General features: G+C 62.7%; 48 protein-coding genes and 1 pseudogene (2 of these 49 cut by a window edge). 29 read left to right on the forward strand and 20 right to left on the reverse strand.

The genetic code is table 11. The features are described from left to right. From NKH63_RS04185 to topA, 4 genes are all read right to left on the reverse strand, one after another. Window positions 1-503 carry the 5' portion of an NUDIX hydrolase gene (locus tag NKH63_RS04185; RefSeq protein WP_023720105.1) on the reverse strand. 238 nt of this gene lie to the left of the window's left edge, so only the first 503 of its 741 coding nucleotides appear in the window; its start codon is at window positions 501-503; the stop codon falls past the left edge of the window. Between the two features lie 73 nt (window positions 504-576). Next, a complete protein-coding gene (locus NKH63_RS04190; protein WP_031194322.1) occupies window positions 577-1,029 on the reverse strand; it encodes a DUF983 domain-containing protein in 453 nt (150 codons plus the stop codon). Next, a complete protein-coding gene (gene rnr / locus NKH63_RS04195; protein ID WP_023720103.1) occupies window positions 1,029-3,335 on the reverse strand; it encodes a ribonuclease R in 2,307 nt (768 codons plus the stop codon). Before rnr ends, NKH63_RS04190 begins: the two co-directional genes overlap by 1 nt. 6 nt (window positions 3,336-3,341) lie before the next feature. Beyond that, on the reverse strand, window positions 3,342-5,957 hold the full coding sequence (topA, locus tag NKH63_RS04200) for a type I DNA topoisomerase (RefSeq protein WP_352482198.1): 2,616 nt from the start codon (window positions 5,955-5,957) through the stop codon (window positions 3,342-3,344). A gap of 76 nt (window positions 5,958-6,033) precedes the next feature. Between topA and NKH63_RS04205 the strand changes: the two genes are divergently transcribed. Next, on the forward strand, window positions 6,034-6,261 hold the full coding sequence (locus NKH63_RS04205; protein ID WP_352482200.1) for a hypothetical protein: 228 nt from the start codon (window positions 6,034-6,036) through the stop codon (window positions 6,259-6,261). A gap of 142 nt (window positions 6,262-6,403) precedes the next feature. Here NKH63_RS04205 and NKH63_RS04210 read toward each other — a convergent pair whose 3' ends face one another. Next, window positions 6,404-6,781, reverse strand: a complete 378-nt coding sequence (locus NKH63_RS04210; protein ID WP_352482202.1) for a COG4315 family predicted lipoprotein — start codon at window positions 6,779-6,781, stop codon at window positions 6,404-6,406. 197 nt (window positions 6,782-6,978) lie between these two features. Between NKH63_RS04210 and NKH63_RS04215 the strand changes: the two genes are divergently transcribed. Next, complete coding sequence (locus tag NKH63_RS04215; protein ID WP_023720100.1) at window positions 6,979-7,725, forward strand: cytochrome c biogenesis CcdA family protein; 747 nt, start codon at window positions 6,979-6,981, stop codon at window positions 7,723-7,725. Window positions 7,726-7,791: 66 nt separating this feature from the next. Here NKH63_RS04215 and NKH63_RS04220 read toward each other — a convergent pair whose 3' ends face one another. Then, the gene (locus tag NKH63_RS04220; protein ID WP_023720099.1) at window positions 7,792-8,685 is read right to left on the reverse strand and encodes an SDR family oxidoreductase; all 894 of its coding nucleotides are present in this window, start codon (window positions 8,683-8,685) and stop codon (window positions 7,792-7,794) included. Window positions 8,686-8,814: 129 nt separating this feature from the next. On the opposite strand from NKH63_RS04220, the gene NKH63_RS04225 reads away from it, so the two are divergent. Further along, window positions 8,815-9,762 carry an AraC family transcriptional regulator gene (locus NKH63_RS04225; RefSeq protein ID WP_352482204.1) on the forward strand — a complete coding sequence of 316 codons (948 nt, stop codon included), beginning with the start codon at window positions 8,815-8,817 and terminating at the stop codon, window positions 9,760-9,762. A 130-nt stretch (window positions 9,763-9,892) separates the two neighbouring features. Next, complete coding sequence (gene glmU / locus NKH63_RS04230) at window positions 9,893-11,254, forward strand: bifunctional UDP-N-acetylglucosamine diphosphorylase/glucosamine-1-phosphate N-acetyltransferase GlmU (RefSeq protein WP_352482206.1); 1,362 nt, start codon at window positions 9,893-9,895, stop codon at window positions 11,252-11,254. 1 nt (window position 11,255) lies between these two features. Here glmU and NKH63_RS04235 read toward each other — a convergent pair whose 3' ends face one another. Further along, window positions 11,256-11,609: a hypothetical protein gene (locus NKH63_RS04235; protein WP_031194321.1), complete on the reverse strand. Its 354-nt coding sequence runs from the start codon at window positions 11,607-11,609 to the stop codon at window positions 11,256-11,258. Window positions 11,610-11,835: 226 nt separating this feature from the next. On the opposite strand from NKH63_RS04235, the gene glmS reads away from it, so the two are divergent. Both glmS and NKH63_RS04245 read left to right on the forward strand, forming a co-directional pair. Next, window positions 11,836-13,659, forward strand: coding sequence for a glutamine--fructose-6-phosphate transaminase (isomerizing) (gene glmS, locus NKH63_RS04240; RefSeq protein WP_023720095.1), 1,824 nt, complete (start codon window positions 11,836-11,838; stop codon window positions 13,657-13,659). An 80-nt stretch (window positions 13,660-13,739) separates the two neighbouring features. Then, window positions 13,740-14,492, forward strand: coding sequence for a DUF502 domain-containing protein (locus NKH63_RS04245; RefSeq protein WP_031194320.1), 753 nt, complete (start codon window positions 13,740-13,742; stop codon window positions 14,490-14,492). Here the strand turns inward: NKH63_RS04245 and recG are convergent. Next, the gene (gene recG, locus NKH63_RS04250) at window positions 14,444-16,552 is read right to left on the reverse strand and encodes an ATP-dependent DNA helicase RecG (RefSeq protein ID WP_352917645.1); all 2,109 of its coding nucleotides are present in this window, start codon (window positions 16,550-16,552) and stop codon (window positions 14,444-14,446) included. The genes NKH63_RS04245 and recG overlap by 49 nt on opposite strands. Window positions 16,553-16,643: 91 nt before the next feature. Here recG and NKH63_RS04255 point away from each other — a divergent pair, with 91 nt between their 5' ends. The 6 genes from NKH63_RS04255 to NKH63_RS04280 all read left to right on the forward strand — a co-directional run bounded on the left by NKH63_RS04255 (window position 16,644) and on the right by NKH63_RS04280 (window position 23,629). After that, window positions 16,644-16,931, forward strand: a complete 288-nt coding sequence (locus NKH63_RS04255) for a succinate dehydrogenase assembly factor 2 (protein WP_023720093.1) — start codon at window positions 16,644-16,646, stop codon at window positions 16,929-16,931. 13 nt (window positions 16,932-16,944) lie between these two features. Beyond that, entirely contained in the window at window positions 16,945-20,445 is a 3,501-nt protein-coding gene (gene mfd, locus NKH63_RS04260) for a transcription-repair coupling factor (RefSeq protein ID WP_352495352.1), read from the forward strand. A gap of 179 nt (window positions 20,446-20,624) precedes the next feature. Then, complete coding sequence (locus tag NKH63_RS04265) at window positions 20,625-21,998, forward strand: class II 3-deoxy-7-phosphoheptulonate synthase (RefSeq protein ID WP_352482211.1); 1,374 nt, start codon at window positions 20,625-20,627, stop codon at window positions 21,996-21,998. Window positions 21,999-22,145: 147 nt separating this feature from the next. Then, a complete protein-coding gene (locus NKH63_RS04270; RefSeq protein WP_352482212.1) occupies window positions 22,146-22,565 on the forward strand; it encodes a GFA family protein in 420 nt (139 codons plus the stop codon). Window positions 22,566-22,641: 76 nt separating this feature from the next. After that, window positions 22,642-23,001, forward strand: a complete 360-nt coding sequence (locus tag NKH63_RS04275; protein WP_023720089.1) for a diacylglycerol kinase — start codon at window positions 22,642-22,644, stop codon at window positions 22,999-23,001. Window positions 23,002-23,041: 40 nt separating this feature from the next. Beyond that, window positions 23,042-23,629: a hemerythrin domain-containing protein gene (locus NKH63_RS04280; RefSeq protein WP_352917646.1), complete on the forward strand. Its 588-nt coding sequence runs from the start codon at window positions 23,042-23,044 to the stop codon at window positions 23,627-23,629. A 3-nt stretch (window positions 23,630-23,632) separates the two neighbouring features. Here NKH63_RS04280 and NKH63_RS04285 read toward each other — a convergent pair whose 3' ends face one another. Together NKH63_RS04285 and NKH63_RS04290 are read right to left on the reverse strand one after the other, a co-directional pair. Continuing rightward, a complete protein-coding gene (locus tag NKH63_RS04285) occupies window positions 23,633-24,220 on the reverse strand; it encodes a DedA family protein (RefSeq protein ID WP_023720087.1) in 588 nt (195 codons plus the stop codon). Further along, window positions 24,217-24,780 (reverse strand): DUF1003 domain-containing protein, encoded by a 564-nt coding sequence (locus NKH63_RS04290; protein WP_023720086.1) that lies wholly within the window; start codon window positions 24,778-24,780, stop codon window positions 24,217-24,219. Before NKH63_RS04290 ends, NKH63_RS04285 begins: the two co-directional genes overlap by 4 nt. Before the next feature lie 84 nt (window positions 24,781-24,864). On the opposite strand from NKH63_RS04290, the gene NKH63_RS04295 reads away from it, so the two are divergent. The 5 genes from NKH63_RS04295 to gltX all read left to right on the forward strand — a co-directional run bounded on the left by NKH63_RS04295 (window position 24,865) and on the right by gltX (window position 31,467). Beyond that, window positions 24,865-25,578: a DNA-3-methyladenine glycosylase I gene (locus NKH63_RS04295; protein WP_023720085.1), complete on the forward strand. Its 714-nt coding sequence runs from the start codon at window positions 24,865-24,867 to the stop codon at window positions 25,576-25,578. A gap of 65 nt (window positions 25,579-25,643) precedes the next feature. Then, the gene (locus tag NKH63_RS04300) at window positions 25,644-27,326 is read left to right on the forward strand and encodes an NAD+ synthase (protein WP_352482215.1); all 1,683 of its coding nucleotides are present in this window, start codon (window positions 25,644-25,646) and stop codon (window positions 27,324-27,326) included. A 26-nt stretch (window positions 27,327-27,352) separates the two neighbouring features. Next, on the forward strand, window positions 27,353-27,844 hold the full coding sequence (locus NKH63_RS04305) for a GNAT family N-acetyltransferase (protein ID WP_352917647.1): 492 nt from the start codon (window positions 27,353-27,355) through the stop codon (window positions 27,842-27,844). Window positions 27,845-28,154: 310 nt separating this feature from the next. Then, window positions 28,155-29,960, forward strand: a complete 1,806-nt coding sequence (locus tag NKH63_RS04310; protein ID WP_352482217.1) for an ABC transporter ATP-binding protein — start codon at window positions 28,155-28,157, stop codon at window positions 29,958-29,960. 133 nt (window positions 29,961-30,093) lie between these two features. After that, window positions 30,094-31,467, forward strand: coding sequence for a glutamate--tRNA ligase (gene gltX, locus NKH63_RS04315; RefSeq protein WP_352482218.1), 1,374 nt, complete (start codon window positions 30,094-30,096; stop codon window positions 31,465-31,467). Here the strand turns inward: gltX and NKH63_RS04320 are convergent. Together NKH63_RS04320 and NKH63_RS04325 are read right to left on the reverse strand one after the other, a co-directional pair. Continuing rightward, window positions 31,385-32,587 carry a DUF2865 domain-containing protein gene (locus tag NKH63_RS04320; RefSeq protein WP_023720080.1) on the reverse strand — a complete coding sequence of 401 codons (1,203 nt, stop codon included), beginning with the start codon at window positions 32,585-32,587 and terminating at the stop codon, window positions 31,385-31,387. The two genes, gltX and NKH63_RS04320, sit on opposite strands and share 83 nt — an antisense overlap. Before the next feature lie 85 nt (window positions 32,588-32,672). Beyond that, a complete protein-coding gene (locus tag NKH63_RS04325) occupies window positions 32,673-32,855 on the reverse strand; it encodes a hypothetical protein (protein WP_023720079.1) in 183 nt (60 codons plus the stop codon). On the opposite strand from NKH63_RS04325, the gene NKH63_RS04330 reads away from it, so the two are divergent. Then, window positions 32,854-33,474 carry a DUF1287 domain-containing protein gene (locus NKH63_RS04330; protein WP_051409694.1) on the forward strand — a complete coding sequence of 207 codons (621 nt, stop codon included), beginning with the start codon at window positions 32,854-32,856 and terminating at the stop codon, window positions 33,472-33,474. The genes NKH63_RS04325 and NKH63_RS04330 overlap by 2 nt on opposite strands. A 12-nt stretch (window positions 33,475-33,486) precedes the next feature. Here the strand turns inward: NKH63_RS04330 and NKH63_RS04335 are convergent, their stop codons facing one another. The 4 genes from NKH63_RS04335 to NKH63_RS04350 all read right to left on the reverse strand — a co-directional run bounded on the left by NKH63_RS04335 (window position 33,487) and on the right by NKH63_RS04350 (window position 37,303). Next, window positions 33,487-35,811 (reverse strand): NADP-dependent malic enzyme, encoded by a 2,325-nt coding sequence (locus tag NKH63_RS04335; protein WP_352917648.1) that lies wholly within the window; start codon window positions 35,809-35,811, stop codon window positions 33,487-33,489. Between the two features lie 225 nt (window positions 35,812-36,036). After that, a complete protein-coding gene (locus NKH63_RS04340) occupies window positions 36,037-36,474 on the reverse strand; it encodes a hypothetical protein (RefSeq protein WP_023720076.1) in 438 nt (145 codons plus the stop codon). Between the two features lie 139 nt (window positions 36,475-36,613). After that, the gene (locus NKH63_RS04345) at window positions 36,614-36,814 is read right to left on the reverse strand and encodes a hypothetical protein (RefSeq protein ID WP_156948105.1); all 201 of its coding nucleotides are present in this window, start codon (window positions 36,812-36,814) and stop codon (window positions 36,614-36,616) included. 111 nt (window positions 36,815-36,925) lie between these two features. Beyond that, window positions 36,926-37,303 (reverse strand): hypothetical protein, encoded by a 378-nt coding sequence (locus NKH63_RS04350; RefSeq protein ID WP_023720075.1) that lies wholly within the window; start codon window positions 37,301-37,303, stop codon window positions 36,926-36,928. Window positions 37,304-37,405: 102 nt separating this feature from the next. Here NKH63_RS04350 and NKH63_RS04355 point away from each other — a divergent pair, with 102 nt between their 5' ends. After that, window positions 37,406-37,678, forward strand: a complete 273-nt coding sequence (locus tag NKH63_RS04355; RefSeq protein ID WP_023720074.1) for a hypothetical protein — start codon at window positions 37,406-37,408, stop codon at window positions 37,676-37,678. Between the two features lie 74 nt (window positions 37,679-37,752). Here the strand turns inward: NKH63_RS04355 and NKH63_RS04360 are convergent, their stop codons facing one another. Further along, window positions 37,753-38,529 carry an SDR family oxidoreductase gene (locus NKH63_RS04360; RefSeq protein ID WP_352482221.1) on the reverse strand — a complete coding sequence of 259 codons (777 nt, stop codon included), beginning with the start codon at window positions 38,527-38,529 and terminating at the stop codon, window positions 37,753-37,755. 120 nt (window positions 38,530-38,649) lie between these two features. On the opposite strand from NKH63_RS04360, the gene NKH63_RS04365 reads away from it, so the two are divergent. Then, a complete protein-coding gene (locus tag NKH63_RS04365) occupies window positions 38,650-39,471 on the forward strand; it encodes a UDP-2,3-diacylglucosamine diphosphatase (RefSeq protein ID WP_023720072.1) in 822 nt (273 codons plus the stop codon). Between the two features lie 127 nt (window positions 39,472-39,598). Continuing rightward, window positions 39,599-40,816 (forward strand): MFS transporter, encoded by a 1,218-nt coding sequence (locus tag NKH63_RS04370; RefSeq protein ID WP_352482223.1) that lies wholly within the window; start codon window positions 39,599-39,601, stop codon window positions 40,814-40,816. On the opposite strand, the pseudogene dgcA reads toward NKH63_RS04370, so the two are convergent. Further along, window positions 40,787-41,769 (reverse strand): annotated as a pseudogene (dgcA, locus tag NKH63_RS04375) (N-acetyl-D-Glu racemase DgcA). The gene NKH63_RS04370 and the pseudogene dgcA sit on opposite strands and share 30 nt — an antisense overlap. 78 nt (window positions 41,770-41,847) lie before the next feature. Here dgcA and NKH63_RS04380 point away from each other — a divergent pair. The 5 genes from NKH63_RS04380 to NKH63_RS04400 all read left to right on the forward strand — a co-directional run bounded on the left by NKH63_RS04380 (window position 41,848) and on the right by NKH63_RS04400 (window position 46,795). Further along, entirely contained in the window at window positions 41,848-43,032 is a 1,185-nt protein-coding gene (locus NKH63_RS04380) for an ABC transporter permease (protein ID WP_023720069.1), read from the forward strand. 1 nt (window position 43,033) lies between these two features. After that, window positions 43,034-43,852 carry an ABC transporter ATP-binding protein gene (locus tag NKH63_RS04385; RefSeq protein ID WP_023720068.1) on the forward strand — a complete coding sequence of 273 codons (819 nt, stop codon included), beginning with the start codon at window positions 43,034-43,036 and terminating at the stop codon, window positions 43,850-43,852. A gap of 13 nt (window positions 43,853-43,865) precedes the next feature. Then, the gene (locus NKH63_RS04390; RefSeq protein WP_023720067.1) at window positions 43,866-45,239 is read left to right on the forward strand and encodes an MlaD family protein; all 1,374 of its coding nucleotides are present in this window, start codon (window positions 43,866-43,868) and stop codon (window positions 45,237-45,239) included. A gap of 73 nt (window positions 45,240-45,312) precedes the next feature. Next, window positions 45,313-45,933 (forward strand): ABC-type transport auxiliary lipoprotein family protein, encoded by a 621-nt coding sequence (locus NKH63_RS04395; protein WP_502896293.1) that lies wholly within the window; start codon window positions 45,313-45,315, stop codon window positions 45,931-45,933. Between the two features lie 334 nt (window positions 45,934-46,267). Next, window positions 46,268-46,795: a c-type cytochrome gene (locus tag NKH63_RS04400; RefSeq protein WP_502895844.1), complete on the forward strand. Its 528-nt coding sequence runs from the start codon at window positions 46,268-46,270 to the stop codon at window positions 46,793-46,795. 319 nt (window positions 46,796-47,114) lie between these two features. On the opposite strand, the gene NKH63_RS04405 is transcribed toward NKH63_RS04400, so the two are convergent. After that, entirely contained in the window at window positions 47,115-53,501 is a 6,387-nt protein-coding gene (locus NKH63_RS04405) for an apolipoprotein A-IV repeat region-like domain-containing protein (RefSeq protein ID WP_352482227.1), read from the reverse strand. A gap of 285 nt (window positions 53,502-53,786) precedes the next feature. Between NKH63_RS04405 and NKH63_RS04410 the strand changes: the two genes are divergently transcribed. The 3 genes from NKH63_RS04410 (at window position 53,787) to NKH63_RS04420 (ending at window position 55,684) form a co-directional block, all read left to right on the forward strand. Further along, window positions 53,787-54,155, forward strand: coding sequence for an Hpt domain-containing protein (locus NKH63_RS04410; RefSeq protein ID WP_023717831.1), 369 nt, complete (start codon window positions 53,787-53,789; stop codon window positions 54,153-54,155). A gap of 97 nt (window positions 54,156-54,252) precedes the next feature. Beyond that, window positions 54,253-54,573: a 2Fe-2S iron-sulfur cluster-binding protein gene (locus NKH63_RS04415; RefSeq protein ID WP_006334837.1), complete on the forward strand. Its 321-nt coding sequence runs from the start codon at window positions 54,253-54,255 to the stop codon at window positions 54,571-54,573. 82 nt (window positions 54,574-54,655) lie between these two features. Further along, window positions 54,656-55,684 carry an NAD(P)/FAD-dependent oxidoreductase gene (locus NKH63_RS04420; protein WP_352482230.1) on the forward strand — a complete coding sequence of 343 codons (1,029 nt, stop codon included), beginning with the start codon at window positions 54,656-54,658 and terminating at the stop codon, window positions 55,682-55,684. A 26-nt stretch (window positions 55,685-55,710) separates the two neighbouring features. On the opposite strand, the gene NKH63_RS04425 is transcribed toward NKH63_RS04420, so the two are convergent. Continuing rightward, window positions 55,711-56,955: the 3' portion of an MDR family MFS transporter gene (locus tag NKH63_RS04425; RefSeq protein WP_023717828.1), read on the reverse strand. 237 nt of this gene lie beyond the right edge of the window; the window shows 1,245 of its 1,482 coding nt (coding positions 238-1,482); its start codon lies beyond the right edge, outside the window; the stop codon is at window positions 55,711-55,713.

Here is a 56,955-nt window from a genome sequence, read left to right on the forward strand (position 1 = left end):
AGAAAGCGCGTATCGAAGCGGCGCACCCGGTTGGGCGGCGTGATGGCGCGTGCGACGAAGCGCAGCGCTTGCAGTGATGGAATAACACTGTGTTCGACAAAGCCCTGCCAGTCGCGCTTGGCGGTCGCGAAGGCGCCTTTTTGGCCAATCAGCAGCCCGGCCTCCTCATAGGTTTCGCGGATCGCCGACAAAGCAATGGCACGGGCGCGGGCAGCGCTGGTGCGGCCGATGCCCGCGGTCAATCTCGCTTCTTCGTCAGGGTGCAATGCAGTGGCTACGGGGATACGGCTGTCGGCCGGATCGGTGCGGCCACCGGGAAACACGAATTTTCCAGGCATGAAGGCGTGGCGGGCATGGCGACGGCCCATCAGCACCAGCAACTCACCGTCCTTGCGGTCGAGCAGGATCAGCGTCGCGGCGTCACGGGGGCGTATTGGCTGGCTGTCGAGCGCGATTGCGCTTCGCTCAACCTTGTCGACTTCCGCCTTGGTCATGCCGTCCATGCGCTCGACCTAGCGGAATCTTCTCTCATGCGAAAGTGGGCTTCATCCATAGCCGATTGCGCCAGTGATGGCTTCAAGCCTCGGGATGCGACTCGATCAGGTCTTCTTCGCCACCAAAGCCGTGCATATAAAATGCCCATTGCAGGCCGATGACAGCACCCTTGACCGGCTGCAGCAGGACGACGGCTAGAATGATGGTCAATGGCACCCAGATTGCGATGTGCTGCCAGGTGGAGAGGGTCGAGGTCGCCTCGACACCCATGAAAGCGCCGAGCACGATGTGGCCGACGATGACCACCACAAGATAGGCCGGCAGATCGTCGGCGCGATGGTGATGGAGCTCGTCGTCGCAATGATCGCATTTGTCGACGGTCTTGACGAAGGCGCGAAACAGCTTTCCCTCGCCGCAATGCGGGCAGCGGCCAAGCATGCCGCGCTTCATTGCCGTCCATAGCGGCCGGGCGGTCCGGCCGGAGTGATGCTCGCCGCCGAAAACCAGTTCTTCCACCTGCAGTTCTTTTGGCATCACCGTCTCCTGCCGCGCGAGCCGGTACGCGATTGCGACGCCCGGGCGCGGCCTTTGGCCTTGTGGAACGACCGTTTGGAGCCGGGCAGCGGCTTTGGTTCGGTCAGCATCTCGAAACGCATCGCGCCGGCCATCGGCGCCACCTCGATCAGGCGAACCTCGACGCGGTCGGCAAGCTGATAGCCCTTGCCGGTGCGTTCTCCGAAAAGCGATCGGGCAGTTTCGTCGTATATATAGTAGTCGCCGCCCAGCGTTGAAACCGGAATGAAGCCATCCGCGCCGTACTGCGGCAATTGGACAAACAGTCCCGATTTGGTGACGCCCGAGATGCGGGCGTCGAAACGGTCGTCGATGCGCTCGGCGAGATAGGCGGCGATCAGCCGGTCGACCGTGTCTCTCTCGGCGGCCATCGCGCGGCGCTCGGTCGCCGAGATCAGTGCTGAGACCTCTTCCAGCCGTTCCGCCTCGTCCTGCGTCAGGCCGCCCGGACCAAGGCCGAGTGCGGCAATCAGCCCACGATGCACGATCAGGTCGGCATACCGGCGGATCGGCGAGGTGAAATGCGCGTAGCGCTTCAGGTTGAGGCCGAAATGGCCGATATTGGCAGGCGAATATTCGGCCTGGCTCTGCGAGCGCAGCACCACTTCGTTGACCAGTCCCTCATTGTCGGCGCCGCGCACGCGAGCGAGGATGCCGTTGAACTGGTTCGGCCGCATCTGCGCACCGCGCGCCAGCGACAGGCCGAGCGTCTGCAGGAATTCGCGCAGCGATTCCTGCTTGGCGAGCGAGGGCGCATCGTGGATGCGGTAGACCAGCGCCTGCCGCTTCGCCTCCAGCGTCTCGGCGGCGGCGACATTGGCCTGGATCATGAACTCTTCGATCAGCTTGTGCGCGTCGAGCCGCTCCGGCACGACGACCTTGTCGACGGTGCCGTCCTGCTTGAGCAGGATCTTGCGCTCCGGCAGATCGAGCTCGAGCGGCTGGCGCGTGTCGCGGCCGCGCTTCAGGATCGCGTAAGCGTCCCATAGCGGCCTCAGCACCGCATCGAGGATCGGGCCAGTCGTGTCGTCCGGTGCGCCGTCGATCGCCGCTTGCGCCTGCTGATACGCGAGTTTCGCCGCCGACTTCATCATGATGCGATGGAAGGAGTGCCTGAGTTTGTGGCCATCAGCCGAGAAAGTCATGCGCACCGCTATCGCCGGACGATCCTGGGCCTCGCGCAGCGAACAGAGGTCGTTCGAGATGCGCTCCGGCAGCATCGGCACGACACGATCGGGGAAATAGACCGAATTGCCGCGCTTCAGCGCTTCGCGGTCGAGCGCCGTGCCATAGCGCACATAGGCGGCGACATCGGCAATGGCGACGGTGACGATCACGCCGCCGGCGTTCGTCTCGTCGGTGTCGGGCATGGCGAACACCGCGTCGTCATGATCCTTGGCGTCGGCCGGATCGATGGTGAGCAGCGGCAGCTCGCGCCAATCCTCGCGGCCGGCAAGCGTCGCCGGCTTGACCGCCTCTGCCTCGGCGATGACGTCGGCGGGCAAAATATGCGGAATGTCGTGCGCGTGGATGGCGATCATCGAGACCGCCTTTTCGCTGGTCAAGGAGCCCAATACCGCCAGCACCTTGGCTCTCGGCAGCCCGTAACGGGAGGCCCGCGCCGGCTCGACCTCGACCAGGTCGCCATTCTTGGCGCCGTTCTGGAATTCCTTGTCGACGACCAGCTCCGGCTGGCGCCTTTCCACCGGCTCGATGCGGAACGTGCCGTCCTTCAGCACACGGAAAACGCCGAGAACCGCATCGGTGCGCTTCTCGAAGATCTTCATCACCCGGCCCGTATAGGCCGGGCCTGCCGGATCGTCGGTTGGAAAGGTCTTGGCCAAAACCCGGTCGCCGATGCCAGGCGTCGGGCCATTGCCGCCGCGCGACACGCGGATCGCTATGACCGGAGGTTCGCCATTGCCGATCGCTTCGGTCGGGTGCGCCAGCAGCACGCCGTCGGCGTCGCGGCTAAAGATGTCGAGCACCGCGACGTGGGGCAGGGCCCCGACGCGGGCAAGCCGCTTGCGCTCCTTGGTCAGCAGGCCTTCGTCCTGCAAATCGCGCAACATGTCCTTCAGCCAGATACGGTCTTCGCCGCGCAGCGCGAACGCCTTGGCGATGTCGCGTTTTCCGGCGCGGTCCGGATTTTCTGCGATGTAACGCAGTATCTCGTCACGCGAAGGCCGGTAATTGTCCCTGACCTTGGCACGGGTATCGGCGGTGCGCAGATCGCCGTGGCTTCTTCCGGAGACTTTGCGCGCCAACCCGTCCTATCCCTTTTTCCTGGCCGCCGGTTTTTTGGCCGCTGCCGCTTTCTTCACAGGCGCGGCCGCTTTGCGGAACGGCTTTCTGCCGCCATTGCCGCCCTTGGCTTCCTTTTCCGCAATCAGCGCCACCGCATCCTCGACCGTCACCGATTGCGGATCCTTGCCCTTCGGCAGCGTCGCGTTGACCTTGCCGAAATTCACATAAGGCCCGTATTTGCCGTCACGCACGACGATCTTGCCGCCGCCGGCAGGATGCTCGCCAAGCTCCTTCAGAGCAGCGGGCGTGCCCCCATTGCGGCCGCCCTTGCCTTTCAATTGCTTCTCGGCGATCACCGAGACGGCGCGATTGAGGCCGATCGAGAACACGTCCTCGATGCTGTCGAGATTGGCGTAGGTGCCGTCATGCAGCACGAACGGCCCGTAGCGCCCCAGCCCGGCCGAAATCATCTTGCCGGATTCCGGATGCTTGCCGACGTCGCGCGGCAGCGACAGCAGGGCGAGCGCCTTTTCGTGATCGATCGAATCGACAGTCCAGCCCTTGGGCAGGCTGGAGCGCTTGGCATCCTTGCCGTCGCCGCGCTGGATATAGGGGCCGAACCGGCCATTGCGCAGCGTGATCTCCTCGGCGGTATAGGGATCCTTGCCGAGCACCTTGGTGCCGTCTTCGCCGCTGCCGTTCTCGCCATTGGGATTGGCTGCGTCGCCGAGCTGGCGGGTGAAGGAGCATTCGGGATAGTTCGAGCAGCCGACGAAGGCGCCGAATTTGCCGAGCTTGAGCGACAGGTTGCCGGTGCCGCATTTCGGACATATGCGGGGGTTGGAGCCATCCTCGCGCGTGGGAAACACCAGCGGCGCCAGTTCCTCGTTCAACGCATCGAGGACGTCGGTGACGCGCAACTCCTTGATGTCGGCGACGGCGCCGGAAAAATCCTTCCAGAAATCGCGCAGCACATCCTTCCAGGCTAGCTTGCCGTCGGAGATTTCGTCGAGTTTCTCCTCGAGCGAAGCGGTGAAGTCGTACTCGACATAACGCTCGAAGAAGCTTTCGAGGAAAGCCGACAATAGCCGGCCCTTGGCCTGCGGCACCAGCTTGCGCTTGTCGATGGTGACGTAATCGCGATCCTCGAGCGTCTTCAGGATCGCCGTATAGGTCGACGGCCGGCCAATGCCCAGTTCTTCCAGCTTCTTGATCAGCGACGCCTCGGAATAGCGCGGCGGAGGCTCAGTGGTGTGCTGGGTGGCGTTGATCGCCTCGCGGGTGAGCTGCTCGCCGGCACGGACCTCGGGCAGGCGGCGGCTTTCCTCGTCTTCCGAATCTTCTTCCTTCTGCTCGATGTAAGCGGCTAGGAAGCCGTCGAAGCGAATGACCGAGCCGACAGCACGAAGCTCGGCGGTACGCGAACCGTTGATCGCCTCAATCTCGACCGTGGTGCGCTCGATCTCGGCCGGCTGCATCTGGCTGGCGATGGCGCGTTTCCAGATCATCTCGTAAAGCCGCGCCTGGTCGGCGTCGAGATACTGCCTGACGGAAGCCGGCGTGCGCATGAAATCGGTCGGACGGATCGCTTCGTGCGCCTCCTGGGCATTCTTGGCCTTGGCGGAATAGACGCGCGGCTTTTCAGGCAGGTATTTAGGGCCGAATTCCTTGGCAATCGCATCGCGTGCGGCAGAGATCGCCTCCGGCGCCATCTGCACGCCGTCGGTTCGCATATAGGTGATCAGGCCGGTGGTCTCGCCGCCGATCTCCATGCCCTCATAAAGCCGCTGCGCCACCTGCATGGTGCGGTTGGCCGAAAAGCCGAGACCCGATGAGGCTGCCTGCTGCAGCGTCGAGGTGGTGAAGGGCGGGCCGGGATTGCGCCTGGTCGGCTTGGCTTCGACCGACACTGCCTTGAAGCTGGCGCCTTCGAGCATCGCTTTGATGTCGTCGGCCTGCGCCTTGTTGGAAATGTCGAGCTTTTGCAGCTTCTTGCGCTCGAAGGCGGTCAGCCGCGCCTCGAAATTTTCCTTGCGCGGCGTGCCGAGGATGGCGGCGACCTGCCAGTATTCCTCGCGAATGAAGCGCTCGATCTCGGATTCGCGGTCGCAGACCAGACGCAGTGCCACCGACTGGACGCGGCCGGCCGAGCGGGCGCCGGGCAGCTTGCGCCACAGCACCGGCGACAGCGTGAAGCCGACCAGATAGTCGAGCGCGCGGCGGGCGAGATAGGCATCGACCAGCGGCGCATCGATCTGGCGCGGATTGGCCATCGCCTCCAGCACCGACGCCTTGGTGATGGCATTGAAGACGACGCGGCTGACCGGCTTGTCCTTCAACGCGCGCTTCTGTTTCAGCACTTCCAGGACATGCCAGGAGATCGCTTCGCCCTCACGGTCCGGATCGGTGGCGAGGATCAGCCCGTCGGCGTCCTTGACTGCCTTGGCGATATCGGCGAGACGCTTTCCAGACGCGGTGTCGACGGCCCAGGACATGGCAAAGTCCTCATCCGGGCGCACCGAGCCATCCTTGGCCGGTAGATCGCGGACATGGCCGAACGAGGCCAGAACCTTGTAGTTCTTGCCCAGGTACTTGTTAATTGTCTTCGCCTTGGCCGGCGATTCGACGACGACGACGTCCATACGGTCTCATATCAGTTGTGATGCGGCAGAAGAATTCCGCTGCGCGCGACGAAATCTCATTCAATGTGTCGCTCACATGGCCGCGCTTTTGCATCCGGTCAAGACCAAGCAGTCAAAATGCGGCCCTGCACCGAATGCGCAACCCAACGGCGCGCCTTGCGATTTCCGCAATCCTGGACAAGGGAAATGGGCAGCCTATCGCTGGACAAACCCGGCAATTGATCCTGGAGAACGGGACAAACTCTCCCGCGGATATAAGAGAAACATCGAGCACGCGCCAGCCCTGCTTGAACAGACGCTGTGAACTGCGCAATATGCAGCCCGGCATTTGCTCAGACAGTCGCACGGAATTGCTGTGCTGAAAAGCTGGCCGCCGGGGTGGTTGGGTCAACGTCCCGGCGACCAGCCGTATTACCGCCTGTTACAGCGGGTCAGAGGCTCAAGGCTCAGTCGGCTTTGGCGATATGCCAGACGCCGCCGACGCCCTCGCCGGTGACATCGCCGGCCTTCTTGTCCTTAATGAACGTGTAGAGCGGCTTGCCTTCATAGGCCCACATCCTGGTGCCGTCGGTGCGGTCGACGATCGTCCATTCGCCCTCGGCCTTGGCGTTGGCGTCAGCTTTCAGTGGCGGCCAATTGGCGGCGCATTTGTCGTAGCAATTCGACTTGCCGGCCTCGTCCTTGTCATAGGTGTAGAGCGTCATGCCGCCGGCGTCGGTGTAGATCTTGGTGCCGCCGACTTCTGCTTCCTTCCACGCCTCGGCGGCGTAGGACACGACGGTGCCGAGCAAAAGCGCGGCCATGCCGATTGCGATCGTTTTCATGGACTTCTCCTTGGATGATTCGAAAAAGCGCGCGGAACAACGCGCTTCGTTTGATCAACGCTGCCTGGCGGCCCTTTCTTCCCGGGCTGTTTTCCATAGATCCAGGCGAGGGCGACGACTTGCTGGGGCCACGCGATGGTGATTGGCGGATGGCCGTTGTCGCGGCTATATGGCTGCGCAGTCATCGGGAGACGGAAATGGCATTGGACGTCGGCTATGTCAGCGCGATCGGGGCGGGAGCGATTTCGTTCCTGTCACCTTGCGTGCTGCCGTTGGTACCGCCCTATCTGTGCTACATGGCCGGCGTGTCGGTCGACGATTTCCGCGGCGAAGCCGGCATTGCGGCAAAGGCTGGCGCGCGAGGCGCGCTGGTTAATTCCTCCATCGCCTTCGTGCTCGGCTTCTCGACCGTCTTCGTCGCGCTGGGCGCCGGCGCCTCCACTATCGGCCATCTGCTACGGGTCTGGCAGGAGCCGCTGGCAATGGCGGCCGGAGTGCTGATCATCCTGATGGGGCTGAATTTCCTCGGCGTATTGCGCATCCCTTTGCTTTCACGCGAGGCGCGCTTCCAGTCACAAGGCAAGCCGGCCAGCCTGATCGCCGCTTACGTCATGGGCTTGGCCTTTGCCTTTGGCTGGACGCCCTGCATCGGCCCGGTGCTGGGGCCGATCCTGACGCTTGCCGGCGGCCGCGAGACGGTGGGCGAGGGCGCGCTGCTGCTTGCCGCCTACTCGCTCGGCCTCGGCATACCGTTCCTGGTCGCGGCGCTGTTTTCCGGCGCCTTCATGCGCTTTCTCGGGAAATTCCGCGTCCATCTCGGCCGCGTCGAAAAAGCCATTGGCGCGCTGCTGGTCGTGGCCGGCGTGTTTTTCCTGACCGGCGGCGTGCAGGCGGCGTCCTATTGGTTGCTCGAGAATTTTCCGGTGCTGGGGCAATTGGGATAGGTTTGCCGCCCGGCCGAGGCGCGAGGCCGTAACTGCGGCACAAGGTACCACAGCTACGTGGTCCGTTCAGCCTCCGAAATAGCTTGGCTGGTCGATATCGACGATGAGCCCGGGTCCGCTCGGCGCCCAGCCCAGCAGCGCGCGGGTTCGCTCGCTTGAAGTCGGGACATCCATCGCCGCGAACATCGTGAACCAGCCAAAATGATCGCCGGCCTCTTCGGCGGACTTGGCGACGACCGGCACGTTCAGGCGCCGGCCGATCACGCCGGCGATGTCCTTGAACGGCACGCCTTCTTCGGCGATCGCGTGATAGCGCCCGCCACCGGCGCCATGCTCGAGCGCAAGCCGGTAGATGCGGGCGGCATCGAACCGATGCACGGCGGGCCAGCGATTGAGCCCTTCGCCGACATAGGCCGACACGCCCTTCTTGCGAGCAAGGTCGATGAGGATCGGAACAAAGGCGTGGTCGCCCTGGCCATGGACCGACGGCGGAAGGCGGACAACCGACGCGCACACCCCGCGTGCCGCCAGCGCGGCGGCTGTCGCTTCGGAGGCGCGGGGATACGAAGCGGAAGCGGGGACAGGCGCATCTTCCTCCGTCGCGATACGGCCCCGCGCCTGGAGCGCGGTTCCGGAGGTGACGAGCAGGGGGCGCTCGGAGCCTTCGAGTGCACCGCCCATCGCCTCGATGGCGCGCCGGTCCATTTCGCAGTTTTGCGCGAACTTCGAAAAGTCATGGTTGAACCCGGTGTGGATCACCGCATCGGCGGCTGCCGCACCCCTGCGCAGGTTCTCCAGGTCTTCGAGGTCGCCTCGATGCACCTCGGCTCCAGTCGCGGCAAGCGACTTGGCCGACGCCTCCGAGCGGGCGAGGCCGAGCACCTGATGGCCGGCACCGATGAGTTCTTGAACGACGGCAGAACCGACGAATCCGGTCGCTCCGGTAAGGAAAACACGCATCACGACTTCTCCTTGTTCATTTCTGACCACGACCATGTTCGCGGCCCGGTGGCGTCGTGATAGGCGCTTGAGAAAATACGATCTATGCGGTAAAGTCCGTATTATCTTCGCAATCGTCCGGAATGACCCATGGATCCCCTTTCAGATGTGCTCTCGCTGCTGAAGCCGCGAAACTATATGTCGGCCGGCTTCGATGCAGGTGGTGAATGGTCGATCCAGTTCCCCGACCAGCAGCAAAGCATCAAGACGGGAGCGGTGGTCTCGGGCCGGTGCTGGCTTTCGGTGGAGGGCGTTGCCGACGCAGTGCACCTTGAGACGGGGGACTGTTTCCTGCTGCCGAGCGGACGGCCTTTCCGCCTTGCAAGCGACATGGGCCTGGCGCCTGTTGAAGCCGTCAAGATTTTTCCGCCAGCGCGAGCCGGCGGTGTCGTGACCCACAATGGCGGCGGTGATTTCTTTCTGGTCAGCAGCCGCTTCGCGCTTGGCGGCAATCATGCCGGCATCCTGTTGCGGATGCTGCCAGCCATTGTGCATATCCGCAAAGAGTCGGACCAGTCTGCGCTGCGCTGGTCGGTGGAGCGGATGATGCAGGAGCTGCGCGAGCCACAACCGGGCGGCTTTCTGGTGATCCGGCACCTCGCCCACATGATGCTGGTTCAGGCGCTGCGGCTGCATCTTTCGGAAGGATTGAAAGGTGGCATCGGCTGGCTCTTTGCCCTGGCGGACAAACAGATGGGCGCGGCGATCAGCGCCATGCACGACGATCCGGCGCATGGCTGGACGTTACAGGAGCTGGCGGAACGGGCCGGCATGTCGCGATCGACCTTTGCGCTTAGATTCAAGGAGACGGTCGGCGCATCGCCCATGGACTATTTGACGCGCTGGCGAATGCTGCTGGCCGGCGACCGGCTGACGAATTCCAGCGATCCCGTCGCCGTCATCGCGCTGTCGCTCGGTTACGAATCCGAAAGCGCCTTCAGCACAGCCTTCAAGCGGGTCATGAACTGTTCGCCACGGCAATACGGTCGTGGCCGAGCCCCCGGCTTCGCATCACGCAACGAGGCGGAAGCCGCCTGAGCCGATCGGCTTGAGCGTCTCGCGGGTTGGAGGTTCCACCGTCTCACCGGAATTTAACCGCATTGGTGCAGCATGGCGCCGGTGCTACCAACGCTTCGATTCCAGACTCCTTTCAACGGTTGCTGTCCCCATGAGCCAGAGATCCTGCCTGTCCATCATCCTCGCTGCCGGTGAAGGCACGCGCATGAAGAGTGCGGTGCCGAAAGTGCTGCACACAATCGCCGGCCTGCCGATGGTTGCCCACGTCGTCAAGGCGGCTGAAGCCGCCGGCAGCGGTGATCTGGCGCTGGTGATCGGCCATGGCGCCGACGAGATGCGCAAGGCGGCACTCAAGTTCGCGCCGAAGGTCGAGACTTTTGTTCAGGAAAAGCGCCTCGGCACCGCGCACGCCGTGCTTGCCGCGCGGGCAGCGATATCAAGGGGTTATGATGACATCCTGGTGATGTTTGGCGACACGCCGTTAATCGATCCGGAAGCACTGGCGGCGGCGCGGCTGAAGCTGGCCGAAGGTGCGGCTGTCGTCGTGGTCGGCTTCCGTACGGAAAATCCTTCGGGCTACGGCCGGCTTATCGAAAAGGCCGGCAAGCTCGTCGCCATCCGCGAGGAGAAGGACTGTTCGGACGAGGAGAAGAAAATCACCTTCTGCAATGGCGGGCTGATGGCGGTCGCCGGCAGGCATGCGCTGAAGCTGCTCGATCAAGTCGGCAGCAAGAACGCCAAGGGCGAGTATTATCTCACCGACATCGTCGAGATCGCCGCTGCGCAAGGACTTGATGTCGTCGCCATCGAAGCCAGTTTCGAAAATGCGCTCGGCATCAACAACCGCGCCGAGCTTGCCCAGGCGGAAGGCATCTGGCAGGCGCGCCGGCGGCATGAAGCGATGCTTTCCGGCGTGACGCTGATTGCGCCAGAAACCGTGTTCTTCTCGCACGACACCGATATCGGGGCCGATACGATCATCGAGCCCAATGTCTGGTTCGGGCCGGGCGTGAAAATCGCCACGGGCGCCAAGATCCATGCCTTCAGCCATATCGAAGGCGCAACCATCGCGTCGAATTGCGATGTCGGGCCGTTCGCGCGGCTGCGGCCCGGGGCCGATCTGAGAAACAAAGCCAAGGTCGGCAATTTCTGCGAGGTAAAGCAAGCGATCGTCGAGGAGGGCGCCAAGGTCAACCACCTGACCTATATCGGCGATGCCCGCATCGGCGCAGGCGCCAATATCGGCGCCGGCACCATCACCTGCAATTATGACGGTTATTCGAAATTCTTCACCGATATCGGCGAGGGCGCCTTCATCGGCTCGAATTCCTCGCTGGTGGCGCCGGTGTCGATCGGCAAGGGCGGCTACATCGCCTCGGGCAGCGTCATCACCGAAAGCGTGCCCGACGATGCACTGGCCTTCGGCCGTGCCCGCCAGCGGACTCTGCCCGGCAAGGGCAAGGAGTTGCGCGAACGGTTCGCTTCGGCCGCGGCTGCCCACAAAAAAGGATAGCCTAACGGAACTCAGCGACAAGCTGGATTTCCCCAACGATTGCATCGTTGAAGGCGGACAGGTCTTCGGCCGGGATCCAGTATTCCAGATGCGCCCGGCTGCCGGCATGCTGGACGCTGTAACGGTCCAGAAAGCTGCGGCGCACCTCGAAACGGGTCACGAAACCTGATCCGCTCGCGGGCACATTCCAGTCTCGGGCGATCTGGGTGGCATAGGCCTCGCTCGTTACCGGATAGAAGATCGGCTGATCGGCAAGTCGAGGAGGAAAGGCGCGCATCCCTGAACTCTGGATCAACTCCAGTTCGCGTGGCCCAACCGGACGCCAAAGTGTCACCGTGTCAATTCGTTCGTTCATGGCCGCATCATGTCTTTGACTGATTTCAGGAGCCTTTGAGGCGAGATAGGATATATGAGCGGAGAAACTGAGCAATTGCAGTAACCGGATTGCAAGAGCGCTCTGTGATGGTGCATCTGTGCAGGATAGTCCGGCTGATACCGGACGAAATGGAATGTGATTTTTCGCGGTAGCCAGGCAGTCTCTAAATAGTGCCGGGTTTGAAGTCAGAGTCGGGGGAAGCGCCATGTGCGGTATCGTTGGAATAGTCGGTAACTCGCCGGTCGCGCCGCTTATCGTCGATGCGCTGAAAAGGCTCGAATATCGCGGCTATGATTCGGCCGGCGTCGCGACCATCGATCATGGCCATCTCGCCCGTCGCCGTGCCGAAGGCAAGCTGATCAATCTCGAGCGCCGGCTGAAGGACGAACCGCTCGGTGGCACGATCGGCATCGGCCACACGCGCTGGGCAACGCATGGCGTGCCGAACGAGACCAATGCGCATCCGCATTTTTCCGACGGGCTCGCCATCGTCCATAACGGCATTATCGAGAATTTCGCCGAATTGCGCGATGAGTTGATCCGCGACGGCTATACGTTTTCCTCGCAGACCGACACCGAGGTCGTCGCCCATCTGGTGGCGCGCGAACTGGCCAGGGGCCTGAAGCCGGTCGAGGCCGCGCATCAGGCGCTGAAGCGGCTGGAAGGCGCCTTTGCGCTGGCCATCATGTTTAAGGGCGACGAGGATCTGATCGTCGGCGCCCGCAATGGCCCGCCGCTGGCCGTCGGACATGGCGATGGCGAGATGTTCCTGGGCTCCGACGCCATCGCGCTTGCCCCGTTCACCAACTCGATCACCTATCTGGAAGACGGCGACTGGGCGGTAGTGCGCCGCAACGACGTTGCCATCTTCGACATGGACGGCAACAAGGTCGACCGCAAACGCCAGCAGTCGCTCAGCACGAGCTTCATGGTCGACAAGGGCAACCGGCGCCATTTCATGGAAAAGGAAATCCACGAACAGCCGGAAGTGATCTCGCACACGCTGGCACATTATGTGGATTTCGTCGGTGGCGTCTCGAAGCCGCTCGACCTGCCATTCGATTTCGCCAAGATCGACCGGCTGGCGATTTCGGCCTGTGGCACCGCTTATCTCGCCGGGTTGATCAGCAAATACTGGTTCGAGCGCTATGCGCGGCTGCCGGTCGACATCGATGTCGCCTCGGAGTTCCGCTACCGCGAGATGCCGCTGTCGAAGACCGATGCCGCCTTCTTTATCTCGCAATCGGGCGAGACGGCGGACACACTGGCGTCGCTGCGCTACTGCCGCAAGGCCGGCATGAAGATCGGTGTTGTGGTCAATGTGCGCGAATCGACCATGGCGCGCGAATCCGACGTCATCCTGCCGACACTGGCCGGCCCGGAGATCGGCGTCGCCTCGACCAAGGCGTTCACCTGCCAGCTCTCCGTGCTGGCTTCGCTGGCGGTGCGAGCTGGTATGGCGCGTGGGACCATTTCGCCCGAGCAGGAGAAGACACTGGTGCGCGCGCTATCCGAAGCGCCGCGTTACGCCAACCAGGTGCTGAAGCTCGATGGGCAGATCGAAAAGATCGCTCGCGACCTCTCGCACTACAAGAATGTACTTTACCTCGGCCGCGACACCAATTTTCCGCTGGCCATGGAAGGCGCGCTGAAGCTCAAGGAAATTTCCTATATCCACGCCGAAGGCTATGCCGCCGGCGAGCTGAAGCACGGGCCGATCGCACTGATCGATGAGAACATGCCTGTCATCGTCATCGCCCCGCACGACCGCATCTTCGAAAAGACGGTGTCGAACATGCAAGAGGTGGCGGCGCGCGGCGGCAAGATCATCCTGATCACCGACAGCAAGGGCGCTGCACACGCTACGGTGAAGACGATGGAGACGATCGTTTTGCCGGACGTGCCGGAAATCATCTCGCCGATCATCTACGCGCTGCCGATCCAGATGCTCGCCTATTTCACCGCCGTGTTCATGGGCACGGACGTCGACCAGCCTCGCAACCTGGCGAAATCGGTAACGGTGGAATAGGTCTCGTTTAAAAACTTCGCAATTCCAAAGCGCCTTCGGGTTCAGTAGTGTCGCGTTGCAAACACACGCTGCGGTGAACCATGTCGGATGCTCTCAAGACCTCAGGCATGACCCGGCTGAGAAACTATTTCCTGACCGGCTTCGTCGTTTGCGCGCCATTGGCGATCACCGCCTACATTGCCTGGTCGCTTATCGGCTGGGTCGATTCCTGGGTGAAACCCTACATCCCGGTACGCTACAATCCGGACACCTACCTGCCGTTTCCAGTGCCGGGTTTTGGGCTGATCGTTGCCCTGATCCTCATCACCTTTATCGGTTTCCTGACAGCCAATATCGTCGGTCGCGCCATCGTCAACTTCGGCGAGCGCCTGCTTGGCCGCATGCCGCTGGTGCGCGGCATCTACGGCTCGCTGAAGCAGATTTTCGAGACCGTGCTGTCGAACAAGGGCGACATGTTCCGCCAGGTCGGGTTGGTCGAATATCCGCGCAAGGGGGTCTGGTCGCTGGTCTTCGTCGCCAGCGAGAAGGAAACCGAGATCAACCAGAAGCTCGACCAGCAAGGCGATCCGCTGATTGCGGTGTTCATGCCGTGTACGCCTAACCCGACTACGGGCTTTCTGATGTATGTACCGAAATCCGACATCGTGCTGCTCGACATGACGATCGAGGACGGAGCCAAGCTGATCGTTTCGGCCGGCCTGGTGGCGCCGGCGGTCAAAATGGTGACGGTGAACGGCGAGCAGATCCACGGCGCGCTCGCCAATCCGCCGCTCGACGCGATGCCTCAGCCGGCGCGCAGGAGCCGCACGGCCTCGTCGCGGCCGAATAGATAGAGCAGCAGGCGCAGCGCCGTGCCGCGTTCGGACTGCAGTTCCGGATCACGCGACAGAATCAGCCGCGCATCGTCGCGGGCGGCCTCGAGCAGGTCGGCATGCGCCTCGATGCGCGCCACCTGGAAGCCCGGCGTGCCGGATTGGCGGGTGCCGAGCAACTCGCCTTCGCCGCGCAGCTTCAGATCCTCTTCGGCGATGCGGAAGCCGTCCTCGGTCTCGCGCATCACCGACAGCCGGCGTTTGGCCGTCTCGCCAATCGGGTCCTTGTAGAGCAGCACGCAGGACGACGGCTTGTCGCCGCGCCCGACCCGGCCGCGCAATTGGTGCAACTGGGCAAGGCCAAAACGCTCGGCATGCTCGATGACCATGATTGTTGCGTCAGGCACATCGACGCCGACCTCGATCACCGTGGTGGCGATCAGGATGCGCGTTTCACCCTGCTTGAAGGCGCGCATCGCCTCGTCCTTGTCGGCGCCCTTCATGCGGCCATGCACCAGGCCAATCCGATCACCGAACAGCGGCTTCAGCGAGGCAAAACGGTCCTCGGCCGACATCAGCTTGATCTCCTCGGATTCCTCAACCAGCGGACAGATCCAGTAGATTTTCTGGCCATCGGCGACAGCGTCGAGCATGCGGCCGATCAGCTCGTCGAGCCGTTCAAGCGGCAAGGTGACGGTGCGGATCGGCTGGCGGCCGGCCGGCTTTTCCGTCAGCTTCGACACGTCCATGTCGCCGAAGGCAGTCAGCACCAGCGTCCGCGGTATCGGCGTTGCCGTCATCACCAGCATGTCGGGCGCATCGCCCTTGGCGGTGATGGCAAGGCGCTGGTGGACGCCGAAACGGTGCTGCTCGTCGACGACGGCGAACACGAGGTCATGGAACGTCACCGTTTGCTGGAACAGCGCATGGGTGCCGACGACGATGTCGATGTCGCCATTGGCCAGCCCGGTCAGCGTGTCGGCGCGCTCGCGGCCGTTTTCGCGGCCGGTGAGGATGGCGACGCGCAAGCCGGACCGTTCCGCCAACGGCGCAATCGTTGCGAGATGCTGGCGCGCCAGGATTTCGGTCGGCGCCATCAATGCCGCCTGGCCGCCTGCCTCGACGGCACGCGCCATGGCAAGCAGCGCGATCACCGTCTTGCCGGAGCCGACGTCGCCCTGCAAAAGGCGCAGCATGCGTTCGGGGTCGCCAAGATCGGCGTTGATTTCGGCAAGCGCCATTTCCTGCGACATGGTCAGCGAATAAGGGAGTGCCGCGCGCAATTGTTCGACTATGCGGCCGTCGCCAACGAGTGGCCGGCCCGATAATCGGCGGACCTTGGCCCGGACCAGCGCCAGCGATACCTGGCCGGCCAAGAACTCGTCATAGGCAAGGCGCCGCCACGCCGCGCCGTCGACGGAGACGTCGATCGGGTCGGCAGGATTGTGGACCCGGGTGAGCGCATCGCCGAAAGCAGGAAAGGCGTGGCGGCGCCGGAACTCGCCGTCCTGCCATTCGGGCAGCACCGGCAGGCGGGCCAGCGCTTGGCCAATCGCCCGGCGCAGCACCTTGCCCGAGAGCCCGGCGGTCAGCGGATAGACCGGCTCGACCAATGGGAGGTTTTCTGCGTCGCCGGCAAGTGCGATATGGTCGGGATGAACCATGGTCGGGCGGCCGTTGAACCATTCCATGCGGCCCGAGACGACGACATGCTCGCCTACGGGCATCGCTTTTTCGAGATAGGCGGCATGGGCATGGAAGAAGGTCAGCGCGATCTCGCCAGTGTCGTCATGGGCGTAGACCCGGTAGGGTACCGACCTGTTGCCACGCGGCGGCGGCTGGTGGCGGTCGATGCGCACATCGAGCGTGACGACTGCGCCCTCGGCCGAACCGGCGATGCCCGGCCGGTTGCGGCGATCGATGACAGTATGCGGCAGCACGAACAAGAGGTCGCCGGCGCGCGCTGCCCGGTCGCCGAGATCCGCCGCCACGACTTTCTCGATCAATACGCCAACCTTCGACCCGACGCCAGCAAGCGAGGTGATCGGGACAAACAGCGGATCGAGGAGGGAGGGACGCATGATGTCAGCTTATGTTGCGCCGGCCGGAGCGCAAGGCTGACACCGCCTTCTATCCACGCTATATGCGCCGCCTGGGCAAGGATGTTGCACGATGACCGGAACGACTCGATCAAGCGAGGGGCTCGATACCCGCCGCCGCAAGCTTCTGTTTCGTTCGTGGCACCGCGGCATGCGCGAGATGGACCTGATACTCGGCAGCTTCGCCGATGCCGAGATCGGCGCCTTGACCGGCGACGAAATCGACCAATATGAGAGGCTTCTCGACATTCCCGACACCGAATTCCTGCCTATCGTCACCGGCGAGCGCCCGGTTCCGACGGATATAGATTGTGCCGTCCTGCAAAAAATCCTGGCTTCGCGCCGGGACATGACCTTCTGAACAACGTGTAGCCATGAGCCTTATCCCTACGATCGGTCTGCCGAAAGGCCGCGCCGGCCAGTTCATTGTCGATGGCGTCGCCGACGGCTACGAAGCCTTTGCGCTGGTGCAGGCTGCGCACGAGATCGCCCCTGACAAGCCGGTGCTTTTCGTGGCACGCGACGGCCAGCGTCTGCCGGCGATCGTCGAGGCGCTTGCCTTTGCCGCGCCGGGCCTGCCGGTGCTGGAACTGCCGGCCTGGGATTGCCTGCCTTACGACCGCGTCTCGCCCGGCGCCGATGCCGCCGCAAGGCGGCTCGATGCGCTGGCAGCAATGATTGCGCTGGCGAAGAGGCCGCACCGCGCCGTCATTCTCACCACCGCGAATGCGTTGCTTCAGCGCATTCCGCCGGCGGAACTCGTCGAGGCGCAGACCTTTCACGCCAAGCCCGGTAACCAGATCGACATGAACGTACTGGTGTCGCGGCTGGAGACTTCCGGCTTCGAGCGGGTACCGACGGTGCGCGGCATCGGCGAATTTGCAGTGCGGGGCGGCATCCTCGATCTCTTCGCGCCCGGATGGGCGGAGGCGCTGCGCCTCGATTTCTTCGGCGATACGCTGGAATCGATCCGCGTCTTCGACACCGCAACACAGAGAACCACCGGCCAGCGCAAGTCGATGGCGTTGCAGGCGATGAGCGAGGTGGCGCTGACGCCGGAAACCATCAGCCGCTTCCGCCGTGCCTATATCGAAGCCTTTGGCGCACCCTCGCGCGACGATGGGCTCTATGCGGCGGTCAGCGAGGGCAGGCGGTTTGCCGGCATGGAGCACTGGCTGCCGTTCTTCTATGAGCGGCTGGAAACCGTCTTCGACTATCTACCCGACGCGCCTGTGGTTTTCGACCATCTGGCGCATGAGGCACTGGCCGAGCGCCACACTCTGATCCTCGACCACTACGAAGCGCGCAAGAAGCAGGCCGACGGCGCCTTGAAGGACGCGGTGCCCTACAAGCCGGTGCCGCCGGATCTGCTCTATCTGTCGCCAGAGAACCTGATTGCCTCGCTTGGCCCGCGCGAAGCAATAGACTTCACGTCGTTCGATGCGCCCGATGCCGGTGCGAAAAAGGTGTTCCATGCCGGCTCGCGCCACGGCCGCAGCTTCGTCGAGGAACGCGCCGACCCTAGCGCCAACGTTTTCGACGTCGTCGTAAAACACATTTCCGACGAGCGCGCTGCACGCCGCCGCGTCATCGTCGCCGGCTGGACCGAGGGTTCGCTCGACCGGCTTGGTCAGATCCTGGCCGAGCATCATCTTGGCAATCTGAAGCCGGTGGCGACGCTTGCCGAAGCCGAAAGGCTTGAGCCGGGGCAGGCGGGACTGGCCGTGCTGCCGCTCGAATCCGGCTTCGAGACGGAGAAACTGGTCGTTGTCGCCGAGCAGGACATTCTCGGCGACCGGCTGATCCGACGCTCGAAGCGCAAGAAGCGCGCGTCCGACTTCATCGCCGAGGCTTCGGCGTTGTCCTCGGGCGATATTGTCGTCCATTCCGATCATGGCATTGGCCGTTTCATCGGGTTGCGTACCATCGAGGCGGTTGGTGCGCCTCACGATTGCCTCGAAATCCACTATGCCGGCGATGATCGGCTGTTCCTGCCTGTGGAAAACATCGAGCTGCTGTCGCGCTATGGCTCGGATTCGGCCGAGGCGACGCTCGACAAGCTTGGCGGCGGCGCCTGGCAATCGCGCAAGGCGCGGCTGAAGAAGCGCCTGCTCGACATGGCCGGGCAGCTGATCCGCATCGCCGCCGAGCGGCAGATGCGGGCCGCACCGGCGCTGGTGCCGGCGGAAGGCCTCTATGGCGAGTTTGCAGCGCGTTTTCCCTATGAGGAGACCGATGACCAGCAGACGGCGATCGATTCGGTCATGGATGATCTAGGCGCCGGAAAGCCGATGGACCGGCTGATCTGCGGCGATGTCGGCTTCGGCAAGACCGAAGTTGCACTTCGCGCCGCCTTCATCGCGGCGATGGAAGGCGTTCAGGTGGCGGTGGTGGTGCCGACGACATTGTTGTCGCGCCAGCATTTCAAGACCTTCTCGCAGCGCTTCTCGGGCCTGCCGATCCGTGTCGCCCAGGCCTCGCGGCTGGTCGGCGCCAAGGAACTGGCCGAGGCCAAGAAGGGCATCGCCGAAGGTCAGGTTGACATTGTCGTCGGCACGCACGCGCTGCTCGGCTCCTCGATCTCGTTCAAGAATCTCGGCCTGCTGATCATCGACGAGGAGCAGCATTTCGGCGTCAAGCACAAGGAACGGCTGAAAGACCTGAAGACCGACGTCCACGTCCTGACTTTGTCGGCGACGCCGATCCCGCGAACGTTGCAGCTTGCCTTGACCGGCGTGCGCGAGCTGTCGCTGATCGCTACGCCGCCGGTCGACCGCATGGCAGTGCGCACCTTCATCTCGCCCTTCGATCCGCTGGTCATCCGCGAAACGTTGCTGCGCGAGCGCTACCGTGGCGGCCATTCCTTCTATGTCGTGCCGCGCATCAGCGATCTCGCGGAAATCCATGATTTTCTGCGCGAATCCGTGCCTGAGCTGAAAGTGGCGGTGGCGCATGGCCAGATGCCGCCGGGCGAACTCGACGACATCATGAACGCCTTCTATGACGGCCAGTACGATGTGCTTTTGTCGACCACCATCGTCGAATCCGGCCTCGATATCCCGACCGCCAACACGCTGATAGTGCACCGCGCCGATATGTTCGGACTGTCGCAGCTCTATCAGCTGCGCGGCCGTGTCGGCCGTTCGAAGGTGCGCGCCTACGCGCTGTTCACACTGCCCGCCAACCGCAAGCTCACCGATACAGCCGAGCGTCGGCTGAAAGTGCTGCAGTCGCTCGATACGCTCGGCGCCGGTTTCCAACTGGCTAGCCACGACCTCGATATCCGCGGCGCCGGCAATCTGCTCGGCGAAGAGCAGTCAGGCCACATCAAGGAGGTTGGTTTCGAGCTCTACCAACAGATGCTGGAGGAGGCGGTGGCCGAAGTGAAGGATTCCGGCGAGGTGCAGGACGGCGGCTGGTCGCCGCAGATCGCCGTCGGCACAGCGGTGATGATCCCGGAAAGCTATGTCCCGGACCTGCAGCTCAGGCTGGCGCTCTATCGCCGTCTTGGCGATCTCGAAAATACGGAAGAGATCGATGCTTTCGGCGCCGAGCTGATCGACCGGTTCGGGACGCTGCCGGAAGAGGTAAAACATCTGTTGAAGATCGTCTTCATCAAGGCGCTTTGCCGCAAGGCCAACGTCGAGAAGCTCGACGCCGGGCCGAAAGGCGTCGTCATCCATTTCCGCAAGCGGGAATTCCCCAATCCGGTCGGGCTGGTCAAGCTCATCGGCGAACAGGGCTCGCTGGCCAAGATCCGGCCCGACCAGAGCGTCGTCTTCAGCCGCGACTGGCCGACCCCCGAAAAGCGGCTGGCAGGCTCGGCGGTTGTCATGACGCAGTTGGCACGGCTGGTGGAGAAGGCGGCGGCGTAGCAGGGTGTCGCTGGTGCTCTGGGCACAGCCGCACCGGCACTTTCACCGTGCCGTGCCCATTCGCCACGCGGCCAATTCCGGTCTAGAATAGGAAATCGGCTTCGTGTATGGAGCCGCGACCCCATATTGGGCGGATTGGCGGGCGATGGCGTCCGTGCGAAAGAGCGTTGGGTGCTTCGATGACGAAATGGTCGCCGAATTCGTGGAGAGCTAAGCCGATCCAGCAGGTTCCTGCCTATCCGGACCTTGTCGCGCTGAGGAACACGGAAGCCCAGCTCGCCACCTTTCCGCCGTTGGTTTTTGCAGGTGAGGCGCGCAAGCTGAAGAAGCAGCTTGCAGCCGTCGCTGCCGGGGACGCATTCCTTCTGCAGGGTGGCGATTGCGCCGAGAGCTTCGCCGAGCATGGCGCCGACAATATCCGCGACTTCTTCCGCGTCTTTTTGCAGATGTCGGTGGTACTGACCTTCGCCGGCGCGCAGCCGGTGGTGAAGGTCGGCCGTGTCGCCGGCCAGTTCGCCAAGCCGCGCTCGTCCGACAATGAGACCAAGGGCGGTGTGACGCTGCCCAGCTATCGCGGCGACATCATCAATGGCATCGAGTTCGATGCCAAGTCGCGCATTCCCGATCCTGCGCGGCAGGAGATGGCGTACCGCCAGTCGGCGGCGACGCTCAACCTGTTGCGCGCCTTCGCCCAGGGCGGCTACGCCAGCCTGGAGAACGTGCATCAATGGATGCTCGGCTTCGTGTCCGACAGCCCGCAGGGCGAGAAATACGAGTCGCTCGCCAACCGCATCACCGAGACGATGGACTTCATGAAGGCCGTCGGCATCACCTCGGAGACCAATTACGCACTGCGCGAGACCGATTTCTACACCAGCCACGAAGCGCTGCTGCTCGGTTATGAAGAGGCGCTGACCCGCGTCGATTCGACTTCGGGCGACTGGTACGCCACCTCCGGCCACATGATCTGGATCGGCGATCGCACGCGCCAACCCGACCACGCGCATGTCGAATACTGCCGTGGCATCAAGAACCCGCTCGGCCTGAAATGTGGCCCGTCGCTGACGCCGGACGGCCTGTTGCAGCTCATCGACCTGCTCAACCCGGAGAACGAGCCTGGCCGGCTGACGCTGATTGCGCGCTTCGGTTCCGATAAGGTCGCCGAACATCTGCCCAAACTGGTGCGCGCGGTGCAGAAGGAAGGCCGCAGCGTGGTGTGGTCGTCGGATCCGATGCATGGCAATACCATCGAGGCCGCCGGCTACAAGACACGGCCGTTCGACCGCATCCTGAAGGAGGTGCAGACCTTCTTCGAGGTGCATCGCGTCGAAGGCACGCATCCCGGCGGCATCCACATCGAGATGACCGGCAAGAACGTCACCGAGTGCACCGGTGGTGCCCGCGCCATCACCGCCGAAGAGCTGCAGGATCGCTACCACACCCATTGCGACCCGCGCCTCAATGCCGACCAGGCGATCGAGCTGGCCTTCCTGGTGTCCGATCTGCTCAAGAAGAGCCATCCGGTCCAGCACAAGCAGGCCGTCAACGGCTGATGCGATCTGAACTTTGATATATTGAAAAAGCGCCGGAGAAATCCGGCGCTTTTTGTATTCAATCCGGCGGGCGTCGCATTTGCTGGTGCGTAACGCGCGCAAAACTGGAATCCTGCCAAGCGATGGCAATTGCATTGGGAGGCCGAGATGGCTGACAGTCACAGCGGATCATGCTTGTGCGGGGCAGTGCGGTTGCAGACGCGAGGACCGCTACGCGGCGTTATCTACTGCCATTGCTCGCAGTGCCGAAAGCAGAGCGGGCATTTTTATGCCGCGACCAATGTCGCCGATCGCGACATCACAATCGCCGGCGCAGAGAACGTCACCTGGTACGAGGCATCTTCGTTTGCCAGGCGCGGTTTCTGCAAGACATGCGGATCGCTGCTGTTCTGGAAACCGATGGAGGGTGGCTACGTTTCGGTCATGGCCGGCCTGTTCGACGCGCCAACCGGACTTCAAGGGGAATGTCATATCTTCGTCGGCGACAAGGGCGATTACTACGCGATCGACGATGGGCTGCCGCAGTTCGAGAAGTCGACGCCGTCGATCAAGGTAGCAGACGGCTGATTTTTGAAGAGGCCGCCTTATTCCCTTGATCCAGCCATTGCGCTATCCCCTGCCGGTGATTCCGAAGGGTTTTGGCATGCAGCGGCTGATCGACGCTTTTTACAATTCGGTGCGGGCGTTTCGCAAACTGGCCGCCGGCGAGGAGGCCTTCCAGCTGGAACTGGTCCTGCTTGTGCTTGCGCTGCCGCTCGGCTGGTTCCTTTCAGAATCGTGGCGCGGCTATGCCCTGCTGATCGGTGCGGTGCTGCTCATGATCATGATCGAAGTGCTGAACACCGGCATTGAGGCGGCATGCGACGCGTTCAGCCGCGAATTCAACATCGACATCCAGCTAGCCAAGGATTGCGGTTCGCTGGCGGTGCTGATTTCGGTGGTGATCGTCGCCGGCGTCTGGGGCGTCGCAGTCATCGAGCGCATCGTTGGGGTACCGATCTGAGGTTTCAGGCACCACATGCCGGTTAATCGAGGAGACCGATATGGCCGATACCGCCGGATTTCTGCTGCTTGAACGTGAGGGCCTGCCGGACGATCTGCGCTGGCTGGTGGAAAAATATCCGCGCGAGGACTGGCAGGCGCATGCCAACATCCACGGCATGGCCAATATGTGGCTGCAGCGGCACGACATGTTCCGCGACCTTGGCGGCATGCTCACCAACGGCATTGGCGATTATCGTGAGGGCAGGCTGAACGCGCCGGAATTCGCACGCTGGTTCGCGCCGCGCCTCAATCATTTCCTCGGCAATCTCGATGGCCACCACAATGTCGAGGACCATCACTATTTCCCGGTCTTCGCCAGGGCCGAGACTCGTCTGAAGCGCGGCTTCGAAATCCTGGATGCCGATCACCACACAATCCATGAGGGACTGGAGCGCAATGCCGAGGCGGCAAATGCCTTCATCGGCACGCTTCAGGAGAGCGAGGACAAACAGCGCTTCGCCGCCGATGCCTATGCCGACGAGAACAGCCGGCTGATCGCCATGTTGACCCGGCATCTTGCCGACGAGGAAGACCTGATCATTCCGCTGATCCTCGAGAAGGGCGACCGCGCGCTCGCCATTGATTGACGATCAGCTTCCCTTGCGAAGCTCCTTCTTGGCGAGGACGTGCGACGCCAGCCAGCCGAGGATGGCCACAACGAGACCGATGACCAGGGCGATCAGCAACCGCTCGTGGCGGGCCAGCGCCTGGCCGACGATGCGCTCCGCGCCCAGCCCGAAGACATAACCGACAGTGCAGAACAGTGCCGCCCAGACTACCGACGAGATGGCGTTGAGGATGACGAAGCGCGCTGCGGCGATGCCCGACAGCCCGGCTGCGATACCACCGACCAGGCGCAGGCCATAGATGTAGCGGTTCGACAGCACGAAAATGTTGGGATGAGAGGTGACAAGGCGGTAGGCGTGGCTGAACCCTGGCCGGGCTCGGAGTCCGATCACGAATTTATGGTCGGCGAAGCTCCGTCCCAGGATGAAAAAGAACGTGTCGCCACCGAAGGCGCCGAGCGCCGCCGCGAGGAAGGCCTGCCACGGGACGAAGACATGCTGATGCGCAAAGAAACCGCCAAGGATGGCGGCGCTTTCGCCCTCGGCGACGCAGCCCAGAAAAACCGCGACCAGCCCATATTGCTCAATGAGACGATGAATGGCTTCCGTCATGAAGACGTCCGCTGCTTCGACAGAATCTCGTCGATGCGCTTCACCTGCTCGGCCAGCCGGGCGATCTCGTCTCGCATGCCGATGATCTGGCTGTGGCGCAGTTCGTCGAGCTTTTCATGCAACGCCATGATCTCGATCTCGGCCTTGAGATTAACCTCATAGTCGTGGGCGGCGTCGATACGATCGCGCTCGGTCTGGCGGTTCTGCGCCATCATGATCACTGGCGCCTGCAGGGCAGCAACCATGGAAAGCACGAGATTGAGGAAGATGAAAGGATAGGGATCGAAGGCGGCGCGCGACAAGAGCCAGACATTGCCTGCCGTCCACAGGATCAGGAAGCCAATGAATGTCAGGATGAAGGACCACGAACCGCCGATCCGGGCGATGGTGTCAGCCAGGCGGTCGCCAAACGTCTGGTGAAAGGCGACGGCCTTGTTGGTGTCCTTGGAGATCGTGGTGCGCTCGAGCGTTGATTGCAGCACCCGGCTTTCGAGCGCGCTGAGGCCGTCCGGCTTTCGCTTCAGCCAGCGGTTTGCCAGGTCCTCGATCGTTTTGTTCATCGTCGCCTCCGTCGTCAGCGATAGAGGTAGAAGCTGCCGGTTCATACGGGAAGTGGTAGATTGACGCGATGGGGTCAGGAAACAATGGTGGATTTTCAGAAGATTCGCGCCCGTGCGGCGAAACGCAAAGGCGGTGAGGCAGCGCTGACGTCGCTGCTGGGCCCTACGCCCGACAATGCCGCGCTGGCAAAGATTGCGGATGACCGGATCCTGTCGACCATGGCCGAACGGGTCTTTGCCGCCGGCTTCGTCTGGCGCGTCATCGAGCAGAAATGGCCAGGTTTCGAGGAAGCATTTCTTGGCTTCGAGCCGAAGCGGCTGCTGTTCCAGCCTGACGATTTCTGGCACGATCTCACCGCCGACAAGCGCATCGTGCGCAATCCGCAGAAGATCAAGTCGGTACGCGACAACGCAGCCTTCGTCGAGCGCGTGTCGAAGGAGCATGGCAGCTTCGGCAAGTTCCTCGCCGACTGGCCGGCCGGCGATCAGGTCGGGCTGATGGCTTATCTCGGCAAGCACGGGAGCCGGCTCGGCGGCAATACCGGCCAGTATTTTCTGCGCTGGCTGGAGTGGGACGCCTTCATCGTCTCGGCCGACATGGCGGCAGCGCTGCGCGACGCCGGGCTCGACATCGCGCAGAGCCCGACATCGAAGAAGGACCTAGACAAGATCCAGGTGCAGATCAACGCCTGGGCGGCGGAGACCGAGCTGCCGCGCCGACACATTTCGCGCATTCTGGCAATGTCGATCGGCGAGAACCATCCGCCGGAGGCGCTACGCGAATATATGGGCGAATAGGACCGACTGTTTGGTCCAAACGAACGCCATTGCCCGACGAATTTTGCCGCGCTAAACCCACAGGCATGATCGACAAGACCGCTCCAGACATATTGCGCATCGCCGTCGCCCAGCTCAATCCGACGGTCGGCGACGTCGCCGGCAATCTTGCCAAGGCGCGCGAGGCGAGGGCGGATGCCGCCCGCCAGGGCGCCGATCTCGTGCTGTTCACCGAGCTTTTCCTGGCCGGCTATCCGCCTGAGGATCTGGTGCTGAAGCCCGCCTTCCTGAAGGCCTGCGAGCGGGCTGCCGAGGACTTCGCCGGCGATACCGCCGATGGCGGCCCGGGCGTCATCATCGGCACGCCGCTGAAGCGCAAGACCGGCACGCACAATTCGATCATCTTTGCCGATGGCGGCAAGATCCTTGCCGAACGCTACAAGCTCGATCTGCCGAATTACGGTGAGTTCGACGAGAAGCGCGTCTTCCAGGCCGGACCCGAGATCCAAGGGCCGGTCAATTTCCGCGGCGTGCGGGTGGGAGTGCCGGTCTGTGAAGATATCTGGGGCGAGATTGCCGTCTGCGAGACGCTGGCCGAAAGCGGCGCGGAAATCCTGCTGGTCCCGAACGGCTCGCCCTATTACCGCGGCAAGGTCGACGTCCGCCACCAGATCGTCATCCGCCAGGTCATCGAATGCGGACTGCCGATTATCTATGCCAACCAGCTTGGCGGCCAGGACGAGCTGATCTTCGACGGCGCGTCGTTTGCCATAGGCTCTGACAAGACGCTGGCCTTCCAGATGAGCCAGTTCGAGGAGACGGTCAACGTCACCACCTGGAAGCGAAAGAATGACGTCTGGGTCTGCTCTGACGGACCGATGTCGAAAATCCCGGAGAAGGAGGAGGCCGACTATCGCGCCTGCATGTTGGGCCTGCGCGACTACGTCAACAAGAACGGCTTCAAGAATGTCGTGCTCGGCCTTTCCGGCGGCATCGATTCGGCGATCTGCGCGGCACTTGCCGTCGATGCGCTCGGCGAGGAACGGCTGCGCGCCGTGATGATGCCTTACCGCTACACTTCGACGGACTCGCTCAAGGACGCCGAGGACTGCGCCCGCGCGCTCGGCTGCCGCTACGATATCGTGCCGATCTTCGAGCCGGTCGAGGGCTTCCTGCACACACTGACGCAGCTTTTCGAGGGCACCAAGGAAGGCATCACCGAGGAAAACCTGCAGAGCCGGGCCCGTGGCACCATCCTGATGGCGATTTCCAACAAGTTCGGCTCGATGGTGGTCACTACCGGCAACAAGAGCGAGATGTCGGTAGGCTACGCCACGCTCTATGGCGACATGAATGGCGGCTTCAACCCGATAAAGGACCTCTACAAGATGCAGGTCTATGCGTTGTCGCGCTGGCGCAACGCGCATGTGCCGCCGGGCGCGCTAGGCCCGTCCGGCGAGGTGATCCCGAACAATATCATCGACAAGGCGCCCTCGGCGGAACTGCGCGAGAACCAGACCGACCAGGATTCGCTGCCGCCCTATCCAGTGCTCGACGACATATTGGAGTGTCTGGTCGAGAACGAGATGGGTGTCGACGAGATCGTTGCGCGCGGCCATGACCGGGCGACGGTGACGCGCGTCGAGCACCTGCTTTACGTCGCCGAATACAAGCGCCGGCAGGCAGCGCCCGGCGTGAAGATCACCAGGAAGAATTTTGGCCGCGACCGCCGCTATCCTATTACCAACCGGTTCAGGGATGGCGGGTAGGCGATTGGCTGCATAACGGTTTAGCCATGGCCAACTTTGAAATCAGCTTCGACCTGTCGCAGATCGACTTCCGGGCGACGTCCGACATTTTGAAGGAGAGCTATTGGGGCAGCGGCCGCAGCGATGAACTGCACCGCCGCGCCTTTGCCAACTCACTGTGCGTCGGCGCCTATGTCGGCGGCAATCAAGTCGGCTTTGGCCGGGCGATCACCGACCGTACGGTATTTGCCTATCTCGCCGACATCATTGTCTGGCCCGGGTATCGCGGGCAAGGCATCGGGACCCGGCTTGTCCAGGCGCTATCGACCACCCGGATTGCAAGACTGTCACCCACTGGAGCCTGTCTACCAACGATGCCCACGCGGTCTACGAGAAGCTCGGCTTCAGGCCTTCCACCGACGGCCGCTATATGCGCCTCGACCGCGTCCCGGCAGCCTGAACAGAGGCAGCGCACAACCGACCGTTGTTGCAAAATCGTCTCACTGGTTGGACCAGATGCGCTTTCGACCATCTACTGACTTGGCGCGGCGTTGAGGCGTCTCTATAAACGCCTTTCCGCGATCCCCTTGGGGAGGACCGAAATGCCAGGATTTGACATCGTTATGCGAGGCCGCGAAGCCTAGGTCCCAATCGGTGAGCCCGAAGGTTCTTACCTTTGCGGCGAAGCCGAGCTGAGAACAGGCGTTCGTCGATGCCGGTCGCCGCCCGTATTCGGGCGAGCCGCCAAATGTGCCGAACCTCCGCTTTCCTTGGGTGCTAATTCGCCCGACGCGGTTTTTTCAATTTCGACCTTTCCGGGATCGGGCTCGTTTGCGCCCGAATGACATCATGGCTCGTTTTCGAATAGATTTGCGCGCGGGCGCCTTTCGCAGCGTTCTTGGTTTTACGCTCAGTCATTGGCGGCGCCAGCCGTGGCGGCTTTCGCTGATCATGGCCACATTCCTGCTGTCGACCCTGGCCGACGTGCTGACGCCGCTCTATTCCGGCCGGCTGGTCGACGCCGTTGCCAGCAGTGCCACTGCCGACGATGTCGCATGGAATGCCGCGACGGCTGCCTTTTCGATGCTGGTGGCCCTGGCGCTCACCGGTGTCGTGCTGCGCAATCTCGCCTTCATGGCCATCGTCGAACTGACCCTGAAGATGATGGCCGACATCGCCGCCGATGCCTTCCACCGCGTCCAGCGCTTCTCCACCGACTGGCACGCAAACAGCTTCGCCGGATCGACGGTGCGCAAGATAACGCGCGGCATGTGGGCGCTCGACCTGCTCAACGACACGATCCTGATCGCGCTGCTGCCGTCGGTCGTCATGCTTGTCGGCTCGACGCTGTTGCTCGGCTGGTTCTGGCCGCTGATGGGCGCGGTCGTCGCGACGGGCTCGGTGCTGTTCATCGCCGTGACGACGATGCTGTCGCTCGGCTATGTCGCCCCCGCGGCAAGGCTTGCCAATGCGTGGGATACGCGGCTTGGCGGCTCGCTGGCCGATGCGGTGAGCTGTAATGCCGTGGTCAAGGGTTTTGGCGCCGAGGAGCGCGAGGAGACACGGCTTGCCGACGTCGTCGCCAAATGGCGCGCACGCACGCGGCGCACCTGGGTGCGCGGCACCGTCAACGGCACCACGCAAGGCACGATGCTGCTGCTTTTGAGGGCAGCGGTCATTGGGTTCTCACTGCTTTTGTGGTCGTGGGGGCAGGCGAGCGCCGGCGACGTCGCCTTCGTGCTGACCTCATTCTTCGTGCTGCAAGGCTATCTGCGCGACATCGGCACGCATATCCGCAATCTGCAGCGCTCGATCAACGATATGGAGGAACTGGTCGACTTCCAGTCCGAACCACTCGGCATCGAGGATCGGCCCCGCGCCAAACCGATCCGGATCACCGATGGCCGTATCACCTTCGACAATGTCACGTTCCACTACGGCAACCATCGCTTGCCGCTCTATCGCGACTTTTCGGTGGATATCGCGCCGGGCGAGCGGGTCGGGCTGGTTGGCCATTCGGGCTCCGGCAAGACGACATTCGTCAAGCTGATCCAGCGCCTCTATGACGTGACTGCGGGCAATATCCTGATCGACGGCCAGGATATTGCCAATGTCGCGCAGGCGTCGCTGCGCGCACAGATCGCGATCGTCCAGCAGGAGCCGATCCTGTTCCACCGGTCGCTGGCTGAAAACATCGCCTATGCCCGGCCGAGCGCCACGCAGGCCGAGATCGAACACGCGGCGCGCTTGGCCAGCGCGCATGACTTCATCGCCGATTTGCCGAAAGGCTATGGCACGCTGGTCGGCGAGCGTGGCGTAAAGCTGTCGGGCGGCGAGCGTCAGCGTGTTGCAATCGCACGCGCCTTCCTCGCCGATGCGCGCATCCTCATCCTGGACGAGGCAACGTCGAGCCTCGATTCGGAATCGGAGGTGCTGATCCAGCAGGCGATGGAGCGCTTGATGGTCGGCCGCACGACGCTGGTCATCGCCCACCGGCTGTCGACCGTGCGCGCGCTGGACAGGCTTCTGGTGTTCGATCGCGGCCGCATTGTCGAGGAGGGATCGCATGACCAACTGATCCGGCTGCAAGGCGGCATCTACCGCCGGCTGTTCGAACGCCAGGCGCTCGAGCTGACCAGGGGCCTGGTGATCTGACGGTTACGGCGCGGCGCGTCTTAATGGACGCGCGGCGCTGCCGTCTTTTCTTCGTCTTCGTCATGTTCTATGTCTGCCGCAGAGCGCGGGGGCGCGTCTTGTCAACAGCAAAACCATCCGGTACGCCCCGCTCATGACAGTTACCGTCCGTTTCGCCCCGTCACCGACCGGCCGCATCCATATCGGCAATGCGCGCACCGCTTTGTTCAACTGGCTGTTCGCCATCAAGAACAAGGGCCGCTTCATCCAGCGCTTCGACGATACCGACGTTGCCCGTTCGACGCAGGAATTTTCCGACGCCATCCTTTATGACCTGCATTGGCTGGGCATCTTCCCCGATGCCACGGAGTATCAGTCGCGGCGGGTCGAAATCTATGATGCCGCACTGGAAAGGCTGAAGGAGGCCCGCCTCGTCTATGCCTGCTATGAGACGCCTGAAGAGCTCGACCTGAGGCGCAAGGTGCGCCGCACGCGTGGCCTGCCGCCAGTCTATGGCCGCGAGGCGCTGACGCTGGCACCCGAGCAGGTCGCGGAATATGAGGCCGATGGCCGGCGGCCGCACTGGCGCTTTCTGCTGCCCAACTTCAGCAGCGATCCGCTGCAGCCGGAGCGCACCGAAATCCACTGGAACGACCTGGTGCGCGGCGAGGAGACCGTCGACCTCGCCTCGCTTTCAGATCCCGTTCTGCGGCGCGAGGACGGCACCTATCTCTACACACTGCCTTCGGTGATCGACGACATCGACATGGGCGTCAGCCATGTCATTCGTGGCGACGACCACGTCACCAATACCGGCGTCCAGATAGCCCTGTTCCGGGCGCTCAGCGCCGAGCCGCCGGTGTTCGGCCACCACAATCTTCTGACAACAGCATCAGGCGAGGGGCTTTCCAAGCGCACCGGCGCGCTGTCCATACAGAGCCTGCGTGAGAGCGGCATAGAGCCAATGGCGGTCGCTTCGCTGGCGGTACTCGTCGGTACCTCGGAAAACGTCGTGGCGGTGCCGACGATGGCTGAACTTGCCGAGCGCTTCGATCCGGCGGCAACATCGAAATCCGCCGCCAAATTCGATCCGGACGAGCTCTTCGTGCTCAACCGCACGCTGCTGCACCACATGCCCTTTTCCGAGGCGCGCGACCGGCTGATCGTGCTCGGCATCTCTGGCGAACAGGCCGAGCCTTTCTGGCTGGCGGTGCGCGGCAATCTCGACAGGCTGGCCGATGCGGCGATCTGGTGGCGCACACTTCGCGACGGTCCAGAGGAGCCGGCGGAGTTTTCCGACGATGACCGCGACTTTCTTCGCCAGGCGTTCGAACTGCTGCCGGAGGAGCCTTGGAACGGCACCGTCTGGAAAGACTGGACCGGCAAAATCCGAGCGGCGAGCGGCCGTAAGGGCAAGGCGCTGTTCATGCCGCTGAGGCTGGCGCTTACGGGACAGCCTTCGGGTCCGGAGCTTGCAGATCTGTTGCCGCTGCTGGGTCGGGAAGGAACGTTGGCCCGACGACCCTGACCTTGCGCTGTTCGGGCGGCGGCAGGGACGTCAGCGAAGGCACGGGTTTGACGGCAAGGCGTCTGATCGCCTCACGGTCGAGGCCGCCTTCCGCGTTGGCCAAGGTCTCCGGGTCGGCGCCCGGATCAGGCCTGGCAACCGGCACCGGAATGAACGGAGTGGTCTCCACGTTCGCTTCGGATCGTTCCGGGCTGGGCGGGTTGCCGGCGATGATTTCGAAATTCTGCGCGGCATTGCAGCCGCATGCCGGCGGCCGTGGCATGTCGGACTGCTTGTAGAGGTAGGCCGTCGGCAGTTCGATATAAGGCCTGCCGGTCACCGAAGACGTCATGGACGCCGAATCGCTGTTCATGCCGCGCGTGTAGAAAACCTGCATCTCGGTGCCGGGGCAGCTCGATTCGCAATTCTTCTGGTCGCGCTCGAAATCGCCGAGCGAGGCAGCATTCGACATCGGGAAGAAATAACCGTCGCAGGTCCGCACACACATGGTGCGGAATTCTCCTCGCGGCTGGCCCATGTCGGCGTTGTTGAGCAGGGTGCGGATGTTGCCCGGCTGACTTAGCTCTTCAGCCTGGCTGGGCTCTTCACGCTGGTCGGGCGCATCGGATTCACTGCCCAAAAGCTGCTCGAGCAGGTTTCCGTTGCCGTTTTCATCGCTGGCTTCGCGAACCGGTGCGGGCTTTGATGGCGCCGCTTCGTCGCGGCAGCCATTGGCGTCAAGCGAGGTCAATATGCGCGCGCGATCGCGTCGCGAACCACCGCTGTCAAGCTCAGCGCGCTTGGCCTGCAAGTCGTCGAGATTGGCAGCCATGCGATCGATGGTGGCGTCGAGTGCCGCGCATACGTTGGCGTTGCGGCGAGACAGCGAAAAGCCGCAGCCGGCGCTGCTGGATTGGCTGACGGCCTTTGAAATCTGCTGGCGCTGCCGGGCGATCGCGTCGTCATATTTCCTGAGCAAGGCCGGTTTGCCGCCGCCACCACGAGAAGCGGCAGCAAGATCGGCTTCAAGCTGGCGGCAGAGGCGGGAGGCGGCCTGCGCCTGAGTGACGGCGATGTCGCACAGTAGCAGGGCACCGAGCAGCGCGGCGGCCCGCGTCAGCTTCCAACGTGCGCCCGTCATCGCTCCGGAACTCCGCCTGTCTGCCGTTCTGAAAGCTACCGCGCTTGCGGTTAAGCGTTTGTTTAGCATATCGCTGATTCCGGCTTCAGCCCAAATCGGCGATGGCTTGCGCCTTGTGCGCGGCTTCGACCACAACCAGCGCGTCATATCGACCACGCCGCACGGCATACTCGGACATTGTCAGGACCGCGACACCCTGGCGTTGCACGAAAAAGGCGTATTCGCCCAGAAGAATGCCTGGATCCAGCAATGCCCGGAGGCTTGGCATGACCGCGATTACCCGTCGAGCCGCAGTGCAATTTGGTCTTTTGTGCCTGGCGATGCCGGTTGCCATGGCGCAGGAAAAGCCCATCACGCCGGATTGGGGCACCAAATTGGTCGAAGCCGCCCGTGAGCAGATCGGCGTCACCACGCTCTACGATCCGACCTATACACGCCTGGCCTATCCGGGCGGGGACGTTGAGCCCGAGCGGGGTGTGTGCACGGATGTCGTGATCCGTGCCTATCGCCGCGCCTTCGATCTCGATCTGCAAGAATTGGTGCATGAGGATATGCGGGCCAATTTTGCCGCCTATCCGAAGGCTTGGGGCCTGAAAGCGCCCGACCGCAACATCGACCACCGCCGTGTGCCCAATCTTGCGGTCTATTTTGAGCGGCGCGGTGCTGCCTTGCCCGTCAGCCAAGACCCCGCCGACTATCGGCCTGGGGATCTCGTCGCCCAGATGCTGCCCGGCAATCTGTCGCATATTGCCATCGTGTCGTCCAATCGCTCCACTGTGGTGCCGACAAGAGGGCTGGTCATTCACAATATCGGTGGCGGCGCCAGGGAAGAGGACACTTTGTTTGCCTTCAGGCAGACAGGGCATTTCCGGTTCGGGCCAATCTGAGAAAGCCCACGGCTAGCCCAGATCGACGATGGCTTGCGCCTTATGCGCGGCTTCGACCACGGCCAGTGCCGTCATATTGACGACGCCGCGCGAGGTGACCGACGGCGTCAATATGTGCGCCGGGCTGTCGGTGCCGAGCAGGATCGGGCCGACATGCAGCGCGTCCATCATCGTGCGCAGCGCGGTCAGCGTGATGTTCGCCGAATCGAGATTGGGGAACACCAGCAGATTGGCTTCGCCCTTCAGCCGCGAATGCGGATAGACGCGCTGGCGCAGCTGCTCCGATAGCGCCGAGTCGGCATGCATCTCGCCGTCGCATTGCAGGTCGGGCGCGATGCGCGCCAAGATCGCCGCCGCCTGCCGCATCTTCATGGCGCTTGGCGAATCGCGGGAGCCAAAATCCGAATGCGACAGCAGCGCTGCCTTGGGCTCGATGCCGAAACGCTGAATCTCCTCGGCCGCCAAAACGGTCATCTCAGCAATCTCCTCGGCGGTCGGATCGACGGAGACATGGGTGTCGGTGAGGAAAATGATGCCGCGCTGCGAAATCAGCATGGAAAGCGTCGACAGGTCGCGATCCTTGATGCCGGCGCGCCGCCCGATGATCAGCGTCACGTTGCGCAAATGACGCTCGAAACGGCCCTCAAGGCCGCAGACCATGGCGTCGGCGTCGCCGCGCTTCAGGGCAAGGGCGGCGATCACCGTATTGTCGGTGCGCACCATGGTGCGCGCCGCTTCCGTCGTCACCCCACGCCGGCCGGCAAGCTCGATCAAAAGGTCGACATAGTGGCGGTAACGCGGATCGTCTTCCGGGTTGATCAAGCCGAAATCGACGCCCGGCTTGATGCGCAGCCCGTAGCGCTTCAGCCGCACCTCGATGACATGCGGGCGGCCGATCAGGATCGGTTCGGCAATGCCTTCCTCGAGCACGACTTGCGCGGCGCGAAGTACGCGCTCGTCCTCGCCATCGGCATAGATGACGCGCTTGGCGCTCGACGTCTTGGCCATCGAGAATACCGGCTTCATGACCAGGCCGGAGCGGAAGACGAAGCGGTTCAGCTTGTCGACATAGGCGGCGAAATCGGTGATCGGCCGGGTCGCGACGCCGCTCTCGCAGGCTGCCTTGGCGACGGCAGGGGCAATGCGCAGGATCAGTCGCGGGTCGAAAGGTGAGGGGATCAGGAACTCCGGGCCGAAGATCGGCGTCTCGCCGGAATAGGCGCGCGCGGCAACGTCGGACGGCTCTTCGCGGGCAAGCGCTGCAATCGCTCGCACCGCGGCCATCTTCATCTCTTCGTTGATGGCGCTTGCGCCGCAATCCAGCGCGCCACGGAAGATGTAAGGAAAACAGAGTACGTTATTGACTTGATTGGGGAAATCGGAGCGGCCCGTGCAGATCATCGCGTCGGGCCGTGCTGCCCGTGCCGCTTCCGGCATGATCTCGGGATTGGGGTTGGCCAGCGCCAGGATCAGCGGCTTGGGCGCCATGTGGTGAAGCAATTCCGGCTTCAGCACGCCGGCGGCAGACAGGCCGAGAAACACGTCGGCGCCGGGCAGAACGTCGGCCAGCGTGCGCGCTTCGGTATCCTTCACATAAGGATCTTTCCAGCGGTCCATCTCCTCGACGCGGCCCTTATGGGCGACGCCGAACCGGTCGGTGACCCAGATGTTTTCGACCCGCGCGCCGAGCGAGACCAGAAGGTTGAGGCACGCAAGCGCCGCAGCACCTGCCCCCGACGTGACGATCTTGATGTCGGAGATGGACTTGCCGGCGAATTCCAGCCCATTGAGCACGGCGGCGGCGACGATGATGGCGGTGCCGTGCTGATCGTCATGGAAGACCGGTATGCCCATGCGCGCTTTCAACTGCTCCTCGACCTCGAAGCACTCGGGCGCCTTGATGTCCTCAAGGTTGATGCCGCCGAAGGTCGGTTCCAGCGCCGAGATCGTCTCGACCATGCGCTCGATGCCCGGTGCATCGATCTCGATGTCGAAGACATCGATGCCGGCGAACTTCTTGAACAGCACCGCCTTGCCTTCCATCACCGGCTTGGAGGCGAGCGGTCCGATATTGCCGAGGCCCAGCACCGCCGAACCGTTGGTGACGACGCCAACAAGATTGGCGCGGGCTGTATAGTCTGCGGCAGTTGCCGGATCGTCGCGGATTTCAAGGCAGGGGGCGGCGACCCCGGGCGAATAGGCAAGCGCCAGGTCGCGCTGATTGCCGAGCGGCTTCGTCGCCTGGATTTCAAGCTTTCCGGGCCGGGGGTGCTTGTGGAAGTAGAGCGCTGCTTCGTCGAGGTCGGATCGCGCCGCCTTCTTGCTTTCGCCTGTCATGACGGCCGCCTCCTCGGTTCAGTCCGTTTGGTGTTTCGAGTCTCTTAGCATGCAGCCGCGGCTTTTCGAGAGGTGATATGTCGCAAGTGCGACGCTTATGGCTTCACGCCGCCGTCGGGCCGTCTGGTCTGCCATTGAGATGTCGGGACGACAGGCGGGTGCTGCGGCGAGCTGCGCCGCCGAATGTCTGCTCGGGTGGTTTGCGGATGATTAGGTATTCTTTCGCTAGTCCGCTGTGGCGCTGTTGCTCTCATAAAGTACACGAAAGAAACTCTTAGAATAGCGGTCGTACCACGCGGCAGCCCACTCACCGACAAGTCGCTCTGTCGACGACACCCTACGCCGGTAGTCGACTGTTCGGCGGACACCTCCTTCCTCAAGATCAATGTCCAGGTGGGTAAGCTTTGGGGTCGCATCCGAAAACCTGAGATACATATATGCAAACACGGCGATGTGACGTTTTCCCATTGACAAGCAACGATTTTCAATCGCCACCACGGCAGACTGGACTGTCGCGAAATCCTCTAGCCTAACCGCTCGTTCTAGACGAACGAAGTCAAGGAACAATCTCCTGTCGGCAATTGCAAGGCTGCCGTCGGCCGTGGTTCGAACCCCGTGTGACAGCAGTTTTTGCTTAACAAAGCGATAGATAGAAGACGCCATCCGCCGGTCTCATTTTCGATTGCGAGGCAGGACATAGCATGCGGACTAACCCTAGTCCTTGTGAACTGAGTGCCGTTTTGAGCATAATGTCGCCGTGTCTCGGGCTGGCCTGAGGGCGCCCGTAACGGGTCGAAAGCGGTCAGGGGAAACCCGTATTTCTGTCTCGCTCCTGCCATTCAGGAAGTCCGGCCGCTCTTATCCGCTCGATACGGCGGATGGCATGACTAATTGATTTGGCCGCATATGGCAGGTTTTCAGGAGTTTGCAGGTGGCGAAAGTAGCTACGCGCTGCCGCAAGCGATGTGCGCCAAATCTCTTCAGAGGCGTATTCCGTGTCCACAGCTATGATCCATGCTCTTCCGACAGGATGCGATGCCCGTACTTGCCGCGTCGCCAATCTCACAGCTTTAGAATAGTCGCATAGGGTTACGCAAAGGGTGTAAGACCGACGCTACGCTCCCGTCCAAAGACGGCTCCGCAGCGACTGCACCTCTTCCCGCGAAAGGGGCGCGCTCTCGTCTGACAGGAAGAACAGAACCTCCGAGATGCCATCGTCCGCAAAGTTGAAGTCGTCGCTCATGATCAGCGCATCGGCAATGTAGGCGGCTGCTTGGATCGGTAGGATGCCGTCTGCCAGCTGACCAACCAGCACGTCTACATGTCGACGATTAATGATCGTATTTGGCCCGTCAGTGATGATGACATGCCCCACGCAGCCGGGCTTGGATGCGGCGGCTACGCATTCGTTCACTTCGGCTTCAATCTCCCGCCAAAGCTCGTCGGGTGGTTTCTCGCCGTTGAGGAAGGATATGAGGGACGAGTGTTGCATTGCGGACCTTATGCTTACGGCTCCAACGTCCGCAATGGGTGGTAGTGGGTCAGTTTGAAGTCAAAAGGGACAGCCTGAATTGCCATGTGCTATGTCTCCGGTATGAAGACCTATGATTTTGATCCTATCGAGTTCGCCAAATTAGAGTTCCTATTGGCTCACGCCGTTAGTTTTCTCCATCAAGAGCGGAGCAAGGCCGAACTCGATCAATTCCGGGCCAAATTCTTCCCAATTGTTCATGATGCATATTATCAGGTTTTGGGATCCAAGATTGACGGACGCCAGTATGAGGCAATCTCTGAATCTGATCCTTGGGCTCCGGAGTTGCCTCCGGAGCGGGTTATCGAACTCCTAGCTGAGATATTCAAAGCTTAGATTTCAAACCGACCCACTACCCAATGGGTCGCTTCCCGCCGTTACCAGCGGGTGCCAAGCCTTGGATTCCGCCATTAGAACGCGCTGACGTAGAGACCTCCGTCCACCGGTATGTTCTGCCCGGTCAGGTAGCCGGCATGAACCGAGCATAGGAAGGCGCAGATCTGGCCGAATTCCTCCGGCGTGCCGAGCCGTTTGGCCGGAACGTCGGCGCTGATGCGCGCCTTGCGCGCGGCGGCGGCCGGATCTTCAGGCGTGCCGGCCTCGTGCGGGCCGCGCAGCCGGTCGGTGTCGAGCTTGCCCGGCAGCATGTTGTTGATCGTCACATTGCGGTCGATCACCGTCCGCGCGACGCCGGCCAGGAACGAAGTGAGGCCGGCGCGCGCGCCGGACGACAGGTCGAGGCCGGGGATAGGAACATAGACCGACAGCGAGGTGATGTTGACGATGCGGCCGAAGCCGCGCGCCGCCATGCCGTCGATCACGGCCTGAACCAGCTCGACCGGCGTCACCATGTTCTGGGTGACGCCCTCGAGGATGTTTTCGCGATCGAGCGCACGGAAATCGCGAAGCGGCGGACCGCCATTGTTGTTGACGAGGATGTCGGGATCGGGGCAGGCGGCAAGCAGCGCCTTCTGGACGTCGGGTTTGGATACGTCGCCGACGATCTCGGTCACGCTGACGCCGAATTTCTCGCGCAGTTCAGCGGCGGTTTTGGCCAGCACGTCGGCGTTGCGGCCGTTGACGACCAGATCGCAGCCTGCCTCGGCCAGCGCCATGGCGCAACCGCGTCCCAGCCCCTTGCTCGAGGCGCAGACTATGGCCTTCTTGCCGCGAATACCGAGGTCCATGGTGATTTTCTCCTCTGATTGCCGCGGCAACCTACCCGTATGGCTGGACCAATCGCAACCGTCATACGGTTGTTGCATGAATCGGGGCATAGCCTCACGCGAAAGCAACGGTGACAAATGATGTCCGGCGCAGAGCCCCGCACTTTCCGCAGCATGTTCATCTCCGACGTCCATCTCGGATCGAAGGCGGCCAAGGCCGAGTTCCTGATCGATTTCCTGCGCCATCACGATGCCGATATCATCTATCTCGTCGGCGATATCGTTGACGGCTGGCGCTTGAGACGGAGCTGGCACTGGCCGCAGAGCCACAATGACGTGGTCCAGAAATTGCTGCGCAAGGCGCGCAAGGGCGCCAGCATCACCTACATCGCCGGCAACCATGACGAGTTCGCGCGGCAGTTCCAAGGTGTGCATTTCGGCGGCATTGTCGTCGCCGATCGCGCCATCCACGAGACCGCCGATGGCAAACGCCTTCTTGTCATCCATGGCGACCAGTTCGACACCGTCGTCCACAATGCGCGCTGGCTGGCCTATCTAGGCGACTATGCCTATGACGCGGCGATGCTGGTCAATCGCGTCATCACGCGCCTGCGCCAAGTGCTCGGCCTGCCTTACTGGTCGTTCTCGTCCTGGGCCAAGGTCAAGGTCAAGAAGGCGGTGAATTTCATCGGCTCGTTCCAGACCGTGCTGACCGAGGAGGCGCGCCGCTCGCATGTCGACGGCGTGATCTGCGGGCACATCCACCATGCCGCGATCGAAAGCTACGAGGACGTGCAGTACATCAACACCGGCGACTGGGTGGAGAGCTGCACGGCGGTGGTCGAGCATTTTGACGGCCGGATGGAGATCCTGCACTGGGCGCATGTCCTGCCGGAGACTCCGGTCGGCAGCGAGGTGCTCGTGCCGATCGACATCAAGGGCAGGGCAGTCCAGGCGGCTTGACCAAACCCGGCCTCACCTCGCTTTAATCGGTTAGTCCAGCGGTTTCATCCACTTTTTCGCCGTGTTATGCAGCGGCTGGTGTGGTGGGCCGACCCGGCTGAATGCCGTGCCGACGGATCGCCTGTTAATGTCCTCGCTGCCGCCGCTTTCGCCCGAACAGCTCGTCAAGCCACCCCATTTCGAACTGCGCATGAGCTTGATCTTCTTCACGCTCTTCGTTCCGCTCGGAACGCATGTGCCCTATTTCCCGCTCTGGCTGCAGGCGAAGGGGTTCCATGCCGAGCAGATAGCCGTGATCCTCGCTGCGCCGATGTTCCTGCGCGTGGCGACGACGCCTTTTCTTACCGCTCTGGCAGACAAAGCGAGCGACCGCGCCAATGTCTATGTCGCGCTGGTCGCCGCATCGCTGATCCTGTCGGCCGGTTACTTCCTGCCGCCAACCTACGCAATGGTACTTGCCGTATCGTTGGCGCTGACGGTCGTCTGGACGCCGCATTCGCCGATTGCCGATTCGCTCGCCCTTTCAGGTGTTCGCCGCTTCGGCTCGAACTACGCCGGCATGCGCAAATGGGGCTCGATCTCCTATCTCTGCGCCAATCTCGCCGGCGGCTTCATCCTGTCGGCGAGCGGTGCCCAGGCTGTCCCGGTGATCATCTTCGTGTCGTTATGCGCCGCGCTAGCCGCCGGACTGATCGCGCCGCGCCTCGGCCGTCCGCGCCGCGCCTCGCCGCTTTCAGCCGCCGATATCCAGCAATCGGCACCGAAACTCCTCAACCGGTACTTCCTCTACTTTTCGACCGGCGTCGGCATCATCACCGCCAGCCACGCGTTTCTCTACGGCTTCGTGTCGATCTACTGGAAGTCGATCGGCATCAGCGATTCGGTTGTCGGGCTGCTGTGGGGGTGGGGCGTCGTCGCCGAGATATGCATGTTCGTCGTCTTCACCCGGGCTTTCGCCTCCTTCTCGGTCGTCTCGATCATGCTGATTGCCGGGATAGGTGCGATCGTGCGCTGGATTGCCTTCCCCCTGATCTGGCCGCTCGGGCTTGGCGTTGGCGGGTTCTTCGCGATCCAGACACTGCACGCCGTCTCGGTGGCGCTGGTGCTGATCGGCCTGCAAAAGATGATCGGTGAGACAATCGCGGAAGAACGCACCGGGGCGGCGCAAGGCATCGCCTATTTCTCCAACGGCTTCTTCATGGCGGTGGCAACGCTGATTTCAGGTCCTCTTTACGATCGCTTCGGCGCGAATGGCTTCTTTGCGATGATCCCCATCGCCCTGACGGGCCTGGCGCTGATCGGGCTTGCCGCGCGTTCAGCCCCACAGCGCTGGCTCGGGCGGTGACACCAGCGAACCTTGGTAGACGAGACCTGGAACGCGGTCGCAGGCTAGCAGCAACGGACCGTCGAGATCGACGAAATCGGCATCCTGCGCCAACAGCACGGCCGGCGCCATCGCAAGCGATGTGCCGACCATGCAGCCGACCATGACGCCAAGACCCAGTTCGCGGGCGCGGTCGCGAAGCACGAGTGCTGCGGTCAGGCCACCCGATTTGTCGAGCTTGATGTTGATGGCGTCGTAGAGGCCGACAAGCGCGTCGAGGTCCTTCGCCTCGTGCACGCTTTCGTCGGCGCAGATCGGCACCGGATGCGCGATGTGGCGAAGAATACCGTCATGTCCCGCCCGCAGCGGCTGTTCGATCAAGGCGATACCGTGCTCGGCGGCAAAGGCGAGGTTTGCGCCGATATTGTCGTCATTCCAGCCCTCATTGGCGTCAAGAATGATTCGGCTGTCGGGTGCCGCCGCCGTCACTGCACGGATGCGGGCGATGTCGTTGTCGCCCCGATCTTGACCTTGAGCAGCGGGCGCTGGGCGTTGGCGCGGGCTTGCGCCGCCATCGCCTCGGGCTCGGCGAGCGACAGTGTGTACGCCGTCTCAAGCGCCCGTAACGGAACGGTTCGTATCATATGCGCCACCGGTGTTCCGCTGATCTTCGATTCCAGGTCCCAGAGCGCGCAATCGATGGCATTGCGTGCCGCACCCGCAGGCATGGCACCGAGCAGGGCGGTGCGGCTGATGCCGCCCGCGATCTCACCGCGCATCGCCTCGATCGCGTCGCGCACACCCTCCACGGTCTCGCCATAGCGCTTGTAAGGGACACATTCGCCGCGCCCGGTATGGCCGTCTTCGCTGATGGCGCAGGAAATCACCTCAGCCTCGGTCTTCGAGCCGCGCGAAATGGTGAAGGTCCCGGCAATAGGAAAGCGCTCGGCCTCGACCGAAATGACACGCGCCATATTTTTCTGCTCCGGCTGTGCAACAAGGAGGATATCGGCAAATCGACAGGTCGGCCCCGTCAGGCTAAACAGGACGCCATGTTGACCATCCGCAAACGCGACGCAAGCGGCCCTGCCAAGGAGCCCGACCACCAGCCGCGCATCGCGATCGGCGAGGAGGGCGGCGTTCTCGGCTGCGCTTTCTCGGGAAGCTGGACGACACGCACCGTGGCGCTGGTCGATGCCGAGATGCGCAAGATCGAGCAGCGCAGCGGCTTCAAGACGCTGGCGCTCGACCTCTCACAAATCGAGAAGATGGACACTGCCGGAGCATGGCTGATCGACCGCCTGGTCAGCAGCTTCGAAAAGAAGGGCGTCGAGATCACGATGCAGGGGCAGAGCGAGATCGCCTCGATCCTGCTTGGCGCCGTCGGGGACGCCGTTCGACGCGAGCCCGAATCAGGTCCGGCAAAGCCGCCCAACTTCATCATTCGCGGGCTCGAGGCGGTTGGCCGGCGCGTTTATGAGATGCGCGACGATTTCCTGGCCGCAATGAACATCCTCGGCGCCACGATACGCGGCTCGCAGATGAAGCTTGGCCGCGGCCATGCCGTCAACATGGCGGCGATCTTCAACCAGATCGATCGCATGGGCGTTGGCGCCATACCGGTGGTTGTGCTGATGTCGGCCATTGTCGGTGCGATCGTCGCCCAGCAAGGCGCCTATCAGCTCAGCTATTTCGGCGCCGATATCTTCGTCGTCGACCTGGTCGGCGTGCTGATCCTGCGCGAGCTCGGCGTGCTGATGACGGCGATCATGATCGCCGGCCGCTCCGGTAGCGCGATCACCGCCGAGATCGGCTCGATGAAGATGCGCGAGGAGGTCGATGCGCTGAAAGTGATTGGCCTCAATCCAATCGGCGTGCTGGTGTTTCCGCGGCTGGTCGCGCTGGTCGTCGCGCTACCTTGCCTGACGATCATCGCCAATTTTGCCGCGCTGGGCGGCGGCATTTTGGCTGCATGGCTCTACTCCGATATTGCACCGGCAGCGTTCATTGACCGGCTGCGTGTCGCAATCGACCTCAGCACCATCTTTGCCGGCCTGATCAAGGCGCCTTTCATGGCCATGATCATCGGCATAATTGCCTCGGTCGAGGGCATGAAGGTTGGCGGCAGCGCCGAATCGCTTGGCCAGCATGTGACCGCCTCAGTGGTGAAGTCGATCTTCGTGGTCATTATCCTCGATGGGCTTTTCGCCATGTTCTATGCAGCGATCGAGTTCTGACATGGCGCTGCCGGGCACAAACACGACCAAGGTGGCGGAGAAAGCCAAAGAGGACGAGATCGTGCTGTCGGCGCACGACGTCACGGTGTCGTTCGCCGACCAAGTCGTTCTCGACAAATTGTCGCTCGACATCTGGCGCGGGGAGATTCTCGGCTTCGTCGGTGCCTCCGGTGCCGGCAAATCTGTTCTCTTGCGCACCATCCTTGGCCTGACGCGCAAGCAATCGGGAACAATCAAACTGTTCGGCGTCGACGTCGAGAAGGCAAGCGAAAGGGAGCGCCTTCGCATCGACATGCGGCTTGGCGTGCTGTTCCAGCACGGCGCGCTTTTTTCGGCGCTGACCGTCCTCGAAAACGTCCAGGTGCCGATGCGCGAATATCTCGATTTGCCGAAGAAGCTGATGGACGAACTGGCCATGCTCAAGGTCGAGCTGGTCGGACTGCCGCCGGACGCGGCGCAGAAATTCCCTTCCGAGCTTTCCGGCGGCATGATCAAGCGTGCTGCGCTGGCGCGCGCTCTGGCGCTCGACCCGGATATCGTCTTCCTCGACGAACCGACTTCCGGCCTTGACCCGATCAGCGCGGCTGAGTTCGACGAATTGGTCGTCAAGCTGCGCGATACGATGGATTTGACCGTGTATATGGTCACGCACGATCTCGACACGCTGTTTACCGCGTGCGACCGCGTGGCGGTGCTTGGCAAAAAGAAAGTGCTGGTCGAGGGCACGATCGACGACATGCTCAGGAGCGAGGAACCCTGGGTAAAATCCTATTTCCGCGGAAAACGCGCCCGGCAACTTGATCTTGCGGCGCGCGCATAGCCATAAGTGAGCAATGGAAACCAGGGCCAACTACGTCATTGTCGGCATTTTCACGCTGGCCGCCATCCTCGCGGCTTTCGCTTTCGTCTATTGGACGGCGGCGATCGGCGACAAGGGTGAGACGACCATATTGCGCGTGCGCATTCCAGGGTCGGCTTCGGGACTCGGCCGTGGCAGCTTCGTACTGTTCAACGGCGTCAAGGTCGGCGACGTGCGCCGTGTCTATATCGACGTCGACAATCCGACCGCTGCCATCGCCGACACCGAAATAGACCGCAATACGCCGATCACCAAGTCGACGCAGGCCGATATCGGGCTTGCCGGCCTCACCGGGCAGGCCAATATCGAGCTCAAGGGCGCCGACCCCAAGGAGCCAAAACTCCTCGACGAGGCGGAAAAGGAAGGCCGTGTCGCTGAGATCGTTGCCAACCCGTCGGCGGTCACCAATCTGCTGCAGACGGCGCAGAACATCTTCACCCGCGCCGACAAGGTCCTTTCGGAGCTCGAAGGCTTCACCAAGGACGTTCGCGGGCCGCTGACGCAGACGGTCAACAATGTCCAGACCTTCTCCGATGCACTGGCCAGGAATTCGGACGGGGTCGACAAGTTCCTGGCCAGCGTCAGCTCGCTGGCGGACGAATTGAAGGGTGTTTCGGGCAAGCTCGACGGCACTCTGAAGGCGGCGGAAGGGCTACTCAACGCCGTCGACAAGGACCAGATCAAGAGCATCGTCGCCAATGTCGACACGGTCACTTCCAACCTCAAGGAAACCAGCAAGCAGTTCGACACGGTCATCAAGAACGTCGACACTGCGGTCGGCTCGATCAACGACTTCGCCCAGAAGACGCAAGGCACGCTGGCCAAGGTCGACGGCGTTCTCGACGGCATCGATCCGGCTGAGGTTCGCACCGCGCTGGCCAACATCCAGAAGGCCAGCGAAAACGCCAACGAGGCTGCCGCCGACATCGCCAAGGTGACCAACAAGTTCGCCAACCGAGCCGACGACATCGATGAAACCATCAAAGACGCGCACCAGCTCGCAGGACGCCTCAACGATGCCTCGGTGCGAGTCGACGGTATTCTTGCCAAGGTCGACAAACTGCTCGGCTCCGGCCAGGCCGACGGCGTCATGGCCGACGCGAGAGCGACGCTGAAATCGTTCAAGCAGGTCGCCGACACGCTGAACGCCCGTCTCGGTACCATCACCGACAATCTGGCGCGATTCTCGGGACAGGGGCTGCAAAACGTCGAAGCGCTGGTCCAGGACAGCCGTCGTTCGATCACCCGCATCGAGGAGGCGGTAACCGATCTGAGCCGCAACCCGCAGCGGATCCTGTCCGGCGGCGAGGGCGAGGTCCGGCAGTTCGACGGCAGGGTGCGCCGTTGACTTCGGCCTCCGCCCACAGCAAGAACATAGCTTGCAGATACGCGTTGTTTCCACGATCCGGGGGGGATCGCGTTTGAAGTCGATCAGTTCAGGCAGCATCAGATCGAGTGGGTTGAAGAGCGGGGCGGTGTTGCTGGCGCTTGCGCTTGCAAGCTGCGCGGCCTTGCCTGGCGGCGGACCGGCACCGCTGGACACGTTCGAGCTTTCGGCGCCGTCGCTGGAAGCGCGTGCCCACAGCCGTCGCCAGATCCTCATCGCCCAGCCGTCGGCGCTCAAGGCGCTGGACAGCCAGAACATCGTCATCAAGCCATCGCCGCGATCGATCCAGTATCTCAAGGGCGCGCAATGGGCCGACCGGCTGCCGATGATCGTACAAGCGCGGCTGGCAGAGACGTTCCAGCGCTCGGGCAGCTTCACCGGCGTCGGTAAGCCGGGCGAGGGGCTGGCAATCGACTATCAGGTGATCGTCGAGATCCGCTCGTTCGAGGTGCGTGTCGATGGCGGCCAACATGCCGAGGTCGAGCTGTTCGTGCGCCTGTTGAACGACCGCAACGGCGAAGTGCGCGCTTCGAAGACGTTTAGCGCCATCGCGCCCGTTTCGGGCAGCGGCAACCAGGCCTATGTCGGCGCGCTCGACGCGGCGTTCGGTGATGCGGCCGGGCAAATCGTCCGCTGGACGGACACTGTGATCTGACGCGGCCGGAACTGCCGGGCGCAGCTAGGATCAAACTCAATCATCTGACTGCCCCAATGGCCGAGATGGGTGGTAGGTTGCCGTTCGGCTCATCTGCCAGGACGAGCACGTTGCGCCAAAGAAGGCGAAGGCGTTGTGCGTCGGCTAGCGAGCTTCGTAACAGTTGCTCAACCGGACACGACAAGTGCCGACGGTCCAATTGATCGCTGATAGTAATCCGTCCTGGCCATGCTAAAATTTAACGTCCCCGACGTCGCCAAATCGGGGAATTGCGACCAGTTGACGACGCGGGAGGTCGACGGACAAACCACGAACAGACCACAGGGAGGAAGCAATGTTTCGGACACTAATTCATCTTGCATTCTTGACAGCGTCAATTGTTGCCCTGCCATCTTACGCGGCCATGGCCGACGACACACAGATTGCGCGCGGCGAATATCTGGCTACGATTGCCGGCTGCAGCGACTGCCACACACCCGGTTACTTCTTCGGGAAGCCCGACATGTCGCGCTTTCTTGGCGGTTCAGATGTGGGCTTCGAGATTCCTGGTCTTGGTGTCTTTGTCGCCCGCAATATCACGCCTGACAAGGAGACCGGTATCGGAAGCTGGACCCCGGAGCAGATCGTCACCGCGATCCAGACCGGCGAACGGCCGGACGGCCGTATGCTGGCGCCGATCATGCCTTGGCGCGATTTTGCGCATCTCACCGCGGATGACGCCATGGCTATCGCGGCATTCCTCCAAAGTGTGAAGCCGGTCAGCCATCAGGTTCCCGGCCCGTTCAAACCCGGGGAAACGGTGTCGGCTTTCATGATGCGGATTATGCCGCCGGGGGAAGCCGCAGCCGCTGCAACGAAGTAGGGCGGCTTTGATCGGAACGAGATTTTTCTCGCCGAATAGTGGGTGAATGTACCGCCTTGGAGATGGTGAGGCCCGATATCGGAACGGCAAAAATGGGTCGAATTCGGTCGTTCAGAGTGTTTGGTTTTTGACCCTAGAGCATTCTGCCCAATGGTGTTAGTTGGCACCGCAGAAATGCGGCTAAACAACAGATAGAGCAGGATGCCTCGTCATTTGAACGCATCCTGGGGTGTCGCTTCATGCGTTGATAGGATCAAGATCAGCACGGCGCGAAAAAGGCGGGAATTTCCCGCCTTTTTCATGTTCCATTGTCGTCTGATCAATGCAAGCGGCCGCTGGCGTGGGCCAGCATGGTGTAGACCTTGCCGGTATCCGACGTCAGGTAGGTCTGCGCCATGATGTTGTCGCGGTCGTTGCGCGACACGTCTTTGAGCAGCTTTTCGAAATCGTCGCAGTAACGATCGACAGCAGCGCGGAACTCCGCCTCCGACTGATATTTGCGGCGGATCTCGTCGAACGTCTGCTGGCCCTTCAGCGTGTAAAGACGGCGCGTGAAGACGTCGCGCTCGCCGCGCCGGTATCGGTTCCACAGCTCGATCGAGGCATCGTGATCGATGGCTCGGGCGATATCGACGGAGAGCGAGTTCAGCGATTCCACGACATGAAGCGGCGAACGCGGAGCGGGAGCCGGGCGCGGCGCTTCGGCAGGCGCCGCCGGCTTGGCGTCGTCTTCGCGCGATGCACCGGTCAGGAGGTCGCGCACCCAGCCGCCTTGCGGCGTGCGGCCGTTGGGGTCGCGCTGGCGCAGCGCTGTGTCTGCGGGACGTTCGAGGTCGAGCGTGCCGCGCAGCGCCGTCTCGCCCGAAGGCGCCTGCGGTGCATGGCGCTGTTCCGGAGCCGGAGCCGGGCGGCGTGGCGGCTCGGCGGCGCGTGCGGCAGGCGCTTGCGGCGCCGGACGCAGGTTGCGCTGTTCCGAACTGTCGGCGCTGCGGCCAGATTTGGCAACGATTTCAGAAAGTTCCTTCAGCGCGTTGATCTGCTCGGAAACGGCACGGCGGATAGCCGTGGTTGATTCCTTTGCCTCTTCCGGCATCTCGATGACGCCTTTCTTGAGCTCGGCTCGGGTGAGGTCGAGCTCGCTCTTGATCGAGCCGGCGGTGCGCCGCATTTCCTCGGTCGCATCGGCAAAGCGCTTGGTAGCCGAATCGACCACTTCGGAAATCGCGGCACGGATCTTGTCGGCGGATTCCAGCGTCTTGCCTTCGGCGTTCTGCAGCGTCTGGCCGACCAGATTCTCGAACGAGCGCATGACCCGTTCGAGATCTTCCGACTTCTTAACAAGGCCGACGGCGAGGTCCTCCAGCGACGATTGCCTTTCGAGCGTGTGCTCGAGGTTGCTCTGGGCCGAGCTCAGCAGATCCGAGGCGCTGGACAGCAACCGGCTGTGCTCGTCGAACTTGGTGGCGATAGAGGCAACCTCGCGCAAGGTCGAGGACGACAGCTCGGTGAGCCGCGTCGTGTTCGAATCGACAAGGCGCGCCGAGCTGGCGAAAGTCTGGGCGGTCTTTTCCGTGGTCGCCGCGAAGCTTTGCGTGCTCCCAGTCAGGCGTTCGTCGACCTGGCCGAGATTGGTCGCCGCCTGCTCGATCAATTGACCGAGCTGCGAGCTGGAGGCGGTCATGCGGCCGATGAGGTCGGCAACGCTGTCGGCAAGCGTCGAGCGCGCGCCTTCGACGGCCGACAGAGTTTCGGCCGTGCGGCTGGCGAGGGCGTCGACGAGGGCGGCGTTTTGAGTGCGCAGCTTCTCTGTCGCACGTTCGGTGACCTCTTCCATGCTCTTTTGCAGCTCGGAGCCGCCCTGGGCGAAGCGCTCGACCAGAGGCCGTGCCGTCTCGTCCAGGATTTTCGATATTTCGGCCGAACGTGCCGCAAGCATCGTACTGAGCTCGCGAGTATTGGCACCGATGGTCTTTGCAGCGTCGTTGGTGCTCTGGCCGATATGCTGGCCGACCGCGGTGAAGGTTTCGGCGATCGTGTTGGCACGCGAGACTAACTGCGCCTCGGCGTTCGAGACCTGTTCGTTGAGCTTTTGGCCCATTGTCTCGGCAGTGTAGGCGAGGCGGTTCTCGACGCTGGCGACCTGCTCCTCGACGCGGGCCGCTGTGGCGGCAGCACTCGAGGCCAGGCGTTCGTCGGCACCGGCAAGCAGCTGCTCGATTTCACGGGCATGGACGGCGAGTTCCTGGCCAGTCTGCCTGGCGCGTTCGGCAACCCGCTGCTCGGTGCTGGTGAAGGCACCGACAATGTTGTCGGCATGTTCGCCGATTGCGGTGCTGCTGTCGGCGATACGGGACACCAGGCGATGATCGGCCTCCTCGAAGATGCGGCCGATCTCGGACGCACGTGCCGAAAGTGCTTCGGAGCCTTCGGCAATGCGCGAAATAAGTTGCTGGTCGGCGGCATCGAAAATGCGGCCGAGATCCGACGCACGTGCCGCGAGAGCTTCGGCGGATTCGCCGATGCGCACGCCCAGCCGCTCGTCAGCTGTTTCGAAATTGCGCAAGATGTCGCCGGCACGTGCAGCCAGCGACTGGGCCGTTTCGATGGCGCGAGAGACCAGCCTGTGGTCCGCCGCGTCGAAGGTACCGGCAATCTCACTTGCTCGGGTTGCCAGCTGATCGGCCGTCTCCTGGGCGCGCGCGAGCAAGGTGTTCGACGTGTCGTCGGCGCGGGCAATCAGTGCGCTCGACGTATCCTCGGCGCGGGCGGCGAGGCGACGATCCGCCTCCTCGAAGGTGCGGGCGATGTCCTCCGCCCTGGCGAGCAGAGCGGCCGAGGTCTGCTCGGCGCGCTCGGCGATCTTGCGGTCGGCATCGCTGAATGCAGCGCCCGCCTGCTCATGCAGAGCGCTGGTGACTTCCATGACCTTCTCGCGCAGCGCCCCGGCGACGAAGACCGCGCTTCTTTCGAGCACACTGCGAACGTTGTCGACACCCGTCGACAGCGCCCGCTCCATGGTGCTGGCGCGCTCCTCGATGATGCCTGTCTGCCGGCTGAACGCCTGCTCGATCTTTTCCACGTCGGCAGCGATGGCATCGGAGATGTCGGTGCTCCTGGCGGCGATCTGGTCGATATGGCCGGACAGCGAACGGTCGACATCCTTGCGCGTGTCGGCGAGCCTGGAGAGATCGTCCTGCAATGCGCGGGTCAGCATGTCGCGGCCCTCGGTCAGCTTGCCGACATGACCGGCGACAATCTCGTCGACCTCGCTGCGGCTCAATGCAAGCCTCTCCAGATCGGCTTCCAGAGCGCGCCTGAGGATGTCGCGGCCTTCGGCAAGCTTCTCGACCTGGCCGGCAACCAGCCCATCGATGCTCGAGCGGCTTTCGGCCAGCTTGGCGAGATCGTCCTCGAGCGCCTTCGACAGGGTCGAGCGGTCCTGGACGAGCTTCTCCGCGTGGGTAGCGACAAGGCTGTTGACGTTGCCGAGATCGGCCTCTAGGGCGCGCGAAAACTGTGCGCGATTGTCGGTTAATAGCTGCGACTGGTCGGCGATGGCGCCCCTGATCGTGTTGAGATCGGCCTCCAAAGCGCGTTTGAGGATGTCGCGGCCTTCGGCCAGTTTCTCGACCTGGCCGGAAACCAGCCCGTCGATGCTCGAGCGGCTTTCGGCCAGCTTGGCGAGATCGTCTTCCAGCGCGCGCTTGAGGATGTCGCGGCCCTCGGCCAGCTTCTCGACCTGACCGGAAACCAGCCCGTCGATGCTCGACCGGCTTTCTGCCAGCCTGGCGAGATCGTCCTCGAGCGCCTTCGACAGGGCCGAACGGTCCTCGGCGAGCTTGTTCATATGTTCGGAGACGACGCCCCGCACGGTCTCGAGATCGGTCTCCAGTGCGCGCGACAGCTGACCGCGATCCTCCGCCAGCTTCTCGGATTGACTGGCAATGACGCCCTTGACGGTGCTCAGATCGGCTTCCAGAGCGCGTTTGAGGATGTCGCGGCCCTCTGCCAGTTTTTCGACCTGGCCGGCAACCATCACATCGATGCTCGAGCGGCTTTCGGCCAACTTGGCGAGATCGTCTTCGAGCGCCTTCGACAGCGTCGAACGGTCTTCCGCGAGCTTGTTCATGTGATCGGAGACAACGCCGCGCACAGCCTCCAAGTCGCTCTCCAGTGCCCGTGACAGCTGGCCACGGTCTTCCGCCAGCTTTTCGGACTGGCCAGCGATGACGCCCTTGATCGCGTTCAGGTCCGATTCCAGCGCGCGCTTGAGGATATCGCGGCCTTCGGCAAGCTTCTCGACCTGGCCGGCAACCAGCCCGTCGATGCTCGACCGGCTTTCGGCCAGCTTGGCAAGATCGTCTTCAAGCGTCTTCGAAAGCAGGCTGCGATCATCGGCGAGCCTGCCCGAATGATCGGCGATCAGACCTCTGATGTCGGACAGGTCGTTCTCGAGCGACTGGGAAAGACCGCTGCGGTCTTGCGCCAATTTCGCCGAATGGGCCTCGATGAGGCCATTGATGCCGGCGATGTCGGATTCCAGCGCACTGGCGAGTATGGCGCGACCCTCGGCGATCTTTTCGACTTGACCGGCGACAAGGCCGTCGATGCTGGCGCGACTGTCTGCCAGCTTGCCGAGGTCGGCCTCGAGCGCGCGCGAAAGAATGCTGCGGCCTTCGGCGAGCTTTCCGACGTGCCCGGCAACCATTTCATCAATGATCGTGCGGGCTTGTACGAGTTTTCCAGAGTCTTCGTTCAAGGCCTGGGCGAGCCGGTTGCGGCCCTCTTCAAGGCTTTCTAGATGGCTGCCCAGCGAAGCGTCGATCGCTGCACGCGATTCGTTGACCTTGCGCAGATCCTCTTCAAGGGCGCGCGAGATCAGGCCGCGGCCTTCGGCAAGCTTCTGCACCTGGTTGGTCACCGCCGCATCGATTTCGGCGCGGCCCTCGGCGAACTTCGCCAGATCGGCCTGCATTGCCGCCGCCATCCGGTCGCGGCTTTCGGAAAGTTTGCGGCTGTGGTTTTCGACGGCTTCCTCGATGCCGGCGCGAGCATCCGCAAGCCGCTGGATGTCCGTATCGAACGATCGCGATACGACATGGCGCGCCGCTTCCATGCGCCCGGCGAAATCGCCGGCGCGGGCTTCGAGCATGGTCGAGGTCGATGAGATGATGTCGGCCATGTCGGCGCCGATCTGGGTCTTGCCCTGATCGATCATCGCCGACAGCGTCTCCTTGCTATCCTGGAAGGTGTGGGCGATTTCGCGCGCGCGCTCGACCAGCGTCTCGTTGATCTGGCGTGCGCGAGCCTCCAGCGCGGCGTTGAGCTTCTGCGTACCGGTGTCGAGCGCCTCGGCGCGGGTCTGGAACTCGCTGATCAGCGCCTGGCCACGTTCGGCAAGCGTCCGCTCGATGCCGTTGAGGCTGGCTTCGAATTCGGAATTGAGTGTGCGCGCGGCACCGCCGAGCAGCGACACCATGCCGGTCGTGCGGTCGTCGAGCAGGTCGGTCAGCGACCGCGTCAGGCCATCGGTGGTGTCCGTCAGCTTGGCGATGCGGGTGTCGAGCAGGCTGGCGAAGGCCTCGCCCGACGTCGACAGCCGGTCGGTGATCGATTCGAGCCGGCCTTCCACCGAATCGAAGATCGACATCGAGCTCCCGTTGATCCTGTCGATCAGCGTGTCGCCGGATTCGTTGATCGTCATCGACAGCTTGGTCGAGGCGTTGAGAATGCTGTCGCGAATGATATCGCTGGCGGCGTTGATCTCGTCCTTCAGCGTCTCGTGGGCACCGGTGATCGAGGCGCGCACACGCTCGGCATGGGTGACGACCGCTTCGCGCTCGCTGCCCAGCCCGTCGACCAGCGAGCGGATGCGGGACTCGTTCTCCGAATAGGAGCGCTCGATCTGGTTCACCTCGCTGTGAACCAGCGTTTCGAGCTCGACGGCGCGCGCAAGCGTGCGTTCGATGCCTTCGCCCATGGCCGCCACCTCGCGGCGAACCGCTTGGCCGATCATCATGACGCGATCCTGGGCAAGATTTTCCGGCTCGGCCAGACGGAAGGCCACCTCGGTCATCGACTGCGCGGCAAGGCGCATCTCCTGAGCGCGGCGAATCATCACTGCGAATGCCCAGAACAGGATGACGGGCACGATTGCCGCGACCGCCAGGCCGATCAGCTCGGGACGGGCGAAAAACTGATCGAAGGTGCGGATGTTCCAGATGCCAGGTCCGAACAACAGGTTCGCGAGGCCACCGGCGCCGGCGATCCAGGCCAGCGAAACAAAAGCCACGACCCAATAGATCGTGTTCGAGGCGCGCCGGTTGAGGGTGTGCAGGAGCGTCTTATAGTCTTTTTGACGATCGTCGTTGGCCGGCGAGAAAGCTGGCGGCTGCGAGCCATTGCGCGTTGCGACAGGACGCAACTCAGCCGGCTTGGCTTTTGGCGCGGGATTTAGGTTCTGGCTTTGATTGGCGGCGGGTGCTGCATTCTGGGCCTGGTCGGGGGCAGGCGCCTCGTTCTGGCTGCGGCCTTCGCGCGCCAGTTCGTCGGCGGCTTGCGATATCTGCGCTTCCAGATCTTCCATGGATGCCGCGATGTCGAAGTCGCCGCCGGCATCGCCGCTCAGATCGATATCAAGTGCCTTTTCGAGTTCCCTGGCTACGTCGCTGTCGAGCGTTTTTGTCGTCGTTGGTTTCTTCGCCATGCCTTCGCTACCCTGTACAAGCTGCCGCGGGACTTATGGTTGTGCTTATTGATTCTGCCTAGCGTGTCCCGCGCAGGAGGCTGAAAATGGACCTGTCGTATCGTAATGACACAGCGGGGTAAAGAAAACATGCATTCCGTCCGATACGTAAAACTTTAAATATAAGGTTAACACAGCCGTGATTCCGGCGCCGTTATCGCGACATTTTTCCGGGTCAATCATTAACCCGTTGTCCACCGGATACGCCTATTTTTTGCGGCGGTCGAAGAACGGAGTCTCAAAGTGATACGTGGCGAAAACGGCATTGCCTTCTCGATGCCCGGCGGTGACGTGTCAGGGACAGCTGGGGCGCGGCCGATCGATCTGGCGCATCTTGCGCGCCAGACGATGGGCGATCGGAGCCTCGAGCAAGAGGTGCTGGCACTGTTCGTGCAGCAGGCGCTATCGGTGCGCGACAAGATCGTCGATGCGGATGTCAGGCAGCGGCTGCTACTGGCGCACGGGCTCAAAGGCTCGGCGCGCGGGGTCGGCGCCTTCGCCATTGCCGATTGCGCCAGTGCGATCGAATGCCGGCCCGACGACGCCAGCACGCTGAAGCGCCTTGGCTCACTGATCGAAGAAGTGCGCGACTTCGTCGCCGCCATCAGCCGATAGAACTTATTCCCAAAACGCCACGCAGCGGCGCTTTCGCGCCGCAGTTGACTTGTCTGGCAGAGTGATTATGTCGGCTCAGACTCCCTTCAGGTGACAAATGACCAAGCTGACCTTCATCGCCCATGACGGCACGCATTTTGACGTGGATGCCGAAAACGGCTCGACCGTCATGGAAAATGCGATCCGCAATGCGGTGCCGGGAATAGAAGCGGAATGCGGCGGCGCCTGCGCCTGCGCGACCTGCCATGTCTATGTCGACGAAGCCTGGACGGCGGAGGTCGGCGAGCCGGAAGCCATGGAAGAAGACATGCTGGACTTCGCCTACGACGTCCAGCCGAATTCGCGGCTGTCATGCCAGATCAAGGTGCGCGACGCCCTCGATGGGCTGGTCGTGCGCGTGCCGGCCCGCCAAGGCTGAAGCCGATTTTTGCCGCTGCCGCTTGGCAGCGGACCAATGGTCATGCAGTGTCGCGCCGTTTTCCCATAAAGGCGCATGCTTCATGACCGCTATCACCAAGACGGACGTACTCATTGTCGGGGCAGGGCCTGTCGGCCTGTTTGCCGTATTCGAGCTCGGCCTCTTCGACATGAAGTGCCATCTGATCGACATACTCGACCGGCCCGGCGGGCAGTGCGCCGAACTCTACCCGGAAAAGCCGATCTACGACATTCCGGGTTGGCCCTCGATCTCGGCGCAAGGTCTGGTCGACAAGCTGCTTGAGCAGATCGCGCCGTTCAAGCCCGAATTCACCTATAACCGCATGGTTTCGAGCCTGGAAAGGCTGGAGGACGGCAGCTTCCGCGTCACTGCCGACGAAAACGAGGTGTTCGAAGCCAAAATTGTGGTGATTGCCGCCGGCGGCGGCTCTTTCCAGCCGAAGCGGCCGCCGATTCCAGGCATCGAACCCTATGAAGGCAAGAGCGTGTTCTACTCGGTGCGCCGGATGGAGGACTTTCGCGGCCATGACCTCGTCATCGTCGGCGGCGGCGATTCGGCGCTCGACTGGACGCTGAACCTGCAGCCGGTGGCCAAGAGCGTGACGCTGGTGCATCGGCGGCCCGAATTCCGGGCAGCGCCCGACAGCGTCAACAAGATGTATGCCATGCAAGAGATGAAGCAGCTGGAATTCCAAGTCGGACAGGTGACGGGCCTGACCGGCAGCGACGGCCAGCTAGCCTCCGCCACGATCAAGGGGCCGCAGGGCGATGTCGAAGTGCCGTGCACGCGGATGCTGCCATTTTTCGGCCTGACGATGAAGCTCGGCCCAATCGCCGAATGGGGCCTCAATCTCCACGAAAACCTGATCCCGGTCGACACCGAAAAATTCCAGACGTCGGTGCCCGGCATCTTCGCCGTCGGCGACATCAACTGGTACCCCGGCAAGCTGAAGCTGATCCTGTCGGGCTTCCATGAGGTCGCTCTAATGGCACAGGCAGCCAAGCGCATCATCAGCCCCGGCGAGCGCATCGTGTTCCAGTATACGACTTCGTCGACCAGCCTGCAGAAGAAGCTCGGCGTGGTCGACTGAAGCTCGCCGGATTTCACCAGGCCGGTCTACTCCGCCAGGGCTGGGGCCGAAGCCTCGGCATGGCCGCGAAGCGTTTTCTCCGGCATCAGCCAGAGCGTGATGAACGACAGCAGCAAGGTCGCGGCGGCGGCAAGAAAGATCATCACGAACGGCGTGGCTGAGGCGATATGGCCGGCCGTCTGCGTGCCTTCGCTGGCCAGCGGCAGCCCGTAACCAAGGGCGACGGCACCAAGCATGGCGACGCCAAGCGCACTACCCAGCGAGCGGAGGAAGGTGAGAACGCCGGTCGCCACGCCAAGGTGCATGCGATCGACGGCGTTCTGGACCGAGACAGTGGCAACCGGAAAGGTCGTGCCTGTGCCCAGGCCTATGCAGGTCGTCAACACCTCGACAAGCAATAGCGAGGCATGCCCGGCGACCAGGCTGAGCACGCCGAGGCACAGGATCGAGAAAACAGTTCCGACCATGGCAATGCGCTTGTAGTGGAAAAAGCGTGGGATCATTCGCGCGCTGAATGTCGCACCGGCCACCGTGCCGAGCATCAGCCCAAGCAACGCGGTGCCAGATTCGCTGACTGACAGGCCGACGACCGATTGCAGGTAGACCGGCAGATAGACCGACAAGCCGACATTGGCGGCCTGCAGCAGGAACATCGACAACGTGCCGGCGAGAACGATCGGATTGCCGAGCACTTCCAGCGAGATCAGCGGTTCGGCCGCGCGCATCAGCCGCAGCGCGAACGCGCTCCAGAACACCGCTGAGCAGGCGAGCAGTCCAAGGATTTCACGCGACAGCCACGGATACTCGCTGCCGCCCCAGTTCAAGGCAAGCAGCAGCAGCGAGGTGGCCGCGACCAGAAGCAGCGCGCCGAGGCCGTCGATGCGGTGATGTTTTGCAGCGATCGGCAGCTTCTTGAGCGGATTGTTAATGATCGCCATCGCCAGCAGGCCGAGCGGAATGTTGATCCAGAAGATCAGCGACCAATGCAGATGTTCGGCGAAGGTGCCGCCGAGCAGCGGCCCGGCGATGCTGGCGACGGCCCAGGTGCCCGAAATCCAGGCGGCGTAGCGAGCCCGCTCGCGCGGCGGCACGAGGTCGCCGATCACGGTCTGCGTCAGGGCGAAGAGCCCGCCGCCGCCGGCGCCCTGGATCGCCCGGCCGACAACCAGGACCAGCATGTTGGGGGCCGTGGCGCTGACCAGCGACCCGGCGAGAAAGATCAGGATTGCCGCATAGACGGTCGGCCGGCGGCCATAGATATCGGAGATCTT

It is taken from the genome of Mesorhizobium sp. M0960, assembly GCF_040319055.1.
Lineage (GTDB): Bacteria > Pseudomonadota > Alphaproteobacteria > Rhizobiales > Rhizobiaceae > Mesorhizobium.

What these genes read in the sequence shown, in the direction of transcription:
- NKH63_RS04420 (WP_352482230.1), top strand. Translation starts at nt 54,656, where the DNA reads ATGACCGCTATCACCAAGACGGACGTACTCATTGTCGGGGCAGGGCCT.
- NKH63_RS04370 (WP_352482223.1), top strand. Translation starts at nt 39,599, where the DNA reads ATGTCCTCGCTGCCGCCGCTTTCGCCCGAACAGCTCGTCAAGCCACCC.
- NKH63_RS04415 (WP_006334837.1), top strand. Translation starts at nt 54,253, where the DNA reads ATGACCAAGCTGACCTTCATCGCCCATGACGGCACGCATTTTGACGTG.
- NKH63_RS04265 (WP_352482211.1), top strand. Translation starts at nt 20,625, where the DNA reads ATGACGAAATGGTCGCCGAATTCGTGGAGAGCTAAGCCGATCCAGCAG.
- recG (WP_352917645.1), bottom strand. Translation starts at nt 16,552, where the DNA reads ATGCGTCCCTCCCTCCTCGATCCGCTGTTTGTCCCGATCACCTCGCTT.
- NKH63_RS04290 (WP_023720086.1), bottom strand. Translation starts at nt 24,780, where the DNA reads ATGAACAAAACGATCGAGGACCTGGCAAACCGCTGGCTGAAGCGAAAG.
- NKH63_RS04325 (WP_023720079.1), bottom strand. Translation starts at nt 32,855, where the DNA reads ATGCCAAGCCTCCGGGCATTGCTGGATCCAGGCATTCTTCTGGGCGAA.
- glmS (WP_023720095.1), top strand. Translation starts at nt 11,836, where the DNA reads ATGTGCGGTATCGTTGGAATAGTCGGTAACTCGCCGGTCGCGCCGCTT.
- NKH63_RS04385 (WP_023720068.1), top strand. Translation starts at nt 43,034, where the DNA reads ATGGCGCTGCCGGGCACAAACACGACCAAGGTGGCGGAGAAAGCCAAA.
- NKH63_RS04400 (WP_502895844.1), top strand. Translation starts at nt 46,268, where the DNA reads ATGTTTCGGACACTAATTCATCTTGCATTCTTGACAGCGTCAATTGTT.
- NKH63_RS04390 (WP_023720067.1), top strand. Translation starts at nt 43,866, where the DNA reads ATGGAAACCAGGGCCAACTACGTCATTGTCGGCATTTTCACGCTGGCC.
- NKH63_RS04335 (WP_352917648.1), bottom strand. Translation starts at nt 35,811, where the DNA reads ATGACAGGCGAAAGCAAGAAGGCGGCGCGATCCGACCTCGACGAAGCA.
- topA (WP_352482198.1), bottom strand. Translation starts at nt 5,957, where the DNA reads ATGGACGTCGTCGTCGTCGAATCGCCGGCCAAGGCGAAGACAATTAAC.
- mfd (WP_352495352.1), top strand. Translation starts at nt 16,945, where the DNA reads ATGAGCCTTATCCCTACGATCGGTCTGCCGAAAGGCCGCGCCGGCCAG.
- NKH63_RS04235 (WP_031194321.1), bottom strand. Translation starts at nt 11,609, where the DNA reads ATGAACGAACGAATTGACACGGTGACACTTTGGCGTCCGGTTGGGCCA.
- NKH63_RS04205 (WP_352482200.1), top strand. Translation starts at nt 6,034, where the DNA reads ATGGCCGCGCTTTTGCATCCGGTCAAGACCAAGCAGTCAAAATGCGGC.
- NKH63_RS04340 (WP_023720076.1), bottom strand. Translation starts at nt 36,474, where the DNA reads ATGGCGTCTTCTATCTATCGCTTTGTTAAGCAAAAACTGCTGTCACAC.
- NKH63_RS04365 (WP_023720072.1), top strand. Translation starts at nt 38,650, where the DNA reads ATGTCCGGCGCAGAGCCCCGCACTTTCCGCAGCATGTTCATCTCCGAC.
- NKH63_RS04220 (WP_023720099.1), bottom strand. Translation starts at nt 8,685, where the DNA reads ATGCGTGTTTTCCTTACCGGAGCGACCGGATTCGTCGGTTCTGCCGTC.
- NKH63_RS04215 (WP_023720100.1), top strand. Translation starts at nt 6,979, where the DNA reads ATGGCATTGGACGTCGGCTATGTCAGCGCGATCGGGGCGGGAGCGATT.
- NKH63_RS04275 (WP_023720089.1), top strand. Translation starts at nt 22,642, where the DNA reads ATGCAGCGGCTGATCGACGCTTTTTACAATTCGGTGCGGGCGTTTCGC.
- NKH63_RS04210 (WP_352482202.1), bottom strand. Translation starts at nt 6,781, where the DNA reads ATGAAAACGATCGCAATCGGCATGGCCGCGCTTTTGCTCGGCACCGTC.
- NKH63_RS04405 (WP_352482227.1), bottom strand. Translation starts at nt 53,501, where the DNA reads ATGGCGAAGAAACCAACGACGACAAAAACGCTCGACAGCGACGTAGCC.
- NKH63_RS04380 (WP_023720069.1), top strand. Translation starts at nt 41,848, where the DNA reads ATGTTGACCATCCGCAAACGCGACGCAAGCGGCCCTGCCAAGGAGCCC.
- NKH63_RS04305 (WP_352917647.1), top strand. Translation starts at nt 27,353, where the DNA reads ATGGCCAACTTTGAAATCAGCTTCGACCTGTCGCAGATCGACTTCCGG.
- NKH63_RS04190 (WP_031194322.1), bottom strand. Translation starts at nt 1,029, where the DNA reads ATGCCAAAAGAACTGCAGGTGGAAGAACTGGTTTTCGGCGGCGAGCAT.
- NKH63_RS04270 (WP_352482212.1), top strand. Translation starts at nt 22,146, where the DNA reads ATGGCTGACAGTCACAGCGGATCATGCTTGTGCGGGGCAGTGCGGTTG.
- NKH63_RS04285 (WP_023720087.1), bottom strand. Translation starts at nt 24,220, where the DNA reads ATGACGGAAGCCATTCATCGTCTCATTGAGCAATATGGGCTGGTCGCG.
- NKH63_RS04255 (WP_023720093.1), top strand. Translation starts at nt 16,644, where the DNA reads ATGACCGGAACGACTCGATCAAGCGAGGGGCTCGATACCCGCCGCCGC.
- NKH63_RS04320 (WP_023720080.1), bottom strand. Translation starts at nt 32,587, where the DNA reads ATGACGGGCGCACGTTGGAAGCTGACGCGGGCCGCCGCGCTGCTCGGT.
- NKH63_RS04310 (WP_352482217.1), top strand. Translation starts at nt 28,155, where the DNA reads ATGGCTCGTTTTCGAATAGATTTGCGCGCGGGCGCCTTTCGCAGCGTT.
- NKH63_RS04280 (WP_352917646.1), top strand. Translation starts at nt 23,042, where the DNA reads ATGGCCGATACCGCCGGATTTCTGCTGCTTGAACGTGAGGGCCTGCCG.
- NKH63_RS04225 (WP_352482204.1), top strand. Translation starts at nt 8,815, where the DNA reads ATGGATCCCCTTTCAGATGTGCTCTCGCTGCTGAAGCCGCGAAACTAT.
- NKH63_RS04295 (WP_023720085.1), top strand. Translation starts at nt 24,865, where the DNA reads ATGGTGGATTTTCAGAAGATTCGCGCCCGTGCGGCGAAACGCAAAGGC.
- NKH63_RS04330 (WP_051409694.1), top strand. Translation starts at nt 32,854, where the DNA reads ATGACCGCGATTACCCGTCGAGCCGCAGTGCAATTTGGTCTTTTGTGC.
- gltX (WP_352482218.1), top strand. Translation starts at nt 30,094, where the DNA reads ATGACAGTTACCGTCCGTTTCGCCCCGTCACCGACCGGCCGCATCCAT.
- NKH63_RS04300 (WP_352482215.1), top strand. Translation starts at nt 25,644, where the DNA reads ATGATCGACAAGACCGCTCCAGACATATTGCGCATCGCCGTCGCCCAG.
- glmU (WP_352482206.1), top strand. Translation starts at nt 9,893, where the DNA reads ATGAGCCAGAGATCCTGCCTGTCCATCATCCTCGCTGCCGGTGAAGGC.
- NKH63_RS04360 (WP_352482221.1), bottom strand. Translation starts at nt 38,529, where the DNA reads ATGGACCTCGGTATTCGCGGCAAGAAGGCCATAGTCTGCGCCTCGAGC.
- NKH63_RS04245 (WP_031194320.1), top strand. Translation starts at nt 13,740, where the DNA reads ATGTCGGATGCTCTCAAGACCTCAGGCATGACCCGGCTGAGAAACTAT.
- NKH63_RS04355 (WP_023720074.1), top strand. Translation starts at nt 37,406, where the DNA reads ATGAAGACCTATGATTTTGATCCTATCGAGTTCGCCAAATTAGAGTTC.
- NKH63_RS04350 (WP_023720075.1), bottom strand. Translation starts at nt 37,303, where the DNA reads ATGCAACACTCGTCCCTCATATCCTTCCTCAACGGCGAGAAACCACCC.